The organism is Variovorax sp. MPBD4-3 (assembly GCF_058809745.1).
The window spans coordinates 1-57,174 of sequence record NZ_JBXASW010000022.1; the positions used below are offsets into that span (position 1 = coordinate 1).

The 57,174-nt window shown below is 67.9% G+C and carries 47 protein-coding genes (1 of these 47 only partly in view); 15 read left to right on the top strand and 32 right to left on the bottom strand.

The window, feature by feature from the left end; genetic code table 11:
* Positions 1–832, bottom strand: an 832-nt coding sequence (locus tag AC1RVW_RS15205) for a DUF7151 family protein (protein WP_493200837.1), incomplete at its 3' end; no start/stop codon positions are given.
* A 135-nt stretch (positions 833–967) separates the two neighbouring features.
* A complete protein-coding gene (locus tag AC1RVW_RS15210) occupies positions 968–1,852 on the bottom strand; it encodes a LysR family transcriptional regulator (RefSeq protein ID WP_493200839.1) in 885 nt (294 codons plus the stop codon).
* Positions 1,853–1,993: 141 nt separating this feature from the next.
* Here AC1RVW_RS15210 and AC1RVW_RS15215 point away from each other — a divergent pair, with 141 nt between their 5' ends.
* Both AC1RVW_RS15215 and AC1RVW_RS15220 read left to right on the top strand, forming a co-directional pair.
* Positions 1,994–2,977 carry a Bug family tripartite tricarboxylate transporter substrate binding protein gene (locus AC1RVW_RS15215; protein WP_493200841.1) on the top strand — a complete coding sequence of 328 codons (984 nt, stop codon included), beginning with the start codon at positions 1,994–1,996 and terminating at the stop codon, positions 2,975–2,977.
* Positions 2,978–2,985: 8 nt separating this feature from the next.
* Positions 2,986–4,617: an FAD-dependent oxidoreductase gene (locus AC1RVW_RS15220; protein ID WP_493200843.1), complete on the top strand. Its 1,632-nt coding sequence runs from the start codon at positions 2,986–2,988 to the stop codon at positions 4,615–4,617.
* A 65-nt stretch (positions 4,618–4,682) separates the two neighbouring features.
* On the opposite strand, the gene AC1RVW_RS15225 is transcribed toward AC1RVW_RS15220, so the two are convergent.
* Positions 4,683–5,474, bottom strand: a complete 792-nt coding sequence (locus tag AC1RVW_RS15225; protein ID WP_493200844.1) for a helix-turn-helix domain-containing protein — start codon at positions 5,472–5,474, stop codon at positions 4,683–4,685.
* A 95-nt stretch (positions 5,475–5,569) separates the two neighbouring features.
* Positions 5,570–6,523 (bottom strand): LysR substrate-binding domain-containing protein, encoded by a 954-nt coding sequence (locus AC1RVW_RS15230; protein ID WP_493200846.1) that lies wholly within the window; start codon positions 6,521–6,523, stop codon positions 5,570–5,572.
* Between the two features lie 107 nt (positions 6,524–6,630).
* Between AC1RVW_RS15230 and AC1RVW_RS15235 the strand changes: the two genes are divergently transcribed.
* A complete protein-coding gene (locus AC1RVW_RS15235; RefSeq protein ID WP_493200848.1) occupies positions 6,631–7,941 on the top strand; it encodes an MFS transporter in 1,311 nt (436 codons plus the stop codon).
* On the opposite strand, the gene AC1RVW_RS15240 is transcribed toward AC1RVW_RS15235, so the two are convergent.
* Together AC1RVW_RS15240 and AC1RVW_RS15245 are read right to left on the bottom strand one after the other, a co-directional pair.
* On the bottom strand, positions 7,902–8,963 hold the full coding sequence (locus tag AC1RVW_RS15240) for an adenosine deaminase (protein WP_493200850.1): 1,062 nt from the start codon (positions 8,961–8,963) through the stop codon (positions 7,902–7,904). The genes AC1RVW_RS15235 and AC1RVW_RS15240 overlap by 40 nt on opposite strands.
* 82 nt (positions 8,964–9,045) lie before the next feature.
* Entirely contained in the window at positions 9,046–9,849 is an 804-nt protein-coding gene (locus tag AC1RVW_RS15245; protein ID WP_493200852.1) for an IclR family transcriptional regulator, read from the bottom strand.
* Between the two features lie 182 nt (positions 9,850–10,031).
* Between AC1RVW_RS15245 and AC1RVW_RS15250 the strand changes: the two genes are divergently transcribed.
* The 5 genes from AC1RVW_RS15250 (at position 10,032) to AC1RVW_RS15270 (ending at position 14,005) form a co-directional block, all read left to right on the top strand.
* Positions 10,032–10,799, top strand: coding sequence for an ABC transporter substrate-binding protein (locus tag AC1RVW_RS15250; RefSeq protein WP_409196739.1), 768 nt, complete (start codon positions 10,032–10,034; stop codon positions 10,797–10,799).
* Positions 10,800–10,813: 14 nt separating this feature from the next.
* Positions 10,814–11,485, top strand: coding sequence for an ectoine/hydroxyectoine ABC transporter permease subunit EhuD (ehuD, locus tag AC1RVW_RS15255; protein ID WP_081268946.1), 672 nt, complete (start codon positions 10,814–10,816; stop codon positions 11,483–11,485).
* Positions 11,482–12,243, top strand: coding sequence for an amino acid ABC transporter ATP-binding protein (locus AC1RVW_RS15260; protein ID WP_285413624.1), 762 nt, complete (start codon positions 11,482–11,484; stop codon positions 12,241–12,243). The genes ehuD and AC1RVW_RS15260 overlap by 4 nt, the downstream gene beginning before the upstream one ends.
* On the top strand, positions 12,240–13,520 hold the full coding sequence (locus AC1RVW_RS15265; protein WP_493200855.1) for an NAD(P)/FAD-dependent oxidoreductase: 1,281 nt from the start codon (positions 12,240–12,242) through the stop codon (positions 13,518–13,520). The genes AC1RVW_RS15260 and AC1RVW_RS15265 overlap by 4 nt, the downstream gene beginning before the upstream one ends.
* Before the next feature lie 92 nt (positions 13,521–13,612).
* The gene (locus tag AC1RVW_RS15270; RefSeq protein ID WP_081268949.1) at positions 13,613–14,005 is read left to right on the top strand and encodes a nuclear transport factor 2 family protein; all 393 of its coding nucleotides are present in this window, start codon (positions 13,613–13,615) and stop codon (positions 14,003–14,005) included.
* Positions 14,006–14,041: 36 nt separating this feature from the next.
* On the opposite strand, the gene AC1RVW_RS15275 is transcribed toward AC1RVW_RS15270, so the two are convergent.
* The 20 genes from AC1RVW_RS15275 to AC1RVW_RS15370 all read right to left on the bottom strand — a co-directional run bounded on the left by AC1RVW_RS15275 (position 14,042) and on the right by AC1RVW_RS15370 (position 41,091).
* Complete coding sequence (locus AC1RVW_RS15275) at positions 14,042–15,109, bottom strand: hypothetical protein (RefSeq protein WP_493200857.1); 1,068 nt, start codon at positions 15,107–15,109, stop codon at positions 14,042–14,044.
* A 125-nt stretch (positions 15,110–15,234) separates the two neighbouring features.
* Positions 15,235–15,726: a hypothetical protein gene (locus AC1RVW_RS15280; protein WP_234383041.1), complete on the bottom strand. Its 492-nt coding sequence runs from the start codon at positions 15,724–15,726 to the stop codon at positions 15,235–15,237.
* Between the two features lie 17 nt (positions 15,727–15,743).
* On the bottom strand, positions 15,744–16,403 hold the full coding sequence (locus AC1RVW_RS15285) for a RhiA family protein (RefSeq protein ID WP_081268951.1): 660 nt from the start codon (positions 16,401–16,403) through the stop codon (positions 15,744–15,746).
* A gap of 104 nt (positions 16,404–16,507) precedes the next feature.
* Entirely contained in the window at positions 16,508–17,446 is a 939-nt protein-coding gene (locus AC1RVW_RS15290; RefSeq protein ID WP_493200859.1) for an FHA domain-containing protein, read from the bottom strand.
* A gap of 23 nt (positions 17,447–17,469) precedes the next feature.
* The gene (locus AC1RVW_RS15295; protein ID WP_493200861.1) at positions 17,470–19,683 is read right to left on the bottom strand and encodes a TOMM precursor leader peptide-binding protein; all 2,214 of its coding nucleotides are present in this window, start codon (positions 19,681–19,683) and stop codon (positions 17,470–17,472) included.
* Positions 19,676–20,524 (bottom strand): class I SAM-dependent methyltransferase, encoded by an 849-nt coding sequence (locus AC1RVW_RS15300; RefSeq protein WP_493200863.1) that lies wholly within the window; start codon positions 20,522–20,524, stop codon positions 19,676–19,678. Before AC1RVW_RS15300 ends, AC1RVW_RS15295 begins: the two co-directional genes overlap by 8 nt.
* 16 nt (positions 20,525–20,540) lie before the next feature.
* Positions 20,541–21,332 (bottom strand): BMA_0021/BMA_0022 family TOMM bacteriocin, encoded by a 792-nt coding sequence (locus tag AC1RVW_RS15305; RefSeq protein WP_493200865.1) that lies wholly within the window; start codon positions 21,330–21,332, stop codon positions 20,541–20,543.
* A 20-nt stretch (positions 21,333–21,352) separates the two neighbouring features.
* Entirely contained in the window at positions 21,353–25,393 is a 4,041-nt protein-coding gene (locus tag AC1RVW_RS15310) for a TOMM system kinase/cyclase fusion protein (RefSeq protein WP_493200867.1), read from the bottom strand.
* Between the two features lie 205 nt (positions 25,394–25,598).
* The gene (locus tag AC1RVW_RS15315) at positions 25,599–26,090 is read right to left on the bottom strand and encodes a hypothetical protein (protein WP_493200869.1); all 492 of its coding nucleotides are present in this window, start codon (positions 26,088–26,090) and stop codon (positions 25,599–25,601) included.
* A 160-nt stretch (positions 26,091–26,250) separates the two neighbouring features.
* Positions 26,251–27,426, bottom strand: a complete 1,176-nt coding sequence (locus tag AC1RVW_RS15320) for a BMP family ABC transporter substrate-binding protein (RefSeq protein WP_081268956.1) — start codon at positions 27,424–27,426, stop codon at positions 26,251–26,253.
* Between the two features lie 49 nt (positions 27,427–27,475).
* Positions 27,476–28,396, bottom strand: a complete 921-nt coding sequence (locus tag AC1RVW_RS15325) for an ABC transporter permease (RefSeq protein ID WP_409196748.1) — start codon at positions 28,394–28,396, stop codon at positions 27,476–27,478.
* A gap of 1 nt (position 28,397) precedes the next feature.
* Complete coding sequence (locus tag AC1RVW_RS15330) at positions 28,398–29,546, bottom strand: ABC transporter permease (RefSeq protein WP_106938128.1); 1,149 nt, start codon at positions 29,544–29,546, stop codon at positions 28,398–28,400.
* On the bottom strand, positions 29,539–31,059 hold the full coding sequence (locus tag AC1RVW_RS15335) for an ABC transporter ATP-binding protein (RefSeq protein ID WP_081268959.1): 1,521 nt from the start codon (positions 31,057–31,059) through the stop codon (positions 29,539–29,541). Before AC1RVW_RS15335 ends, AC1RVW_RS15330 begins: the two co-directional genes overlap by 8 nt.
* A gap of 113 nt (positions 31,060–31,172) precedes the next feature.
* Positions 31,173–32,573: an NCS2 family permease gene (locus tag AC1RVW_RS15340; protein ID WP_081268960.1), complete on the bottom strand. Its 1,401-nt coding sequence runs from the start codon at positions 32,571–32,573 to the stop codon at positions 31,173–31,175.
* Positions 32,574–32,648: 75 nt separating this feature from the next.
* A complete protein-coding gene (locus AC1RVW_RS15345) occupies positions 32,649–33,629 on the bottom strand; it encodes a LysR family transcriptional regulator (RefSeq protein WP_081268961.1) in 981 nt (326 codons plus the stop codon).
* A gap of 162 nt (positions 33,630–33,791) precedes the next feature.
* Positions 33,792–36,242 carry a xanthine dehydrogenase molybdopterin binding subunit gene (gene xdhB / locus AC1RVW_RS15350; protein ID WP_493200873.1) on the bottom strand — a complete coding sequence of 817 codons (2,451 nt, stop codon included), beginning with the start codon at positions 36,240–36,242 and terminating at the stop codon, positions 33,792–33,794.
* A gap of 2 nt (positions 36,243–36,244) precedes the next feature.
* On the bottom strand, positions 36,245–37,867 hold the full coding sequence (gene xdhA / locus AC1RVW_RS15355) for a xanthine dehydrogenase small subunit (protein WP_493200875.1): 1,623 nt from the start codon (positions 37,865–37,867) through the stop codon (positions 36,245–36,247).
* A gap of 174 nt (positions 37,868–38,041) precedes the next feature.
* Positions 38,042–38,821 carry a TSUP family transporter gene (locus tag AC1RVW_RS15360; protein WP_493200877.1) on the bottom strand — a complete coding sequence of 260 codons (780 nt, stop codon included), beginning with the start codon at positions 38,819–38,821 and terminating at the stop codon, positions 38,042–38,044.
* A gap of 22 nt (positions 38,822–38,843) precedes the next feature.
* Positions 38,844–40,097, bottom strand: coding sequence for an NRAMP family divalent metal transporter (locus AC1RVW_RS15365; protein WP_493200879.1), 1,254 nt, complete (start codon positions 40,095–40,097; stop codon positions 38,844–38,846).
* A 79-nt stretch (positions 40,098–40,176) separates the two neighbouring features.
* Positions 40,177–41,091, bottom strand: coding sequence for a LysR family transcriptional regulator (locus AC1RVW_RS15370; RefSeq protein ID WP_493200881.1), 915 nt, complete (start codon positions 41,089–41,091; stop codon positions 40,177–40,179).
* A 77-nt stretch (positions 41,092–41,168) separates the two neighbouring features.
* On the opposite strand from AC1RVW_RS15370, the gene AC1RVW_RS15375 reads away from it, so the two are divergent.
* From AC1RVW_RS15375 to AC1RVW_RS15405, 7 genes are read left to right on the top strand one after another with little or no spacing between them, the layout of a single operon-like run.
* Positions 41,169–43,328 carry a thiamine pyrophosphate-dependent enzyme gene (locus AC1RVW_RS15375; protein WP_493200882.1) on the top strand — a complete coding sequence of 720 codons (2,160 nt, stop codon included), beginning with the start codon at positions 41,169–41,171 and terminating at the stop codon, positions 43,326–43,328.
* Positions 43,329–43,339: 11 nt separating this feature from the next.
* The gene (locus AC1RVW_RS15380) at positions 43,340–44,956 is read left to right on the top strand and encodes an indolepyruvate oxidoreductase subunit beta family protein (RefSeq protein ID WP_493200884.1); all 1,617 of its coding nucleotides are present in this window, start codon (positions 43,340–43,342) and stop codon (positions 44,954–44,956) included.
* A 13-nt stretch (positions 44,957–44,969) separates the two neighbouring features.
* Positions 44,970–46,211 (top strand): alpha-hydroxy acid oxidase, encoded by a 1,242-nt coding sequence (locus tag AC1RVW_RS15385; RefSeq protein WP_493200886.1) that lies wholly within the window; start codon positions 44,970–44,972, stop codon positions 46,209–46,211.
* Between the two features lie 37 nt (positions 46,212–46,248).
* Positions 46,249–47,298, top strand: coding sequence for a TRAP transporter substrate-binding protein (locus AC1RVW_RS15390; protein ID WP_493200888.1), 1,050 nt, complete (start codon positions 46,249–46,251; stop codon positions 47,296–47,298).
* Positions 47,299–47,301: 3 nt separating this feature from the next.
* Entirely contained in the window at positions 47,302–47,826 is a 525-nt protein-coding gene (locus AC1RVW_RS15395) for a TRAP transporter small permease (RefSeq protein WP_234383038.1), read from the top strand.
* Positions 47,823–49,124 carry a TRAP transporter large permease gene (locus AC1RVW_RS15400; RefSeq protein WP_106938120.1) on the top strand — a complete coding sequence of 434 codons (1,302 nt, stop codon included), beginning with the start codon at positions 47,823–47,825 and terminating at the stop codon, positions 49,122–49,124. The genes AC1RVW_RS15395 and AC1RVW_RS15400 overlap by 4 nt, the downstream gene beginning before the upstream one ends.
* Positions 49,124–49,552 (top strand): acyl-CoA thioesterase, encoded by a 429-nt coding sequence (locus AC1RVW_RS15405; RefSeq protein WP_106938119.1) that lies wholly within the window; start codon positions 49,124–49,126, stop codon positions 49,550–49,552. Before AC1RVW_RS15400 ends, AC1RVW_RS15405 begins: the two co-directional genes overlap by 1 nt.
* A gap of 3 nt (positions 49,553–49,555) precedes the next feature.
* Here AC1RVW_RS15405 and AC1RVW_RS15410 read toward each other — a convergent pair whose 3' ends face one another.
* The 6 genes in view from AC1RVW_RS15410 to pilV are tightly spaced (at most 22 nt apart) and all read right to left on the bottom strand, a layout consistent with a single transcriptional unit that may run on beyond the window.
* Positions 49,556–50,017, bottom strand: a complete 462-nt coding sequence (locus tag AC1RVW_RS15410) for a low molecular weight protein-tyrosine-phosphatase (RefSeq protein ID WP_493200892.1) — start codon at positions 50,015–50,017, stop codon at positions 49,556–49,558.
* 22 nt (positions 50,018–50,039) lie between these two features.
* Positions 50,040–50,492 (bottom strand): type IV pilin protein, encoded by a 453-nt coding sequence (locus AC1RVW_RS15415; protein ID WP_493200894.1) that lies wholly within the window; start codon positions 50,490–50,492, stop codon positions 50,040–50,042.
* A 10-nt stretch (positions 50,493–50,502) separates the two neighbouring features.
* On the bottom strand, positions 50,503–55,500 hold the full coding sequence (locus AC1RVW_RS15420; RefSeq protein ID WP_493200896.1) for a pilus assembly protein: 4,998 nt from the start codon (positions 55,498–55,500) through the stop codon (positions 50,503–50,505).
* Positions 55,501–55,515: 15 nt separating this feature from the next.
* Positions 55,516–56,088, bottom strand: coding sequence for a pilus assembly PilX family protein (locus AC1RVW_RS15425; RefSeq protein ID WP_493200898.1), 573 nt, complete (start codon positions 56,086–56,088; stop codon positions 55,516–55,518).
* Positions 56,085–56,942 carry a PilW family protein gene (locus AC1RVW_RS15430; RefSeq protein ID WP_493200928.1) on the bottom strand — a complete coding sequence of 286 codons (858 nt, stop codon included), beginning with the start codon at positions 56,940–56,942 and terminating at the stop codon, positions 56,085–56,087. Before AC1RVW_RS15430 ends, AC1RVW_RS15425 begins: the two co-directional genes overlap by 4 nt.
* Positions 56,943–56,946: 4 nt before the next feature.
* Positions 56,947–57,174 carry the final stretch of a type IV pilus modification protein PilV gene (gene pilV / locus AC1RVW_RS15435; protein ID WP_493200900.1) on the bottom strand. Its footprint extends 345 nt past the window's final position, so the window shows 228 of its 573 coding nt (coding positions 346–573); its start codon lies beyond the right edge, outside the window; the stop codon is at positions 56,947–56,949.

Sequence of the window (57,174 nt, forward strand, 5' to 3'; positions counted from 1 at the left end):
TGCCCACCCCCACCACCTTGATCCAATCGCCCACCGTGGGCGCGGCGGGCAGGGTGAGCGTGACGCCGGTGGTCGAATTCGCCTGATAGCCGGTGTTCGACTCGGTCTGGAAACTAGAGGCCGTGACGTTGACCCAGCGCGTGTCGGCCGGCGCGGCCGCGCACACGAAGGCCGTGGCCGTGACCTCTGCGGCGTCGAGCACGCCGTTGGCGTTCAGGTCCAGCCCGGACTGCACGCGTTGACCGCCATAGGCGCAGGTGCCGCCCGGTGCTTCGGCGGCGAATGCGAGCAGGCTGTCGCGGCCACTCGACCCCGCAGCGCCCGTCGCACCCGGCGCGCCGCCGCAGACGTAGGCCGAACTGGTCACCTCCGCGTCCTCGAGCACGTCATTGCGGTTCAGGTCCTTGCCGGCCAGCACCTGCGAGCCGCCCTGCGCGCAGTGGCTTCCGGGGGGTTCGGCCCGCATGCGCACCAGCGTGCTGAGGCCATCCACCCCGGCGGTGGCGTTGCAGATGTACTGCGTGGACGTGACTTCGCTGTCAGCGAGCACGCGATTGCTGTCCGCGTCCAGGCCCGCCTCGACGCGTGCGCCGCCCAAGGTGCAGTTGACGCCGCCCGCCTCCGGCTTGACGCGCATCAGCACCGTGGATTCGCCGGATGTGCCGGAGGGCGCAGGCGCGGCGGGCTGCTGCGCGGCGGGAAAGAGGTTGGCCGCGTTGCCCGAGCCGCCTCCACCTCCGCCGCAGGCGAACAATGCGAGAGACCCGGCCAGCGCTGCGGCGAGACGGGCATTGCGAAAGATGCGGTGGTAGGCGAGTGTGGACGAAGACATGGGCAGAGGCGATGAATGGACGAAGACGCGCCTTGGCGCCGCGCAGGTGAAACGGAACGCAACCGATTGTAAAAATTGCTGCCGGGAAATGGAATCCCAAAAAAACGGTTAGCCCTTCAAACGCCACAAGCGACGCTATGAAAAGCGTGCCAGCTCGCTGGCCACCAGCTCAAGAAATGTCTGACCCAACTGGGACGGTGGCCGGTTGACGTTGGTCACGCTGTAGATCGCAAACCGCGGCGCATCCGGAATCTCGATCAGCGCAAGATCTTCCGAACGATGCGCGCGCGCAGACAGGTTGTCGACGAACGCGACGCCCGCCCCGCTGGCCGCCATGGCACAGGCGGCATAGCCCGATCGCACTTCCACCGCCACCTGTCGTGCGATGCCGAACTTCTCGAGCCAGGCATCGATGATGCGGCTCTGCGGTGCTTCCGGGCTGTAGATGACAAGACGCTGCCGCAGCGCTGTGGCCAGATCGAATTTTCCCGCCAGCAACGCGTGGCCCTTGGGCACGACGCACTGCAGCGTCCACCGCCCGATCTCCCGCACATCGAGCGCCGGGTGGTCCAGCGGCGCACTGGAAACCGCGACATCCGCCTCCTCGGCGACCAGCGTCTGAACAATCTCGCGCGTAGGGAGCGACTCGAAGAACACCTTGGAGTGGGAGAAGCGTTGCAGCAGCTTCGCGGTGGCGCCTGGCACGAGTTGCAGGGCGGTGTTGGCGCTCGACAACACGCGAAGCGTGGCGTGGTCGCCGAAGCGCAGGTGTGCGGCCACGTTCTGGACATGCTGCACGCCGCGATACACCTTGTCGACTTCAGCTTGCAAGGTGTGGGCCTCCGGAGTCGCAATGAGGCGCGCATTGCGCCGTTCAAACAGCGTGACCCCCAATTGGATCTCGAGGTGACGGATGAGCCGGCTGACCCCCGGCTGGGACACATGCAGCAGCTTCGCCGCGTTGGTCGTCGAGCCGGTTGTCATGACGGCCCGGAAGACTTCGATCTGTCGCAGATTCACGCTGAGACCTACTACAAGTTGTTCGGTGGAAACCCCTAATCAGAACACCATGTTATAGCCTGCGGCGCTCTTGGTATTGGCCCGGCCAGAGGGGCGTCCCTAGCATCCGTGTCATTCCCCCAGACCGAAAAGAGACATGCCATGACCGCCACCGTTCGCCCCTTGTTGAAAAGCCTCCTCGCTGCTGGAGGAGCTGCACTGGCCCTGTGCACCGCACAGGCGCAGACTTATCCCACCAAGCCGGTGTCCCTGGTCGTCGGGTTTGCGCCCGGCGGCTCGGCCGACAGCCTCGCGCGCCTATTGGCGCAGAAGCTCGGCACCTCGCTCGGCCAGCCTGTCGTCGTCGACAACAAGCCAGGGGCGGGTGCCACCATCGCGACGGCAGCAGTCGCCGCGTCGAAGCCGGATGGCTACACACTGCTGATGGTGACCAGCGGGCACGCGGGCAGCGCCGCGCTTTACCCCAAGCTGAGCTACGACACGCAGAAAAGCTTCGAGCCGGTCGCCAAGGTCGGCGCATCCCCCGTCGTGATCGTGGCACCGGCATCAGCGCCCTACAGACAATTGAAAGACGTGATCGATGCGGCCCGCAAAAGCCCTGGCAAGCTCAACTACGCCGCAGGCGGCGGCGGCGCGACGACCACGAGCCTGGCAGCCGAGTTCCTGAAGAACGAAGCGAAGGTCGACATGGTCATGGTGCCGTACAAGGGATCCGGCCCGGCGCTGACTGCGCTTCTGTCCGGCGAGGTCGACCTCGGCTTCGACATTCCGTCGAGCGCGCTGCCACACATCAAGGCGGGCAAGCTGCGTCCCCTCGCGGTGACTACGAAAACACGCTCGAGCGTGCTGCCCGATGTCCCCACGGTCGCGGAGCAAGGCATGACCGGGTTCGAGGTGACCGGCTGGTTCGGGGTTCTCGCGCCGGCTGGCACGCCTGCTGCAGTGGTCGCGCGGCTGAACAAGGAAATCAACGCGGTGCTGAGCGATCCGGAAACGAAGGGCAAACTCCAGAACATCGGCGTGGAGGCGGCCCCCGGTAGTCCCGCCGACTTCGGCAAGCTGATCGCCAGCGAAACGCAGCGCTACGGTGACGCGATTCGCAAGCTTGGCATCAAGGCAGAGTAAGCCGCGCCATGAAATCGAACGAACGCACCGCCGATGTCGTCATCATCGGCGGCGGCCTGGGCGGCGTCTCCGCCACGCTGGCAGCGGCGCGGCTGGGAGCGAAGGTCATCCTGGTGGAGGAGCTCGATTGGCTCGGCGGCCAGTTGACTTCGCAAGCCGTGCCCCCCGACGAATATCCCTGGATCGAGTACCTGACGGCTTCGCAGAGCTATGCCACGTTTCGCGAAACGATCCGCAACTACTACCGGCGAAACATGCCGCTGACGGACACAGCGCGTGCGCGCGTTCGGCTCAACCCGGGTCAAGGCAACGTCAGTTCGCTGTGCCACGAACCGTGGGTCGCGGTGAAGGCAATCGACGAGTTGCTGGCACCGCACGTTTCGGCTGGACGAGTGACAGTGCTTCGCAAGCATCGCACGGTGAAGGCGGAGTCCGACGGAGACCGCATCCGCGCGGTGCATCTACGCAGCCTGAATGACGATAGAGAGCTCGTACTGACTGCACCGATATTCATCGACGCCACGGAGATCGGCGACCTGCTCGAAATGGCCAGTGTCGAGCACGTGTTCGGCGCTGAGGCCCAGTCGCAGACGAACGAATTGCACGCGCTGCCCGAAGCGGATCCCTTCGATCAACAGGCCATCACATGGTGCCTGGCCGCGGACTACCTGCCCGACGAGGAGCACACGATCGACAAGCCAGCCGACTACGACCGTCTCAAGACACTGCAACTCGACTGCTGGCCCGGCCCGCAGTTGAGCTGGACGCTGAGCGACTTCGTCACGCACCAACCGCGCGAACGCCCGCTGTTCGTCGGACCGACCGATACTGACTCTCTCTACGACCTGTGGCATGCGCGGCGCATCGCCTATCGACAGAACTTTCTACCAGGCAGCTACGCCAGCGACATCACGCTGGCCAACTGGCCCCAGATGGACTATTGGGAAAAGCCAGTCGTTGGCGTGTCCGCCGAAGCACAAGCGTTGGCCCTTGCCGAAGCGCGTCAGTTCAGCCTCGCATTCTTCTACTGGATGCAGACCGCTGCACCGCGCCACGACCGAGGCTACGGCTACCGCGGCCTGAGACTGCGCGGCGACGTTCTGGGCACGCTCGATGGATTGGCAAAGCAGGCCTACTATCGCGAGGGGCGCCGCATCCAAGCCGAGTTCACCGTGCTGGAACAACACATCGGTGTAGAGGCGCGACCGGGGACATCCGGTGCCGAGCGCTTTGCCGACAGCGTTGGCATTGGGGCCTATCGCATCGATCTGCACCCCAGCACGCGTGGCCGCAACACGGTCGACATCGACTCCTTTCCATTCCAGATCCCGCTCGGCGCTCTTTTGCCGGTGCGCGTCGAGAACCTGCTACCGGCCTGCAAGAACCTGGGAACCACACGCATCACCAACGGCGCGTACCGCGAGCACGCAACGGAATGGAGCATCGGTGAAGCAGCCGGCACGCTGGCCGCGTTCTCACTCGCACGCAAGCAACCCCTGCGCGCAGTACGCGCCGACAAAGACTTGCTCGGAGACTTCCAGCGCACGCTGGAAGGGCAAGGCGTTCTGCTGGCATGGCCGAGCTTGGGCGCATTGACGCCAGTTCAGCGGGTCGGCTACCAGCACGCCAAGCGCTTTTAGCCGCCAAGCTTCACTGGCGTTCCGCACGCGCGGCGCGATGCCCAGCGCACCCTTGTCTGCGTTCGCTAATGCCCCCAGGCGTGCGACGCCTGCTCGTCCGCCGTCACCCTCACCTGGCTCGCCAGGAACGACGGCGGCAGGCCGAAGTAGCGCTGGAAGGTTCGGCTCATGTGGGCCGCGTCGGTGAAGCCGCTGACCAGCGCCACGTCGGTCAGCGGCCGCTGCGCGGTGAATTGCTGCACCGTGCGACGCACCTTGGTCCACAGCGCATAGCGCTTGACCGACACGCCCACCTGCTCGGCGAACAGGTGCGTGAGGCGGTCGGGCGACAGGCAGGCCACGGCCGAAAGCTCGCGCAGCTGGATCTTCCCGGCATGCGCCCGGATGGCCTGCAGCACGCGGTCGATGCGGCGATCGATGGTCACCCCGATCTCGGGAAATTCAGTGATGGCCTCGACCAGCTTCACGCTGAGCGCCTGCAGCCGTTCCTTGCATAGCTCGCCGCGCTGGGCGGGGTCGAAGTCGTCGCGCAGGCGGCCGAAGCGGCGTGCGTCGATCGGCACGATGCCGTGGCCTCCCATGCCCTTGGCAAGCATGCGGTAGGCGCTGGAAGCGGGGTCGAGGTTGAGCGACAGCAGCCCGCAGCCGTCGACGTCGAGCCGGCGCGCGACGTGCGGCGCGACCAGCGCGGCGGTGCAGCGCGTGCGCGTGCCGTCTACCGCTTCCAGCGTGAAGGGATGACCGCTGACCGACGCCAGCAGCGTGGCCGAAGAGCGGGCCGTGAGGCCCGACTGGATGGCGGGCGTGATGTAGAGGAACCTGTCATCCCACAGGTGCAAGAAATTCTGCGAGGCCATGCCGTCTCACTTCTGGTTTGTCTCCAGCGGCGGATTCTCACGCATTGCCACGGCGGCCCGGCGAGGCATTGTGCCCAGCCGCCGGCGGCAGTCCTTCAGTGCGCGGCGGACGATGCATCGGTCTGCACATGCTGGCGCACCGCCTCGAGCAGCAGCGAAGCGAGCCGGCTCGCCGGGGCCTCGGCCCGGGCCTGCGCGCGGTAGAGCACCAGCGATATCTGCGGCAGTGCCGGCAGCGACAGCACCGCCCGGTCGATGGTGCGCACATGCGCCGGCAGCCCGAACGGGGTGCGCACCGTGAGGCCCAGCCCGGCCGAAGCGGCAGCCCACAGCGCCGACAGGCTGGCACTGGCGAACGCGCGGCGCCACGGCACGCCAGCGCGGTCCAGCGCGGCGATGACGATCTCGCGCAACGGGCACGGCGCGTCGAGCATGATCAGCGGCAACGGCTCCCGGCTCTTGCGCGCGCCCGGGCCGCGGCGCTCGCGCTCGGTCCACCAGGCGGCGTCGATCCTGTCGGGCGACTTGGGGCCGATCCACAGCAGCGGCAGCCGCGCCACGCGCTCGGCATAGGGCGACAGGGGCTGGTCGCCCGCGTCCCACGCCAGCGCCAGGTCGAGCTGGCCGAGTTCGAGCCGCTCGCGCAGGTCGGCGCTGCGAGCCACGCAGGCCTCGATGCGCACCTTGGGATGGGCCCGCGCGAAGCGTCCCAGCACGGCGGGCAGCAGCGTCTCGCCGAAGTCTTCCTGCAGGCCCAGCCGCACCGCGCCCTGCAGGTCGACGCCGCGCATGGCGGCGCTGGCTTCGTCGTTGAGCTCGAGCATGCGGTGGGCATAAGCGAGCAGCGTCTCGCCGGCATCGGTGAGCTCGAGCCCGCGCCCCACCTTGCGGAAAAGCACGGTGCCCGCCTGCGCCTCCAGCTTCTTGAGCTGGGCGCTCACGGCCGAGGTCGAGCGCCCCAGCTTCTCGGCCGCGCGTGCGTAGCTGCCGAGCGCGACGCCGGTGGAGAAGCTGCGCAGCACGTCGAGATCGAACATCACCTGGGCCATGGGTTTTCCTTTTTTCCTGCGATTTCAATCATCCTGTTTTTTGGGACGATAAGCCAAGTATTTTCTGATTTTCAAAACCTTGGCAACAGCGGACACTGCACCGCAACATGAGCCCCACGACTTCCTCCTCCCCCGCATTCCCGTCCCGCCACCGCTGGAAAGTGCTCGCCGCCGGCGTGGCCGCCAACGCGGCCTTCTCGGTCGCTTTCAGCGGCATCCCGATGACCGCGGTGCTCATGCGCACCGGCTACCGGCTCGACAACGCCACGCTCGGGCTGGTGCTCGGCCTCATGGGGCTGGGCATCGCCGTGAGCGAGCTGCCCTGGGGCCTGCTGACCGACCGCTGGGGCGACCGCCCGGTGCTGCTCACGGGCCTGGGCAGCACCGCCCTCGCGCTGGTGGCGATGGCGCTGTGGGCCGCGCCTGCCAGAGGCCATGTGCCCGGCCTGGGCTGGCTCGGCGCCGGGCTGCTGCTGGTCGGGCTGCTCGGCGGCAGCGTGAACGGCGCCAGCGGCCGCGCGGTGATGACATGGTTCAGCGCCGGCGAGCGCGGGCTGGCGATGAGCATCCGGCAGACCGCCGTGCCGCTGGGCGGCGGCATCGGCGCGCTGGTGCTGCCCTACGTGGCGCTGCATTTCGGCTTCGCCGCCCTGTACGGTCTGCTGGCCCTGCTGTGCGCGCTGAGCGCCGCGATGAACTGGGCCTGGGTGCACGAGCCGCCCGTTGCGCCGCGCGGCAAGCCGGGCGCTTCCGAGCCGCCCGCGCCCCGGAGCGGTCCGCTGCGCGACACGCGCGTGTGGCGCATCGTGGCGGGCATCGGCATCCTCTGCGCGCCGCAATTCGCGGTGCTTTCCTTCGGCACCGTGTTCCTGCACGACTTCGGCCATGCCAGCTTCGCGGCGATCACCGCCACCATGGTGTTCGTGCAGATCGGCGCGATGGTGATGCGCGTGTGGAGCGGCCGCTGGACAGATCGCCGCCGCAATCGCCCGGCCTACCTGCGCGCCTGCAGCGGCCTCAGCGTACTGTTGTTCGCCGGCCTGGCGCTGCTGGTGCTGCTCGGCGGTGCGCATGCCGCGGATTCATCGGCGCTGCGCGTCGCGCTGGTCGTGCTGCTGGCCGCGAGCGGCGTGTGCGTCTCGGCCTGGCACGGCGTGGCCTACACGGAACTGGCCACGCTGGCCGGCGCGGCGCGCGCGGGCACGGCCCTGGGCATGGCCAACACCAGCGTGTTCCTGGTGTGCTTCGTCACGCCCTTCTCCATTCCGCACCTGATGGCGCTGCAGGGCTGGCCGCTGGTGTGGCTGGCCGCGAGCGCCTGCGCGCTGGTGGCGATGCCGCTCCTGGTGCCCCGGCCCGTGACCGGTGCCGCGCCGGATCAGAACGCCGCGAAGACCGCGTTCAGCCGGTCGACGTAGGCGCGCTTGGCCGCGTCATCGATGAAGCTGCCCTCGAAGCTGTTGGCCGCGAGCTGCCAGGCGTGCCGCACGCCGAGCCCCGTGGCCTCGAAGGTCTGCGTGAAGTTCTGGTTCATGTAGCCGCCGAAGTAGGCCGGATCGTCGGAATTGACAGTCGCCACGAGCCCCGCGTCCAGCAGCGTGCCCAGGTTGTGCTGCGCAAGGTCGGGGAACACGCAGAGCTTGAGGTTCGACAGCGGGCACACGGTCAGCGGAATGCGGTCCTGCGCGAGCCGCTGCATCAGCGCCGGGTCCTTGGCGCTTTGCACGCCGTGGTCGACGCGCTCCACCTTCAGCACGTCGAGCGCGCTCCACACGTAGGCCGGCGGGCCTTCCTCGCCGGCATGCGCGACGAGGTGCAGGCCCAGCTCGCGGCAGCGTGCGAACACGCGCGCGAACTTCTCGGGCGGATGGCCCACTTCGCTCGAGTCCAGGCCGACACCGACGAACTTGTCGCGATACGGCAGCGCCTGCTCCAGCGTCTCGAAGGCTTCTTCCTCGCTCAGGTGGCGCAGGAAGCACATGATGAGCAGCGCGCTCACGCCCAGCTTGGCCTGGGCATCGACGCAGGCGCGGTGCAGGCCGTTGACCACCGTTTCCATCGGCACGCCGCGCGCGGTGTGCGTCTGCGGGTCGAAGAACATTTCGGTGTGCACCACGTTGTCGGCGGCGGCCCGCTCCAGGTAGGCCCAGGCCATGTCGTAGAAGTCCTGCTCCTTCAGCAGCACGCTGGCGCCGGCGTAGTAGATGTCCAGGAAGCTCTGCAGGTTGGTGAAGGCATAGGCGCGGCGCAGCTCTTCCACGCTGGCGTAGGGAATGGACACGCCGTTGCGCTGCGCGAGCGCGAAGATGAGCTCGGGCTCGAGCGAGCCTTCGATGTGCATGTGCAGCTCGGCCTTGGGCATGGCGCGCAGCAGCTCTGGCAGGCGGTCGGTGCCGATGCGGTCGAAGTTCTGGTCGTAGGCGGGGCGGAAATCGGTCATGGTGGGGGACTGCTGCTGCGTTGTGATCCTGCAAAGCATAAAGCCAGCCGCCGCCCCGGCGATGCCCGAAACCGTATGAGCGTCAGTCGATGCTGCGTGCGGAACTCGTCAGCGAGCGTGCGCACAGCAGCAGCGTGGGCGCCAGCTTGCGCACGGCTTCGTCGATGGTCCAGCGGCTGGTCGGCGCCACCACGTGCACCGACGCGACCGGGCGCCCCTGGCTGCCCAGCACGGGCGCGGCGATCGTCATGTCGCCGAGGAACAGCTCCTCGGCATTGGTGGCAAAGCCCTGCAGCCGCGCCTGCCGCAGCGCATCGAGGATGCCGTCGACGTCGGTCAGCGTGTGCATGGTGTGGGCCGTGCGTTCGGACGCCTCGATGAGCGCGCGCGCCTCGTCTTCCGGCAAGGCGCTCAGGAAGGCGCGGCCCGAGGCCGTGCAATACATGGGGATGCGGCTGCCGATGGGCATGTGCACCGGCACGAACTGCGCGCTGACGAAGCGCGCCACGTAGACCATGTCGAGTCCGTCCGGCTCGGTGAGGCAGGAGGTTTCCGTCGTCACCTTGGTCAGCTCCGACAGGAAGGGATTGGCCACGTCGATCAGCGAATTGGCCGCGAGGTAGTTGAAGCCGATTTCCATCACGCGCGGCGTGAGCTGATAGCGCCGTGTCTTCGCGTGCTTGCGCACATAGCCCAGCTTCTCGAGCGTGAAGACCATGCGCTGGGCGGAACTCTTGGTGATGTCGGTGGCCGCGGCCACGTCCGCCAGCGTCATGGTGCGGCGCCGGGCGCTGAAGGCGCGCAGCACGGCCAGGCCCTTCTCCAGCGATTGGTTGAAAAGCAGGCTCTGGCCGTCTTCGGGGGCTGCGTCGGGTGTGGCTTCCATGGATTCGAGTATATCCACGCTCGCCTTAAATATCGAATATCGATACTTAAAGATCGACTAGTGGTTTTCATTTATTGATAAGAGATTCAAAAGAATCGATTATTGGCACGCATGTTGCATCGCGAAAGGCACCCATCCTTTCCGTCCACTTTTCCAACTTCTGTCCTTCAAGGAGTGCATCCATGAATCGCATCGTTCGCCGCCTTCACCGCCTGGCCCTGGGTCTCTGCATCGTGGGCGGCGCCTCGCTGGCCGTGGCGCAGGGCGCCGCGCCGACCTACAACGTGGGCGCCACCGCCACCGGCGTGCCCTTCACCTTCCTGGACGTGAAGACCAACAGCATCCAGGGAATGATGGTCGACACCGTCACCGCCGTGGGCAAGGCGGGTGGCTTCAACGTCAACGTGCAGCAGACGGTGTTCTCGGCGCTGATCCCCTCGCTCACGGCCCGCAAGATCGACATCGTCTCGGCCGCCATGCTGAAGACGCCGGCGCGCCAGGAGGTGGTCGACTTCAGCGACCCGGTGTATTCGTACGGCGAGGGCCTGATCGTCAAGGCCGACGACGCCCGTGCGTATGTCTCGCTCGACGAGCTCAAGGGCGAGGTGGTGGGCGCGCAGGTCGGCACCGTCTTTCTCGACATGCTGAACAAGAAGGGCATCTTCAAGGAGGTGCGCAGCTACGACTCGGTGGCCGACATGACGCGCGACCTCTCCCTCGGCCGCATCAAGGCCGGGCTTGGCGACCAGCCCATCATGGCCTACCAGATCCGCCAGAACACCTTTCCCGGCGTGAGGCTGGTCGAGAGCTACAAGCCGGTGAACGTGGGTGACGTGTGCCTGGTGGTGCGCAAGGGCGACACCGAGACGCTGGCTCGCCTCAACAAGGCCATTGCCGCCGTGAAGGCCGACGGCACGCTCGCCAGGATCGTGCAGAAGTGGGGCATCTGAGAGCGCGCTGACCCATGGCTGCTCCCACCTTTCTCCAGAACGCGCAGGACTTCCTGCCGATCCTGCTGCAGGGCGCCGTGGTCACCGTGCAAGTCACGGTGCTGGCCTTCCTGCTGAGCAGCGCGCTCGGCCTTGCGCTCGCGCTGATGAAGCTGTCGCCGGTGCGCGCGCTCTCCTGGGCGGGCTCGGTGATCGTCAACGTGATCCGCGGGCTGCCGATCATCGTGCAGCTCTTCTACATCTACTTCGTGCTGCCGGAGTTCGGCGTGCAGCTCACGGCCTTCCAGGCCGGCGTGATCGGCCTGGGCATCGCCTACTCGGCCTACCAGGCCGAGAACTTCCGCGCCGGCATCGAAGCGGTCGACCCCGGCCAGCGCGAGGCCGCGCAGGCCATGGGCATGCGCTCGGCGCTGATCATGCGGCGCGTGATATTGCCGCAGGCCTTTCGCATCGCGCTGCCGCCCTACGGCAACACGCTGGTGATGATGCTCAAGGATTCCTCGCTGGTCTCGACCATCACGGTGGCCGAGATGACGCGCGCCGGCCAGCTCATCGCTTCGTCGACCTTCCAGAACATGACGGTCTACACGCTGGTCGCCCTGCTCTACCTGCTCATGAGCCTGCCGCTGGTGTACGGCCTGCGCCGGCTCGAGAAGCGCTTCGCCGCCGGGAGAAAACAACCATGATCCACGTCGAGGGACTCGAAAAACGCTTCGGCACGCACCGCGTGCTGCAGGGCGTGAGCCTGCATGTGGACAAGGGCGAGGTGGTCTGCCTCATTGGCCCTTCGGGCTCGGGCAAGTCGACCGTGCTTCGCTGCATCAACGGCCTCGAGTCGTACGAGGGCGGCGTGGTGCGCGCCTTCGGCGAGCGCGTGGACCGCACCGCGCCCACCATCCACCGGCTGCGCAGCCGCATGGGCATGGTGTTCCAGCGCTTCAACCTGTTCCCGCACCGCACGGTGCTGGAGAACGTGATGGAAGGCCCGGTCCACGTGCTGCGCCAGAACGCGGCGCAGGCGCGCGAAGAAGCGCTGGCGCTGCTGGCCAAGGTGGGGCTGGCCGAGAAGGCGCAGGCGTATCCGGCGCAGCTCTCGGGCGGCCAGCAGCAGCGCGTGGCCATCGCCCGCGCACTGGCCATGAAGCCCGAGGCCATGCTGTTCGACGAGCCCACGTCCGCGCTCGACCCCGAACTGGTCGGCGACGTGCTCGGCGTGATGCGCGCGCTGGCCGACGAGGGCATGACGATGATCGTCGTCACGCACGAGATGGGCTTTGCGCGCGAAGTGGCCGACCGCGTGTGCTTCCTGCACAGCGGCAGCATCGTCGAGGAGGGCCCGTCCGCGCAGGTGCTGGGCGCGCCGCGCCAGGCGCGCACGCAAGACTTCCTGCGCCGCGTGCTGCATCCGTCTGGTGCCATCGCGTCCGCTGAGGTGCGCGCATGAGCGCTCGCGCGTTGCCTCCTTCACTCTGGGCCGACACCGCGCCGCCCGCTGCGCCGACCCCGCCGCTGGCCGAATCGCGCAAGACCGACGTGCTGATCGTCGGCGGCGGCTTCACCGGCCTCTCGGCTGCGCTGCATCTGGCCGAGGCCGGCGTGCAGGCCTGCGTGCTCGAGGCGCACGAGCCCGGCTGGGGTGCGTCGGGGCGCAACGGCGGGCAGGTCAATCCTTCGCTCAAGCACGACCCCGACGAGCTGGTGCGCATCCATGGCCAGGAGCGCGCCGCACGGCTGATCGATGCGGTCTCGTCATCGGCCGACCTCGTGTTCGACCTCATCGCACGCCACGGCATCGACTGCCAGCCGGTGCGCAACGGCTGGCTGCAGGTGGCGTACGCGCAGAAGGACGTGGCCGCGCTGCATGCGCGCGCCGGGCAATGGGCCAGGCGCGGCGTCAACACCCAGCAGCTCGACCGCGCCGCGGTCAGCGCGCGGCTCGGCACCAAAGCCTTTGCGGGCGGCTGGCTCGACGGCCGCGCCGGCAGCATCCAGCCGCTGGCGTACACGCGCGGGCTGGTGCGTGCCGCACAGGCCGCAGGTGCCCGCGTGCACGGCGGCACCGAGGTCACGGCGCTGGAGCGCCGCGGCACGCACTGGCATGCGAGCACGTCGACCGGCGCCAGCATCACCGCCGACCAGGTGCTGATGGCCACCAACGGCTACACCGGCGCGCTGTGGCCGATGCTGTCGCGCACCGTGCTGGCCGCCAACAGCTTCATCGTTGCCACCGAACCGCTCAAGGGCGCCGCGGCCGACGCCATCCTGCCCGGCGGCGAAACCGCATCGACCTCGCAGCGACTGCTGCTCTACTTCCGCAAGGACGCGCAGGGCCGTCTGCTCATGGGCGGTCGCGGCCACTTCGCCGACCCGGCCGGGCCCGCTGATTTCGCGCACCTCGAACGTTCGCTCGAACTGCTGTTTCCCCAACTGGGGCCGCTGCGCTACGAGTACCGCTGGGCCGGGCGCATCGCGGTCACGCGCGATTTCATGCCGCATGTGCACACCCCGGCGCCGGGCGTGACGATCGCGTTGGGCTACAACGGGCGGGGCATTGCACTGGCCACGAGCATGGGCAAGCACCTGGCCGCCCGGCTCATCGACGCGGGTGCGGACTTTCCGTACCCGGTGACGCCGATCCGGCCGATTCCGCTGCACGGCCTGCAACGCTTCTACGTGGCGGGCGGGGTGGCCTGGTACAGCCTGCTCGACCGGCTGGCCTGAAGGCGAGTCGCCTACGCGCGCGTGCCGCCTTGCCATGCGGCGCGTGCGTGCGTCAAATGGCGGGCGTCAACCACAACAGCCCCAGGAGACCCATGCCGATCGACACACTCGCCACCTGGCACCGCCTCGTCAAGGAACGCGACGCGGCGGGGCTCGACGCCCTGCTCGACGACGAGGCCGTCTTTCATTCGCCGGTGGTGCACAAGCCCCAGGTGGGCAAGGCCATCACGCAGAAATACCTGGCCGCGGCGTTCCAGGTGTTCTTCAACGAGAGCTTCCGCTACGTGCGCGAGCTCCAGTCCGCGAACGACGCGGTGCTCGAGTTCACGCTGGAGCTGGACGGCATCCAGATCAACGGCGTCGACATGATCAAGTGGAACGACGCCGGCCGGATCACCGAGTTCAAGGTGATGCTGCGCCCGCTGAAGGCGGTGAACCTGATCCACCAGAAGATGGGCGCGCAACTGCAGGCGGCGCAGGCCTGAACGAACCGGCCGCGCCGGTCACACCGGTCACACCGGTCACACCCCATAGTAGGTCGCGGGAGACTTGCTCAGGAAGGGGCTCTCGTTGCCGAAGATGACCGGCGTGCCGGAGTCGAGCCATTCAAGATACCTGGACGCGATGTGCTGCAGGCAATTGACCTGGGCGGCGACCTTCATCAACTCGCCGGGAACCTCCGCCTCGCTGCTGACGTCGAGCGTGTCCGGGTGATGGCCCAGGCATGCCAGCTGCGAGGCCGCGCAGATTCGCTCCAGCGCCTCGGAGCAGGCAATGATCATCTCGTGCACAGGTGCGGATATGACCTTGGCCGTCCGGAGTTCGTGGGCCTGGGCGCGCACGCCAATGGCATCGATGCCGTTGTATCTGGCAAGGCCGTTCACGCACAGCGCCAGCGGCCGGGCGAGGTCTCTTTCGAGGTCCATCGCCACCAGGCCGCCGAAGCTTCCCGGCAGCCTCGATAGCTGGCAGTCATGAAAACACGCCTTCAGGTCCGACAGGCCCTGGGCTCTGAGGTCCGGTGACGCGGCGTTCTTCAGGAGATCGCACAGCTCCGCGAGGAGTTCGCGGTTGCCGAAAGCCACCTGCGCATTCAGCAGCGGATGAATCAGCCGGTCCATGTTCCTCTGCACGATGAGGTTGCGGATCTCCGCGGGTCCATCGCAGAGCGTGACCGGGTCGATACCGGCGGGATCGCCCGCCCTCCCCGCCGGATCGTGCGGCACCGTGGCCAGCAGCTTTTTCCTGAACACCCTCCCCACAGCCTTCATCCGCACGGCGGCGGACGGGTCCTTCAGGATGACGAAGCATTCGATGTCGGACACCGGGGCCGCATCCAGGCGGGCCAGGGAACCGGTCACGCAGAACGCGAGCGAATCCGGGCTCGGCGGCCTGCCGATCGCGTCGACATAGAGCGAGGCCAGGAACCAACGGGTCATCACCGACCGCGCCTGGGCAGGCTCCGCGGTTTCCGGGCGCTGCAATACCGGACTGTGCGATTCCACCTGGACGGCGCGCACCTGAAGCCGGGCGGGATCGAAATGCGTGTTGCGATCCTCCTTGCGGCACCAGGGGCAAACGGGTGCCATGGCCTGCCCGGTCGTGGCATCAGGGCTGTACAGGTCCCTGGGCCCGGGGCACCTCGGGAAAATTTGCCTCATGTTCTGAGGAGCCAGGCATCCCATCGAATATGTCCTCCAGCAGCAATCGGATCTCAGGCCGCGTGGTTGGTCACCACGCGCAGGCTGGCGTCCTGGCGGTAGGCCTGCACGCACATCCGCCCCAGTTCGACGAGAAAGCGCAGCACCGCCGGCTGGCCCACGCACTCCGGCGTCACCGCCATGATGTCCTTGCGGAACTCCATCAGCTGCACGCCCGAGACGTCCATCTCGGCGGACGAGCCGTAGTAGTGCTTCCAGAAGTCCTGCAGCAGCCCGCGCTTGACTTCGTCGATGACCAGCGTGTAGCCGCTCTCCCAGACGCGCTCTTCCATCGGCAGGCAGGTCACCCGCGGATCCTCGAGGCGGGCGCCCGGGGGCACGAGCAGCACGCGCCGCACGTCCATGCTCATCGCGCCCTCGCCGGCGCGCCGGGCAGGCGGGTCGTCGGCGTGGCGCCGCGCATTGAAGAACGCGGTGTTCTTTTCACGGTCGTCCTCCGCGAAATCCGGTGTCGGCCTCGAAACATTGGCGCTGGCGATATGCATTTCGCTTTCCTCCTCACTCAAATGGACAGCAGCCGCAGGCGCTGCTCGTTGGCCCGGGCAAGGGAGATCGGCCGGGTCCAGCTGCCGTCGGCATGCAGCGTGGTCGTCAGCGCATGGACGCCGGCCGGGAACGACAGCTCCAGCGGGTTGTTGACCGTGCTGACATCGATGACGTCGCCTTGCTGGTAGTCGCCGTAAGCAATGAAGTACCGGGGGCGTGGCGAGAAGGCCAGGTTCTGGTTCGGGCGGGCCTGCACCGCATAGACCGTGCTGCCGGACATGGTCACGCCGACGCACGCCTGTGAGCGGGCAGGGATGTTGGCGGTCTCGGCGAGGTAGAAGCGCGCGGGATCGGCGCCCCAGCTGGGGTTGGCGAACCGGTAGATGCCGTCCTCGCAGTCCAGCGAGATCCTGTTGCTGCCGCCGCTCGGCTCGCAGGTTTCGGCCGGAGCGAACTGGATGCCGGGTTGCAGCTCGCCGGTTTCAGCCCAGGAGAAACCGGTGTCGGTCGTCCATTCGAAGCGGGTCCGCGCGTTCTGCCCGGGGTTCGAATACTTGGCGAACCAGGCGAGCGACAAGGCGTTGGGCGCCCACTGGGTCGGGTCGCTCTGGAACACCATGAAGTAAGCCGAATGGCTTGCGTGGTTGTCGACCGTGACGGAATAGATCTTTCCCATGACTCTCTGAAGAAGTGACTGAATCAGCCAATGCGCGCCGCAGGGGCGGCATTGCACTGGAAGTCACTCTAGGGAGAGCGGGAGAGAAATGAAATTACAACCGATTACATGGGGTGCGCGCCGCCCCGGATCTCGAAGGGGTAGTCGCCCAGGCGCACGTTGCCGCGCCGCCGCTCGACCAGTGGCGGCTCGCCCAGGTTGGCCGGCAGCGCATTGAGGATCTGGTGCTTGGCGCGGAAGATCTGGATGTTCACGTAAGAAGGCTCCACGCCCAGCATGCGCGAGAGGTCGTCCAGCCCGATCCAGCCCTGGCTTTGCGGTGGAACGCCGCGTTGCGCGTCCTGCTGGCGCACCCGCGCGAGCGTGACCAGGGTGTAGTGGTGGATGCGCTCGCCCAGCGACACCGACTTGCCGTCCGCCAGCAGGCTGAGGCTGGTGTGCTCCTCGTCCTGGCTGACGTCGAAGTGCAGCGCGACATCCGCCGTCTTCGGCGCCGACGAGGCGACGGCGTTCTCCGATGTCGACTCCAGGTCGTCGCACAGCACGAACTCCCAGGCGCCGCGCGAGGTGCTGACCATGGCGCCGTCGTTCAGGTGCTCGATGCCGTCGATGTGCTCGAGCATCCAGCGCCCTTCGTGGAAATACACGTTCACCTCGGGCTGCTGGGCGTCGGGCAACAGGGTTTCGCGCGGGTTGAGCGCCACGGGCAAGCCGTGTCCCTGGCCCGGGAACAGGCAGGTGACGGGCGGCGCCAGGTCCTGCACGATCCAGGCCGATTCGTCGCCCAGGCCCATGCGCACCTCGGCGCCCACGCTCAGGGCGGTCCAGCGGCCGTTCGGCAGGCGTACGCCGTCCAGGGTGGTGCCGTTGCGGCTCTGGTCGACGATTTCCCAAGCCAGGCTGTTCCAGCGGACCAATGCATGGACCTGCGACACATCGGGCGCCTTGAGCACGGTCTGGCAGGCCGACGGACGGCGGCCGAACGCATGGACGGGGCGCAGCACGATCGAGCGGCCGTCTCGCTTGTTCCTGAAGAGAGCCATACCCTGTATTTTCGCTCGACCGCTCAGACGTACAGCGCCTGGGGGTTGAGATCGGCTTCCTGCAGGGGCGCGTCGCGCCACCCCATCGCCACGGGCACGCCGTAGAGACGCTGGTTGCCCAGCTCGGGCCAGATGTGGCACAGGCCCGGCACCACGACCTTGACCGTGCGCAGCGGAATGTCCGGGCGCGAGTGGTCGAGCACGATCGTCTCCAGGCCCAGGCCGGTGGCGATGCCCACGCACCGCGCAATCTCCCCGGCGATGTCGCGCTGCGCACCGGCGTCGGGCGACGCATGCAGCGGCACGGCGCCGGCCTCTTCCATCGGCACGAGGAAGGCCGGCGCCTCGTGCGCGCCGTCGGCGCCGGGCACCGGGAAGGTCTTGCCCGCCGCGATCAGCTGGCTCATTTCGGTGAGCGCGCGCTCGCAGGCCAGCATGCGGTCCGGACTGCAGCCGAAGCCGACGGCCCATTCGCCGGTCTGCCGGTGCCGCCCCACCGCCGCGACCACCGGAATGCCGAAGTCGTGGGTGATGTCGAGCACCCAGTGCGCCCACTGCAGCCCCCATGTGCGCGACAGGCGCAGGCGGGTGGCGACCGGCATGCCGTCCAGGTCGATGGCAGGCCGGCGGACCCGGCCGTACCACCAGATGGCGGCGGCATCGCGCTCCACCAGTTCGAGGAAGCCCTGCAGGATGGCCTCCTCGAGCGTGTTCCCGGCAGCGCAGCCGTTCGATGTCCAGGTGACGTGGTACTGGCTCTCGGCGGGCGCATGGGCGTGGCAGAAGGCCAGCGGCAGATAGCAGCGCGCATCGGCGGTCAGCGACCACGCGGGCACCCACCAGGCCGGCTCCGGTCCGGCGTCGGCCGCAGCCACGGCGTGCGGCGGCTTCTCGGTGCCGAATTGCGACTTCTGGTGCTCGCTGAAGTGCGCCAGCGCGGTCGGCGGAATGCAGCGCGCGTCCAGGTCCGCGGCGGGCGCGATGACCGTGGCTTCGTCGCCCTGGTAGAAAGCGGCGTAGCGCTCCACCGCCTCGCACATCGCGCTGGCACGTGACTGCGCCGCCGACATGCCCTTGCCCAGGCAGGTCTGCATCCAGGCGCCAGGTGCGGGGTCGCCGAAGGTCTGCGGGGTCTTGAAGATCTCGCTGCGGTAGACCGTCAGCATGTCGTCGGACTCTGCATTCAAGGGCTTCACCCGCGCGATCACGCCGCACAGAGGCCCGACATGGCGCGACAGGCGCTCGACCGTGGCCGAAGCCGGCACGGTGCGCCAGCCGCCGTCGGCGCCGGCGACAGGTCCGCCGGGCGCCGGCGCGATGCGCTCGCGCTGCAGCAGCGCCATGAGCCCCGGGTTTCCGCACTGCGGGCATTGGGGGCGCGCGGCCACGGGGTTTCTTTCCAGGGGATCGAGCGTCCATACCGCCTGCGCCTCGCCGGGCGGTGCGACCAGCATCTGCCGCGCCTTGACGAGCAGCCCGTCCAGCCGTTCGGCCACCAGGCTGGCGCCCGCGCGCACCGGCGGCCCGCTGTCCAGGTCGCCATGCCGCGCCCGCCACCAGGCGCGCGCCGGCCGGTTGCGCAGCCAGCGGTGCGCAAGGCAATGCCAGCAGGCCGGCGCCTCGCCTTCGCTTACGCCGGCACGCGGCGTGAACAGCGGGCCGACCATGGCCTGCTCGCCCGCCGGCTTCACCAGCAGCCACGGCTGTCCCTTTGCGCGCTGCCGGGCATCGATGGCGCCCAGCCGGGGGTCCAGGTAGTCGTCGCAGTACACGATCGTGAGGCCGGGGCTGATGCTGGCGCCCGCGCCATCGAGCGCCTCGGCCAGCGCCTGGCCCCAACGCATCGCCGCGCCCCGGCCCACCGCGTCCGTCAGCGAGATGGCCTCGACACGGACCGCGACCGCCATGGGCGTGTGCGGCGCCGAGAAATCGGGCAGCAGGTAGGCCTCGCCGCCGCGCAGCATCACCGGGCGCACCAGGCCCTGCCGCAGCAAGGCGCCAAGCGCATGCAGCATCTCGGCGAGCAGCGCGCCGGCAGCCGCGTCCCTGCAGTGCGTCGCCAGGCTCACGCCTTGGCGCAGCACGCGCTCGAGCGCCATGACACCGGGAGAGCCGAGCACCAGCAGCTCGTTCTCGCTCAGCAGCAGCAGGCGGTCGCGCAGCACCGCCGGCGGCAGGTATTTCTCGTGCCACTGGAAGACGTCGCCGAACAGGTCGGGCGCGGCGGCGTCACGCATCGTCTTGCGAGCCCAATGCGAGGCGGACGACGGCATAGGGCCGCGCGCCCGTGGTGGCATGGAACACGGTCTCGAACAGCAGGTGCTGCTGCGAGAACTGCGCATAAGGATGTTCTTCGGACATCACCCGGATCGACGGATGAATGCGCGTAAGGCCGGCGGCCTCCTCGAAGCCCGACACCACCGGCAGATGCATGCCGCCCACCTGCATCGGAAGCCGAGCGAGCGCCGGATGCACGTGGTCGAGCACGACGAAGCACGGCGGGCCGCCGCGCGCGAACCGCTCGGCCAACTCGTGCAGCACGGCCTCCAGCGGCGCCTGCGGCAGGTAGGGGCAGACGCCCTCCAGCATCACCAGCACCGGCCGGTCGCCCGGCAGGCCTGCAGTGTCGAGCCACGCGGCATCGAGGAGCGAGCAGGCCAGGTTGTCTTCTTCCTCGGCGCGGGGCATGTATTGCTCGCGCAGGGAAATGGCATCGGGCAGGTCGACGTTCAGCCAGCGCGCGCCGGCCGCTGCAGCGCCGGCAACCGCGGCCAGCCGGCTGCGGCGCGTGCACAGGCCCGCGCCCAGCGCGATGCACAGGCCCGTCGGATGGGCCGCGAGAAACTCCGCCGCGTACCGGTCGAACAGCAGCGCGCGCACCACCACGCCGCGCACGAAGGCGGCGTCCGCCGCGTAGCCCGACAGGTCGAGGGGCAGCGCCGCCGCAATGCGGCGCGCTTGCGGATCGTCGAACGCCGGCATGTCCTCCATGCCGCCGGCGCGCGCACGCGCGGCCAGGGTCAGCAGCAGCGTGGCCGTGGCGCCCTGCAGCGCCTGGGTCGGCGGTTGCGGCTGCACCGGCGCGACGGCAAGCTCAGCAGGTGAACGGATAGGCGCTGCCCGTGTTGTTGTACGAGGTCAGCGCGATCGCCCACATGTCCTTTTCTTCGGGCGCGCTCGGGTAGTTCAGCCGGATGCTGTTCTTGATGGGCGAGCCGTCCGGGTTCGTCTGGTTCCACTGGCCGGCGGCGGCGTCCCAGGTGAATGCCGAGTTGGTCGCGAAGCGGATCTCGAAGTTGAACGGGTTGTTGTAGCCCAGCCATTGGCTCAGCACATTGGCCTTGTCGGTGCCGTCGTCGCGGGTGAGTTCCGCGTGGAACTCGGGGGACTGCCATGCGAGCGCGATGGCGCGCAGCACCACGCCGCCGAAGGCCAGCAGCGAATCGGGGCCGCCGCCGGGAATGCCCAGGCCCGTGGGCAGGCCGCCGCCGAGCAGGCCCGGTGTCACTTCGGACGCTTCGAACTGGGCGGAGGAGCCCATGAAGTTGGGGAACTGCTGGTAGTAGGCAGCCAGGGCCTCGGAGGCGTTCGACGCCGGCGCCTGCGGCAGCACGATGACGAAGGCGTCGTCGGGGCCGATCCAGCCGGCCGTGAGCATGGGCTTCCACTCGGCGCGCTGGTGCGGGTCGGCGCTCTGGTAGAGCGAGATGTCGAGCTGCGGCCACAGCGTCGGCAGGCCGAAATCGCGGTGCAGCAGCGGCTGGATGTCGCGCTGCTCGAGCAGTTCGCGGCGGTAGGCGTCGTCCTGCCACGATCGGGCGATGCCGCGCAGGTAGGCTAGGCGGAATTCGAGCAACGGGTCGGCGTTCTGGCGCTGGAGGGTCATGGTGACTTCAATCCTTGGGTTCAAGTGATGTGCGCATGCACGGGCGTGCGCACGGACAGTTCCGGCCGCAGGGCGGCCAGCTCCTTCAAGCGTCCGGCAACGTCGTGCACGGCGGGTGCCAGTGCCTGCAACGCCACCAGGGCTTCGGCTTCGGTTCGGTGTTTCCCGCTCACGCGCGCGACCAGCGCGGCCTGCGAGAAACACGCCTGCACGGTGGCGCTGTCGGCACCGGCGGCCTGCAGGTAGCGGGCTTTCTTCAGGTGCAGCTCGGCGCTGTAGAGCCGCTCTTCGAGCACGTCCACCAGGCGCAGGCACTCGTCGATGCGCTCGGCCGCCTCGGCCCAGCGCTGGTTGGCCGCCAGCGTCTCCGCGGCGAAGGCGCGGTAATAGCTCTGGCAATAGCGGCAGCCCATGCCCCACAGCGCCTCCACGGCGCCGTCGGCGCGCGCGATGTCGCTCGCCTCGCCGCTGGCCCAGCAGCGGATGATTTCCGCGTAGCCGGTGAACGCCGGCAGGCCGTAGCGCGCCGTGATGTCGAGCAGCTCGCCGGTGCTCGCGAGCGCCCTGGCCCGGTCGCCGCGGGCCTGGTGGCCCAGGCTCTGGTAGAGCAGCGCCATGCTCAGCGAAGGAATGTGCGACATCTCGCGCGCCAGGCGCACGGCGGTGGTCGCGTCGTTGCGCGCGGCCTCGTCGTGGCCCGCGAACCAGCGCACCAGCGCGCGCCCGGTGGTGGCCCACACCCGCGTGTCGAAACCGAACTCGGCCGCGTGGTGCGCGTGGGCGACGGGGTCGTAGCGCTCGATGGCATCGCTCAGCGCCTGTTCGGCCAGGTCGAAGCGACCTTCGGAATAGTGCGAGAGCCCGAGGTAGGTCTGCGCCGCGACGAGCACGCCCTGGTCCTGCTGCTGCGTCGCATGGTCGAGCAGCCGGTGGCTCAGGCGGTGCACTTCGCCGCGGTTGCTCGCGACGTGGTGGTAGGTGATGAGGGCCCACAGGTGCTGCACCTGCTTGTCGCGCGCGACGGTGTCGTCCAGCAGGTCCTGCGACAGCGCGATGCGCTCCACCACCTGCTCGTGGGCCCAGCCGTACTTGTTCATCATCGCCTGCGTGACGTAGCTGTTCACGTCGAGCCGGGCCTCGCGCTGGGCGGTGCCGCCGAGCTGCGCCATCCAGCTGTCGATGTGCCGGGCGTAGGCGATGGTTTCATCGTTCAGCGAGCGAACCTGCGTGATGCGCAGTTGCTGCACCGCATGCGCGATGGCCTGTGCGTGGTCGCCGGCATCGGCCCAGTGCTGCGCCACGCCGCCGGGCTCGGCGGCCACGCGCTGCGGATAGCGCTGCATCAGCGTCTGCGCCACGTCGCGGTGCTGCTGGCGGCGCTGCGCCACCAGCATGCATTCGTAGGCCGTGTCGCGGATCAACGCGTGGCGGAACATGTAGGCGCCCGCGCCCGCGCGGTCGTCGGGCATGACCAGCTCCGCCTCGCGCAGCACGGCCATGTCGGCGTCCACCGCGTCGCGCGCGCGGCCCGAGCAGGCGCACAGCAGGTCGATCTCGAACTGGCGCCCGATGGTGGCCGCGAGCTGCAGCAGGTTCTTGAGCGGGCCGAGCCGGTCGAAGCGGCTGACCAGCGAGTCGCGCAGCGTGACCGGAATCGCGGCCGGCTGCATCGTGTCGCGAAAGCCCCAGACGCCGTCGCTCTCGACCAGGTAGGCATCGAGCAGCATGCGCGCCATTTCCTGCACGAACAGCGGCACGCCATCGGTGCGCTCCACCACGTTGCGGATCACGCCGGCGGTGACCACGCGCGGCGCCAGCGCCCGCCGCGCCAGCTCCGCGGCCTGCGCGTCCTCGAGCCGGCGCACGTCGATGCACTCGGCCTCTAGCGCCTGCGGCGGCGTCCATTCGGGCCGCGCCGTGAGCACCAGCAGCACGCGGCGGTTCGGCAGCTGCGCGCTGAGCTGTTCGACGAACTCGATGCTCGTGGGGTCGGCCCAGTGCACGTCCTCGAGCACGAGCAGCAGCGGCGCGGACTCGGCGATGTGCAGCAGCCACTGCGCCATCGACGACAGCAGCAGTGCCTTCTGCATCGGAGGAGAAATGCGGCTGGGCTCGCAGTTGCCCAGCGGCAGCGAGAGCCACGCGCAGAAGATGGGCAGCACCGCGTCCTCGTCGCAGCCGGCGCCGCGCAGGATCTCGCGCAGCCATTCGCGGCGGCCGTCCGGCGAGGTGTCGGGGGCCGCGTCGAGCCGCTGGCGCAGCAGGTTCAGGAAAGGCGTGAGCGCGTTGTTGCGGTTCTCCGGCTGGCACTGCGCGCCGACGGTGCGCAGGCCTTCGGCCAGCACATGCGCGCGCAAGGTGTCGGCCAGGCAGGACTTGCCGATGCCCGGCTCGCCGCGAATCCACACGGCGCTGCCGTGGTCCTGCCGCGCCCGGCTCCATGCGGCGCGCAGTCGCTCCAGTTCGGCCTCGCGGCCGACGCACACGGCCTGCGCCGCGGCGTCCGGCGACGGGTCGGGCAGCAGCGGCGCCTGCCGGTCGACATTGAGCTGGTAGGTCTGGATGCCCGCGGACTGGCCCGGCAGGCTCACGTTGGCGACCTTGTCGAAGTGCGCGTAGCGGCCCAGCAGGCGGTGGCTGCTTTCGCTCGCGAGCAGGGTGCCCGTCTCGGCCACGGCTTCGAGCCGCATCGCCACGTTGACGGCATGGCCCGAAGGCACCTCGCCGTTGGCCACCACGGCCATGCCGGTGTGCATGCCCATGCGGATGCCCAGGTGCACGCCGTGCGCCTGCGCGACGGCGGCGGCGCGGCGGCGGCTCAGCGCCATCAGCTCCAACGCCGTCATGCTGGCCTGCCGTGCGTCGGTGTCGCTGGCATGCGGATAGCCGAACAGCACGATCATGCGGTCGCCGAGCGTGCCGGCGAGCAGGCCGCCGCGGCGGGTGGCGGTCTCCGCGAACAGCGCGAGCTCGTCGCGCTGCAGCAGTTCGATGTCCTCGATGTCGGAGGGCAGCGCGTCGTGCGTCTCGGCGCCGTCCGCGTCGGTGTCGGGCCACACCGAGACGCTGCAGCACAGCACGGTGAGCTGCCGCTTCTCGGAGAACACGCGCGTGGTGGCCACGGTGCGCGTGAGCGTTTCATGCTGCGCCTGGCGGGTCGAGCGCAGCACGCCCACGAGGTCCTCGAGCCGCAGGCGCGTGAGTTCGGCCAGCAGCGTGGCAGCGGAATCGGCGCGCTCCGCGGCCTTCTTCCTGAGCGCCTTGCGCAGCAGCGCGGCCACCGGGTGCTCCACGATCTCGGGAGGCAGCGGAATTTCCTGCGGGCTCAATTGCCGGTGCAGGATTTCCGCCGCCGACGCCCCCTGCACGGCGGGTGCGCCGGTCAGGCATTCGAGGAACATCAGGCCCCAGGCGTAGAGGTCGGTGCGGATGCTCGGCGGCTCGCCGCGCAGTTGCTCGGGCGCGCTGTAGGCCGGCGTTCCCAGGCTCTCCTCCGTCATCGTGAGCGCGGGGAACTGCAGGCCGGTGCGCTGGGGAATGACGGTGCCGATGCCGAAGTCGAGCACCTTCGCGTGCGGTACGGCGCCGGTGAGCGTCACCATCACGTTGTCGGGCTTGAGGTCGCGGTGGACGATGCCGGCCGCATGCGCGCAGTCGAGTGCGTCCAGCACCTCGGCCATGAGGCGGCCGGTCTCGGACGCCGTCAGCGCGCCCTGGCGGCGAATGAGGCTGGTGAGCGTTTCGCCCGGCACGTATTCGAAGACGCCGTAGACGCAATCGCCCTGCTCGCCCTTGTCGAGCAGCTGGACGATGTGCGGGTGATGCAGCGCGGCGCACAGCCGCGTCTCGCGATGGAAGCGGGCCACGCGCCGGTTGCCCGCCTGCAGCTTCACGACCTTGATCGCGACCTGTGCGCCCGTGCTCTGCTGGCGCGCGCGGTACACCGTGCCGTAGCCGCCGGCGCCCAGTGCCTCCAGAAGTTCATAGCCGGGAATGTCCAGCGGAATCGGCGCGGGTTGGGACGCTGCTGCTTGAGTGGGGTTGGTGACGGCATCCTGCATTTCAGCCTCGTCTGTGGATCTTTGGCGGTCCTCCTGAAGGCGCTGGGCGCCCGATCCGCCTTTCAGCAGACCGGTGCTGCGACACCGATTGTTACTCTAGCTGAAGGCAAGGATTTTCCTCACGGATTGGCGTGAAAGAAGATCCGGGCAGTGGCAGGCAGATAACAATTCAGGAGTTAAGTCTCATTTTGTAACACATAAGCGCTCACTTCTTAACAGATTTACTTTTTATTTGCCGGCGGCATTGCTGTTCGAGCGGGCCGTCCTCTCCGCCGGCATCAAGACCGGCGTAAACACCACAGGGCCAGACGAGGCCGCCATAGGAGGAGTCGAGATACCAGTACGGCGGCTCGCTGGCGCAGACGTCCATGTCCCTCACCTTCCACGTGCCTGCGGACTTCTTCAGGACGACCCACAGCATCTTGTCCAAGTCCGGGTGGCATTCGCTTGAACTCCAGTCGAGCGGAGCGCCGGAGGAGGAAACCAATTCACCGACAAGAACCGCCCAGCCGCTGTCCACGTTCAAGATGTCGACCTTGATCTTGACGGGACGCGCCACGCGCCCCGCAGCCACCGGGCGAATCGCATCGAGGATCGACCGCCGATCCTCGGGCTGCACGGCATCCGCCGGACTGCCGACCAGGCCTGCGCACAGGACGAACGCGGACGCAAACCTGGCTCGCAATGTTGTGGACATTTTTTCTCCCTGAAAGTCTTGTTGATGAGTTGCGCGCCCCCCACGAGACGCCCGATCGCTCGCGCAAGGCACGTCATCGTAGGCGCCGAGCCGGCCCACATACGACAACGGGCCACCCCTTTCCAGGGGTGGCCCGTGAATCCGTCAGCGCGCTGCTGCCTTACTTCTTGTCGCCGCCCGGCACCTTGCCTTCCACGCCCTTGACGTAGAAGTTGATGCCAGAGAGGAATTTGTCGTCGGCCACGGCGTCCTTGGCGACCAGTTCCTTGCCGTCCTGGCCGAGGATCGGGCCCTTCCAGATCACGAAGCTGCCGTCCTTCAGGCCCTTCTTGACTTCATCGACCTTGGCCTTGGCTTCCGCCGGCACGTCCTCGGCGATCGACACGAGGTCGATGGCGCCTTCCTTCACGCCCCACCACGACTGGCCGGTGGTCCACTTGCCGTCCAGCGCTTCCTGGGTGGCCTTCACGTAGTACGGGGTCCAGTTGATGACGGCGGAGGCCAGGTGGGCCTTGGGACCGTAGGCGGTCATGTCGGAGTCCCAGCCGAACGCGCGCTTGCCCTTTTCCTGCGCGGTCTTGAGCACGGCCGGCGAGTCGGTGTTCTGGAACAGCACGTCGGCGCCGCCGTTGATCAGCGCGGTGGCGGCTTCGGTTTCCTTCGGCGGGCTGAACCACTCGTTCACCCACACGACCTTGGTCGTGATCTTCGGGTTCACCGACTGCGCGCCCAGCGTGAAGCTGTTGATGTTGCGCAGCACTTCGGGAATCGGCACCGAGCCGACCACGCCCAGGGTGTTGCTCTTGGTCATGGCACCGGCGATGACGCCGGCCATGTACGCGCCTTCGTACGTGCGGCTGTCGTAGGTGCGCATGTTTTCCGACGTCTTGTAGCCGGTGGCGTGCTCGAACTTCACGTCCTTGCTGTCCGCCGCGACCTTGAGCATGGGCTCCATGTAGCCGAAGGTGGTGCCGAAGATCAGCTTGTTGCCCTGGCTCACGAAGTCGCGGAACACGCGCTCGGCGTCCGCGCCTTCGGGCACGCTTTCAACGAAGGTGGTCTTGATCTTGTCGCCGAATTCCTTTTCGAGCGCCTTGCGGGCGTTGTCGTGCGCGAACGACCAGCCGCCGTCGCCCACCGGACCGACATAGGCGAACGCGATGTTCAGCGGCGCTGCCGGTGCCGGTGCCGGGGCGGCCGCCACGGGAGCCGGGGCCGCGGGTGCGGCGGCCGGTGCTGCGGCTTCTTCTTTCTTGCCGCAGCCGATCAGGGCGGCCGAAGCGACCGCGGTGAAGGCAGCCAGCTTGAGCAGGGAGCGCTTGTTCAGATCATTCATTGTCGGAAATCCTCAAAAAGGACGGGTTGGCGGGAAAACGAAAACGCGATTATGAGCCGGGGTAGAACGGTTTCCCGATGGACGCCGGCATGTTGGCGCGGATGAACGCGGGGTTGCGCGAGATCAGCGCCAGCACCACGATCGGCGCGATGTACTGCAGCATGCTGAGGAACTGCGCGGGCACGTCGACGCCGCTGCTCTGCAGGTGGAAGCCCAGCATCGAGACGCCGCCGAACAGGTACGCGCCCAGCAGCACGCGCACCGGCCGCCAGGTCGCGAAAGTGGTGAGCGCCAGCGCGATCCAGCCGCGGCCCGCCACCATGCCCTCGACCCACAGCGGCGTGTACACCGTCGAGAGGTACGCGCCCGCCAGCCCGCACAGCGCACCGCCCGCGATCACCGCCAGGAAGCGGATGCGCCGCACCGGGTAGCCCAGCGCATGCGCCGACTCGGGCGATTCGCCGACCGAGCGCAGCACCAGGCCGGCGCGCGTGCGGTACAGGAACCAGATCAGCCCGGCGGTCAGCGCCATCGCGGCATACACCATCGGGTGATGGCGAAACAGCGCCGGGCCGACGAGGGGAAGGTCGCTCAGCACGGGAATCGCGTAGGACGCGCTTTCCGGCAGCTTGGCCTGCACGAAGTTGATGCCGGCGAAGGCCGAGAAGCCCACGCCGAACAGGCTCAGCGCGAGCCCGGTCGCGTACTGGTTGGTGTTAAGCCAGATCACCAGCACGCCGAAGAAGGCGGCAAGCAGGGCCCCCGCCGCCATGCCGGCCAGGAAGCCGAGCCATGGGTTGTGCGTGGTGACGACCGTCGCGAAGCCCGCGATGGCGGCGCACAGCATCATGCCCTCGGCTCCGAGGTTGACGATGCCGGCCTTCTCGTTGATGAGCAGGCCCAGCGCCGCGATGGCGAGCACGGTGCCCGCGCTCAAAGTGGAGCCGAGCAGGAGTGCGTAGCTTTCCATGTCAGAGGGCTCCCTCGTTCGGGCGCGCGACGGGCGCGGTGATGGGTGTGCTGGCCTGCAGCGAGGCGGTGGTCATGCCGGAGGCGGCCTTGGCGGCCGCCTTGCGGCGGATGCGGTAGGCGATGAGCGTGTCGCAGGCCAGCAGCGTGAACAACAGCAGGCCCTGGAACACGCCGGTGAGCGACTTCGGCAGGCCCAGGCGCGACTGCGCCAGTTCGCCGCCGATGTAGAACATGCTCATGAGGATGGCCGAGAAGATCATGCCCACCGGGTGCAGCCGCCCGACGAAGGCCACGATGATGGCAGCGAAGCCGTAGCCCGCCGGCACGTACGGCGTGAGCTGCCCGAGCGGGCCGGCCACTTCGAGCGCGCCGGCCAGGCCGGCCGCGCCGCCCGAGGTCAGCAGCGCGATCCACACCGCGCGGCGGGCCGAGAAGCCCGCATAGCGCGAGGCCGCCGGCGCCAGCCCGCCGACCTGCTGCGCAAAGCCCGCGCGCGTGCGGAACAGGAACACCCACAGCGCCCCGGCCCCGACCAGCGCGATGACCAGCCCGATGCTCACGCGCGAGCCCTTGAACAGGCGCGGGATCTGCGTGACCGCCTCGAAGGTCTTGGTCTGCGGAAAGTTGTAGCCGTTCGGGTCTTTCCACGGGCCGAAGACCATGTAGCCCAGCAGCAGCGTGGCCACGTAGACCAGCATCAGGCTCACCAGGATCTCGTTGGCGTTGCACTTGTCGCGCAGCAACGCGACGATGCCCGCCCACACCATGCCGCCAAGGATGCCCGCGGCCAGGATGGCCACCACGATCCATTGCCCGGTGGTCTTGTCGGCCAGCAGCGCGACGCCGCCCGCCGCGATGGCGCCGAACACGAACTGTCCTTCGGCGCCGATGTTCCACACGTTCGAGCGGAAGCACACGGCCAGCCCCAGCGCGATGATGAGCAGCGGCGTGGCCTTGACCATCAGCTCGCCGATGGCGTAGCCGTTCTTGATGGGCTCGTAGAAGAACACCAGCAGGCCCTTGACCGGGTCCTTGCCGAGCGCGGCGAACAGCGCCACGCCGATCAGCACGGTGATCAGCAGCGCCAGGATCGGCGAGGCATAGCTCCAGAAGCGCGACAGCTCCGGGCGGGGTTCGAGCTTAAGCATGGGCTGCCTCCGAGTCCTTCTGCCACAGGCCGCTCATCCATTCGCCGATCTGCGGCAGCGTGGCCGCCGCGCGGTCGACGGACGGCGACAGCCGCCCCTTGGCGATCACGTGCAGCCGGTCGCTGATCTCGAACAGCTCGTCGAGCTCCTCGCTGACCACCAGCACGGCGCAGCCGGCATCGCGCAGCGCGAGGATCTCGCCGCGGATCAGCGCGGCGGCGCCCACGTCCACGCCCCAGGTCGGCTGCGAGACGATGAAGAGCCTGGGATTGGCGTCGATCTCGCGGCCGACGATGAATTTCTGCAGGTTGCCGCCCGACAGCGAGCGCGCCGCCGCATGCGGGCCGCCCGCCTTGACGTTGAAGCGCTCGATGATCGAGCGCGCATGGCGCTCGAGCGCGCCGGTGCGGATCCAGCCGCCCCGCCCGACCGCATTGCTGCGCGTGAGCAGGAGGTTGTGCGCGAGCCCCAGCGTGGGCACCGCGCCGCGGCCCAGCCGTTCCTCGGGCACGAAATGCAGGCCCAGGGCGCGCCGCGCGCGCGGCCGCAGCCTGCCCGCCGGCTTGTCGAACACGCGGACCATCGCGGCCTCGGCGCGCACGTCCTCACCCGACAGCGTGTAGAGCAGTTCCTTTTGCCCGTTGCCCGAGACGCCCGCGATGCCGACCACTTCCCCCGCGCGCACTTCGAAGGAAATGCCGTCGAGGTCCACGCCGAACTGGTCCTCGCGCGCCAGCGACAGCCGCTCGACGCGCAGCGCCACGGCGCCCGCGTGCACCGGCCTGTGCTTCAGCGGCGGCGGCTCGCTGCCGATCATCAGCCGCGAGAGCGACTCGTTGCTCTCGTTCTGCGGATTGCACACCCCCGTCACCTTGCCGCCGCGCAGCACGGTGCAGGCGGTGCACAGCTCGCGGATCTCGTGCAGCTTGTGGCTGATGTAGAGAATGCTGCAGCCCTCCGACGACAGCTTCTTGAGCACTTGGAACAGCTTGAGCACGGCCTGCGGCGTGAGCACCGAGGTCGGCTCGTCGAGGATCAGCAGCTTGGGGTTGGTGAGCAGCGCGCGGATGATCTCCACCCGCTGCATCTCGCCCACCGACAGCGTGTGCACCGGGCGCGAGGGGTCGATGTCCAGGCCGTACTCGCTCGCCTTGGCCGTGATGCTGCGCGCCACTTCGGCCAGCTGCAGCGACTTGTCCAGCCCCAGCCAGACGTTCTCGGCCACGGTGAGTGTGTCGAACAGGCTGAAATGCTGGAACACCATGCTGATGCCCAGCGCCCTCGCCTGCTGGGGGTTGCGCAGGTTGACGGCCTGGCCGTCGAAGGTGACGGTGCCTTCGTCGGGCTTGACCGACCCGTAGATGATCTTCATCAGGGTCGACTTGCCGGCGCCGTTCTCGCCGAGCACGGCGTGGATTTCGCCGGGCTGCACGGCCAGGGTGATGTCGCTGTTGGCCACCACCGCGGGATACCGCTTGGTGATGTGCGCGAGCTGGAGTCTGGGGGTTGTCATGCCGGGTTTGGTGGGTTTGTCTCGTTCAACAGCAACAAAGCGGGAACGGCCATGAGTCTAATGGCGTCCCCGCGACCATCGGCGCCCGACGGCGCTTGCCTCAGTCCGTCATTTCAATGCCCGCCGATATAGGCGAACTTGAACAGGAACACGGCGGCGATGACCCAGACCATCGCATGCACTTCCCGTGCCCGGCCGGTGCACAGCTTCAGCACGGCATAGGTGATGAAGCCGAACGCCAGGCCGTTGGCGATCGAGTAGGTGAAGGGCATCGTCAGCGCGGTGACGGCGGCCGGGATCACCTCGGTGGTGTCTTCCCAATCCAGCTCGACCAGGTCGCGCAGCATCAGGCAGCCCACGAAGAGCAGCGCCGGTGCGGTGGCATACGCCGGCACAGAGCCCGCCAGCGGCGAGATCATCAGGCAGGCGAGGAACAGCAGCGCCACCACCACGGCCGTGAGGCCGGTACGCCCACCGGCCTGCACCCCCGCCGCGCTTTCCACGTAGGCCGTGGTGCTCGAGGTGCCGAGCAGCGAGCCCGCGAAGATCGCGCCGCTGTCGGCCAGCAGCGCCTTGTTCATGCGCTCCATCTTGCCCGGCACCAGCAGGCCGGCGCGCTTGGCCACGCCCATCAGCGTGCCGGTCGCGTCGAACATCTCGACCAGGAAGAACACCAGCACCACGTTCAGGATGCCGCCCTTGAGCGCGCCCATGATGTCCAGCTGCATGAAGGTGGGCGCGATCGACGGCGGCGCGTCGAACACGCCGTGGAACTTGTTGCCGCCGAAGAAGAACGACAGCACCGTCACCGTGACGATGCCGATCAGGATCGCGCCGCGCACCTTGAGCTTGTCCAGCGCCACGATGATCAAAAAGCCCAGCGTGGCCAGAATCACCGGCGCCGAGTGCAGGTCGCCCAGCGTGACGAAGGTGGCCGGCGACGCCGCGACCACGCCGGCGCTCTTGAGCGCGATGAGCGCCAGGAACATGCCGATGCCCACGGTGATCGCCGTTCGCAAGGACTGCGGTATGCCCTGTATGAAAAGCTCCCGCAATCCGGTGACCGTCACGATCAGGAACAGGCAGCCCGAGATGAACACCGCGCCCAGCGCAACCTGCCACGTGTAGCCCATGCCCAGCACCACCACGTAGGCGAAATAGGCGTTCAGGCCCATGCCCGGAGCCATCGCGATCGGGTAGTTGGCATACAGGCCCATGATGAGCGTGCCCAGCGCCGCGATCAGGCAGGTGGCCACGAACACCGCGCCCTTGGGCATGCCCGCGTCCCCCAGGATCGAGGGGTTCACGAAGATGATGTAGGCCATCGTCAGGAAGGTGGTGAGCCCCGCGATGACCTCGGTGCGCACGGTGGTGTTGTGCGCGCTGAGCTTGAACACCCGTTCAAGCAGGCCCGAGCCGCTTGCGCTGCCCACAGCCGCGCGCGGACGCGCGGACTCGACATGCCCCGGCGCGCGGGGCTCGGCGCCTTTGGGCGCCTGTTCAAACGAACTCATTTGCTTGTCTCCAGCTGTTGTAGTGGCGGTTTTCATCGTTGCCCCGCTCACGACGCCAGCGCGAACGGGGATCTCTCAGGGATCGGATGTCTCGGGGGCGGCGGGCGGTCGCGCGGCCATGGAGGGTGGCGGGCGCAGCGACGCCGCCACGTCCTTGATGCATTCGCGCAGCCAGCGCGCCGAACTCGACGAATGGGTGCGTTCGTGCCAGAGCTGGTAGTACATGAGGCGCGGCAGCGCCACCGGGCATTCGAGGATCGCCAGCGGCAGCCGCGCCGCGAAGCGCTCGCAGTACTGTCGCCCGGTGGTCAGCACCAGCAGGCTGGAGGCCACCATGTCGGGAATGAGCCCGAAGTGCGCGCAGCGCGCGGTGATGTTGCGCTGCCGGCCCAGCTCGTCGAGCATCTGGTCGATGATGCCGCGCCCGCCCGGGTGCATGGGCGTGGGCGCGATGTGTTCCGCCGCCAGCCAGGTCTCCAGGTCCCAGCCGCGGCGCACCGCCGGATGGTCCTTGTTGACCAGCGACACCACCTCGTCGCCGAACAGCCGCGCCATGTGCAGGTCTTCCGGCGGCTTGAGCCAGTTGCCGATCACCAGGTCGACCTGGCCGAGCGCCAGGTGGCCGTGGTAGTCCGAGTCGGGCGTGAGCGCGTGGATCTCGATCTGGCACAGCGGTGCGTCGCGCTTGACCTGCGCCACCAGCATCGGCAGGAACAGCGGGTCCATGTAGTCGCTGGCGGCGATGCGGAAGGTGGTGGCGGCCGACTGCGGATCGAAGCCGCGCGCGTCGGAGAACAGCATCTCGGCCGCGCGCAGGATGCTGGCCGCGGGCTCGATCATGCGCAGCCCCGCATCGGTCGGCACCATGCCCGAGCCCGAGCGCACCAGCAGCGGATCGCCCGACAGCTCGCGCAGGCGCTTGAGCGCGGCCGAGACGGCCGGCTGGTACATGCCCAGTCGAATGGCGGCGCGCGAGACGCTGCGGTCGGTCAGCACGGTGTGAAGCACCCGGATGAGGTGCAGATCGATCTTGTCGAAAAGCGCCTGGTCACGCATGGCACTCGCCCCCGGTGTTCGCGCACTTTGCGTCGCTTCGCCCACCCCCTGCCGGGGGCGGCACCCGCGGCCCGGCAAAGCCGGTTCCGCGGAGTTTCGCGAATGGAATCGGGACGTGTGGCATGGGGAGGACTTTGGACATGCGCCAAAGTCTACGAGTGACTATGCGGACTGGACAGCGGTGACGGCGCGAAGAATCGACTCGCTGGTCGCCGGCGCCTTCAGCGGCGGATCGACCTTGTGGTCACCCGCGGCCGATACCGCGTCGCGGATCGCGAAGAACACCGAGAACGGCAGCAGGAGCGGCGGCTCGCCCACGGCCTTGCTGCGGTGGATCGAGTCCTCGAAGTTCTGGCCCTCGAACAGGCGCACGTTGAACACGGGCGGGCAGTCGTTGGCGGTCGGGATCTTGTAGGTGCTGGGCGCGTGCGTGGTGAGCTTGCCGCTTTGCGGATGCCATACCAGCTCCTCGGTGGTGAGCCAGCCCATCCCCTGGATGAAGGCGCCCTCGACCTGGCCGATGTCCACCGCCGGGTTCAGCGACTTGCCCGCGTCGTGCACGATGTCGGCGCGCAGCAGCTTCCATTCGCCGGTGAGCGTGTCGACGATCACCTCGCTCACCGCCGCGCCATAGGCGTAGTAGTAGAACGGGCGGCCCTGCATCTTGTCCTTGTCCCAGCTCAGGCCGGGGGTGGCGTAGAAGCCGTCGGACCACAGCTGCTTGCGGTCGAGGTAGGCCTCGCCCACCACGGTGCTGAAGGCCAGCGTCTTGCCGTTGACCTCGACCTTGTCGTTCGCGAAGCGCACCTCGGCGGCCGTGCCGCCGTGGCGCTCGGCCGCGCAGTCGGCCAGGCGCTCGCGGATCTGGCGCGCCGCGTCCTGCGCGGCCTTGCCGTTCAGGTCGGCACCGGTCGATGCGGCCGTGGCCGAGGTGTTGGCCACCTTGGTGGTGTCGGTCGCGGTGACGCGCACGCGCTCGAAGCTCACGCCCAGTTCGTGCGCCACCACCTGCGCCACCTTGGTGTTCAGGCCCTGCCCCATCTCGGTTCCGCCGTGGTTCACGAGGATCGAGCCGTCGGTGTACACATGCACCAGCGCGCCGGCCTGGTTGAAGTGCTTCACGTTGAACGAGATGCCGAACTTCAGCGGCGCCAGCGCCAGCCCGCGCTTGAGCACCACGCTCTTCCTGTTGAAGGCAGCGATGTCCTCGCGCCGCGCGCGGTAGTCGCTGCTGGCTTCGAGTTCGGCCACGAGTTCGTGGACGATGTTGTCGGTCACTGTCTGGCGGTACGGGGTGACGTTGTTCTCCGTCTTGCCGTAGAAATTGACGCGCCGCACGTCCAGCGGGTCGCGCTGGAGCTCGCGGGCCACCGAATCCATGATGTTCTCGATGGCAATGGCGCCCTGCGGGCCGCCGAAGCCGCGAAACGCGGTGTTGCTCTGCGTGTTGGTCTTGCCCGAGAAGCCGTGCATGGCCACGTTGGGCAGCCAGTAGGCATTGTCGAAGTGGCACAGCGCACGCGTCATCACGGGGCCCGACAGGTCGGCCGAGTGGCCGGCGCGCGAGACCATGGTGATCTCGGCGCCGAGGATGCGGCCCTCGTCGTCGTAGCCCACCTCGTATTCGTACCAGAAGCAGTGGCGGCGGCCGGTGACCATGAAGTCGTCGTCGCGGTCCAGCCGCAGCTTCACCGGGCGCTGCAGCTGGCGCGCCGCGATGGCCGCCACGCAGGCGAACAGCGCCGACTGCGATTCCTTGCCGCCGAAGCCGCCGCCCATGCGCCGGCATTCGACATGCACTTCGTTCGACTGCAGGTGCAGCGCGTGCGCCACCAGATGCTGCATTTCGCTGGGGTGCTGCGTAGAACAATGGATGTGCAGCGCGCCGCCTTCCTTGGGAATGGCGTAGCTGATCTGCCCCTCGAGATAGAACTGCTCCTGCCCGCCCACGTCGAGCGTGGACTTGTGGCGGCGCGGCGCCTTCGCGATGGCGGCGCGCACGGCGGCCTCGTCGCCTTCGTTGGCACCGCCGCCGCTGCGCACGATGTGCATCGGCGGCACCACGTACTGGCCACGCTCGTGGGCGGCCTGCGGCGTGAGCACGGGCGGCTGCGCCTCGATGGTCAGCGCGTCCTTGGCCTTGGCGGCGGCGCGGCGCGCGGCGTCGCGGGTCTCTGCGATCACCGCGAACACGGGCTGGCCGAGGTAGCGGATCTCGCCGCCGTCGTTCACGGGCAGCAGGATCGGGTCGTCGTGAATGATCGAGCCGCAGTCATTGGTGCCCGGAATGTCGTCGGCCGTGATGACCGCGACCACGCCCGGCATGGCGCGGATGGCATCCAGCGACAGCGCGGCGACGCGGCCGTTGGCCGCCGGCGAAAGGCCCAGCGCGCAGTGCAGCGTGCCGGCGAGCTCGGGAATGTCGTCGATGTAGGTGGCCTCGCCGGCCACGTGCAGGTGCGCCGACTCGTGCGGGCGGCTGATGCCCACGCGCATGCCGCGCTCGTGCGCCAGCGCTTCGGCGCCCACGTCGATGCGCGCGGCGGTGTTGGTCAGGTAGTCGGCAAAGGCCTCGGCGGGCTGCAGCAGGCGGGCGTCGATGGGTTTGTTCATGGTCAGACTCCTGCGGCGGTGGCGGGGGTCGCGTGGGGCATCACGCTCCAGACGCTGGTTTCTTCCAGCGACAGGGCGTCTTCGGCGCGGGTTTCGAGCCAGAGGCGTTGAATGAGGTTCTGGGCGACCTGCAGCCGGTAGTCGGCCGAGGCGCGCATGTCCGACAGCGGCTTGAAATCCTGCGCGAGCGCGAGCTTGGCGGTGGCGACGCTGGCCTGCGTCCACGGCTTGCCGAGCAGCGCGGCCTCGGCGTTCGCGGCGCGCTTGACGGTCGCGGCCATGCCGCCGAAGGCCAGGCGCACGGCCTTCACCGTGTCGCCGCCGGCTTCGAGTTCGATGGCGAAGCCCGCGCACAGGGCGGAGATGTCGCAGTCGAAGCGCTTGCTGATCTTGTAGGCGCGCACCTGGCGCTTCATGGCGGCGTGCGGAACGGCCAGCCCCTGCACGAACTCGCCCGGCTGCAGCTGGTTCTTCATGTAGTCCAGATAGAAGTCGGGCAGCGGCATGCGGCGCACCACGTCGCCGCGGCGCAGCTCGATCTGCGCGTCAAGCGACATCAGCACCGGCGGCGAATCGCCGATGGGCGAGCCGTTGGCCACGTTGCCGCCCATGGTGCCGGCATGGCGGATCGGCGGGGAGGCGAAGCGCAGCCACACCTCGGCTAGGTTGGGCACGCGCTCGACCAGCGCGCCGAAGGCCGCCTCCAGCGAGGCGCCGGCGCCGATGTAGAGCTCGCCGCCGTTGTCCGGGCGGTCCTCGATGGCCTTCATCTCGGCCACGTCGCCCACGTAGATGATGTCGCCGAGGTCGCGGAACTGCTTGTTGACCCACAGGCCGACGTCGGTCGAGCCAGCCAGCAGCTGGGCGCGGGGATTCTGCTCGCGCAGGGCGGCGAGCTGGGCCAGGGTCCTGGGGGCGTGGAAGTGGTCCATGCGCGCGCCGAGCGGGGCGGCGTAGCTCAGCGCCGCGCCGTCGTCGCGCAAGGCAGTGAGCGCGGCCACCACAGGCCTGGTGTCCAGGCGCACCGAAGGCAGGTCGAACATGCGCTGGCCGGCGTCCAGGATCGGGCGGTAGCCGGTGCAGCGGCACAGGTTGCCCGACAGGTCGTCGGCCAGCTGCTGGCGGGTGGGCTGCGTGCCCCCGGCCTGGTGGTGTTCGTAGGTGGCCCACAGCGACATCACGAAGCCGGGCGTGCAGAAGCCGCACTGGGATCCGTGGCAGTCGACCATGGCCTGCTGCACCGGGTGCAGCGTGTGCACCGCGTGCTTGCCGTCCTTGGCCTTCTCGGTCCTGTGGGGCGCGGCCTGGCACTGGGCCTTGAGGTCCTCGACCGTGAACAGGGCCTTGCCGTGCAGGGTGGGCAGGAACTGGATGCAGGCGTTGACGGTCTGCAGGCTCAGGCCGTCCACCGCGCCGGGCGCCTGGGGATCGGTGGCCAGTTCGCCGATGACGACGGTGCAGGCACCGCAGTCGCCTTCGTTGCAGCCTTCCTTGGTGCCGGTGCAGCGGGCGTCCTCGCGCAGCCAGTCGAGCACGGAACGGGTCGGGTGGACGCCGGTGACGTCGACGATCTTTCCGCGATGGAAGAAGCGGATCGGTTGAATCTTGCTGCTGTCGGTGCTCATGCTTTTGGGGCTCGTGGGGGACCCGTCAGGGGTCAGTCATGGACGTTAGCGGCTTGTCGGGGGTCTTGCATACGGGCAGCCCCATAACGCGTATGTAGGGGCCGGTATGCCACGTACGGGGAAACCCTGGCGCGGGAGCTGCAATTCCCGGGCCAAGCACGGCCCGGGCCGCGCTCAGGCCTGCGCAATGGCCGCCCAGGCGGTGGCGATCAGCGTCGAGCCCGCCGCCGCGAGCAGGCCGCCGACCAGCCACTTGAGCGTGCGCGGCTTGAGCTTGTTGGGCAGGCGATGGTGCAGGCGCGTCGCGCCGTAGACCACCGGCATCGCGCAGCCGGCCAAGAGCGCGGAATACCAGGAGAAATGCCCCGTCGGCACCACGATCACCAGCCGCACGAGCGAGTTGAACCCGAACATCAGCAGCAGCGCGCGGCGCACCAGCTCGCGGTCCAGCGGCTGGCGGTACATGTGGAACACGATGGGCGGCCCGGAGCTGGAGAACAGCCCGCCCAGCACGCCCGACAGCCCGCCGATCACGGCAAAGCTGCGCGGGCCCGACACCGCCGGCAGCGGCCGGCCCTGCATCACCAGCAGCACGGCGCAGCCCAGGATCGACACCCCCAGCAGCCCGCGAAGCCAGTTGACCGCGCCGCCGCTGAGCCAGGTCAGCAGCATGAGCCCCACGATCACGCCCACCGTGCTGCCGTTGAGCGCCGGCTTCATGAGCCGCCACGGCACCACGCCGGGCCGGGCTCGGAAATAGGTCCATGCGTTCAGGAGGCTCAGCACCGTCGCGGCGTTGGCCGTGTCGCTCACGCTGGCGACGTGGAACACCGACACCAGGCCCAGCAGGATCAGGCTGAATGCAAAACCCGTGAGGTTCTGCGCGTAGGTGGCGAGCGCGACGCAGGCCATGAAGACCAGCACGGGGCCGGCCCCGGAAAGAATCAATTGCACAAACTCGGTCTCGATCTCGGTCTCAGCGCACCAGGTCCCAACCCATCATCAAGGCCGCGAATCCCATCAAGGCGGTGCCGCCCCACCCCAGCCAGCGGATGCGGCGCCCGGAGGTGAACACACCCATCACATTCTCGCGCGTCACGAGGATCATCATCGCCGCCATGATCGGCACCGCGACCACGCCGTTGATCACCGCGCTCCAGTAGAGCGCCTTCATGGGGTCGATGGGCGTGAAATCGAGCGCCGTGCCGACCAGCGTGGCCACCGCGATGATCCCGTAGAACTCCTTGGCCTCGCGCCAGTGCCGCTCCAGGCCCTCTTCCCAGCCGAAGGCCTCGGCCACCGCGTAGGCCGCCGAAGAAGCCAGCACGGGAACGGCCAGCAGCCCGGTGGCGATGATGCCGCCGGCGAACAGCCAGAAGGCGAAGTCGCCGGCCAGCGGGCGCAGCGCCTCGGCGGCCTGCGCGGCGGAGGTCACGTCATGCACGCCGGCCGCATACAGCACCGCCGCGCCCACGACCATCACGAAGAAGGCGATGAGGTTCGAGAAGGTCATGCCCAGCCAGGTGTCCAGCCGCACCCGCTTGAGGTCGCGCCGCACTTCCTGGTCGGTGCCCTTGCGGCCGCCCTTGAGCCGCAGTTCCTCGACCTCCTGCGATGCCTGCCAGAAGAACAGGTACGGGGAAATGGTGGTGCCCAGCAGCGCCACGATCATCATCCAGTAGTCGCCGCGCCACTGCAGCTTGGGCACCACCAGGTCGTGCAGCACCTGCGCCCAGTGCACCTGCACCACGAACACCGCCGCCACGTACGCGAACAGCGTGAGCGTCAGCCACTTGAGGATGTGGGCCAGCTTGCGGTAGGGCACGAACACCTGCAGCAGCACCGTCACCACTCCGAATACCAGCGAATGGAAGTGCGCGCCGCCGCCCACCACCAGCTGCAGCGCCTCGCCCATGGCGGCGATGTCCGCCGCGATGTTGATGGTGTTGGCCACCACCAGCAGCGACACCAGCACGATCAGGAAGCCGCGCGGCATGTGCTCGCGCAGGTTGGCCGCCACGCCCTTGCCGGTGACCCGGCCGATGCGCGCCGACACGAGCTGGATCGCCACCATGAAGGGCAGCGACAGGAACACGGTCCACAGCAGCCCGGTGCCGAACTGCGCCCCGGCCTGGGTGTAGGTCGAGATGCCGGACGGGTCGTCGTCGGCCGCGCCGGTGACGACGCCGGGGCCGACGTGGCGCAGGAATGAGGGAATGCGTTTCTTCATGTCAGGCCCATGGTGGCACGGCGAGCCTGACCACCGGATGAATGTCCGGCGGCAAGGAGCAAAAAGAGGCGCAGGCGGCTCATGACCGCTCGGAGAACAGCGCCACGATGACCTGGCGCAGCCAGCGGTTGCCGGGATCGGCCTCGAAGCGCTTGCTCCAGTGCAGCGACACCGTGAAGTCGCGCAGCGGAAACGAGGGCTCGACGATGGCGTAGCCGCCTTCTTCCGCAAAGCCGCGCGCGATGTTGCGCGGCATCACCACCGCCAGGTCGGTGGCGCGCACGATGGCCGGCAGCACCATGAAGTGCTCGGTGGTCAGGCGAACCCGGTCCTCCAGGTTGAGCAACTGCAGGATGCGCAAGGTGTCGGCATGCGTGCGCACCGTCACGTAGTCGAGCTCCTGCAGGGCCTCGAGCAGCGCCTGCCCGCTGCGCCGGCGCTTCAGGAAAGGATGGTCGCGGCGCAGCAGCACGATGTAGCGGTCGCGCAGCAGCTGCGCGCGCTGGGTGTCCCTCACGCGCGGCAGGAAGCCGAAGGCGAAATCGACCTTGCCGCTGTCGAGCGCGGTGGCGATCTCGCCCGCCGCCAGCGGCATGGTCTCGACGCGCACGCCCGGCGACAGCTCGCGCAGCCGCGCCATCAGCGCCGGCAGGAAGCGCCCTTCCCCGATGTCGCTCATGTGGATGCGAAACAGCTTGCGCGAAGCCGCCGGATCGAAGCGCTCCGGCTCGGCCAGCGCCTGCTGCAGCGTGGCCAGCGCGGACTGCACCGACACCGCGAGCCGCTCGGCACGCGGCGTCGGTGCCACGCCGCCCGGAGTGCGGGTGAACAGCGCGTCGCCCAGCAGCAGCCGCAGCCGGGTCAGGCCGTGGCTGGCCGCCGGCTGCGTCAGGCCCAGGGCCTCGGCCGCGCGGCTCACGCTGCGGGACCGGTACACCGCATCGAAGAGCCGCAGCAGGTTCAGGTCGACCGCGTCGATATGCACTGGATTCATATTGGATAGCTGGCTTATTTTATTGAAGTATGGCGGCACCCCGACCACACTGCGGCACACCATAAAAAAGAGACACGATGGAAGTTTCATTCAGCAAGGAAGTCGAGATGCTGCGCCTCGGCGCCGGCGACACCTTTCACGGCGAGGGCATCCTCGCGATCACCAAGGGCTTGCTGCAGTCGGGCGTGGCCTATGTCGGCGGCTACCAGGGCGCGCCGGTGTCGCACCTGCTGGACGTGATGGTCCAGGGCAAGGCCTACATGGACGAGCTGGGCGTGCACGTGGAGGCCTGCTCCAACGAGGCCTCGGCCGCCGCGATGCTCGGCGCCTCCATCCACTACCCGCTGCGCGGCGCGGTCACCTGGAAATCCATCGTCGGCACCAACGTGGCGGCCGATGCGCTGTCGAACCTGTCGTCGCCGGGCGTCACGGGCGGCGTGCTGATCGTGGTGGGCGAGGACTACGGCGAGGGCGCCAGCGTGATCCAGGAGCGCACGCACGCCTATGCGCTGAAGTCGAGCATGTGCCTGCTCGACCCGCGTCCCGACCTCGGCGTGATGGTGCGCATGGTGGAGGAAGGCTTTCGCCTGTCGGAGAGCTCCAACATGCCCTGCCTGATGGAGCTGCGCATCCGCACCTGCCACGTGCGCGGCAGCTTCGAGTGCAAGGACAACGTGGCGCCCGCCGTCTCCACCCGCGCGCTGATGACCGAGCCGGCCGGCTTCAACTACATGAAGCTCGCGCATCCGCCCGTCACCTTCCGCCACGAGAAGCTCAAGGGCGAGGAGCGCATTCCGGCGGCGCGGCGCTACATCGTCGAGCATGGCCTGAACGAGCTGAAGCCCGGGCAACGCCACGCCGACCTCGGCATCGTGGTGCAGGGCGGCCTGTACAACGCGCTGATCCGCAGCCTGCAGCAGCAGGGGCTGGCCGATGCCTTCGGCGAGACCGACATCCCGATCCTCGTGCTGAACGTGACCTATCCGCTGGTGCCCGAGCAGGTGGCCGACTTCTGCGTGGGCAAGCGCGCGGTGCTGGTGGTGGAGGAAGGCCAGCCCGAATACATCGAGCAGGACATCGCCACGCTGCTGCGCCGGCGCGACATCCAGACGCCGCTGCACGGCAAGGACATGCTGCCGCCGGCGGGCGAGTACGGCGTGGAGGTGCTGTCGGGCGGCATCGGCGCCTTTGCCGCGAAGTACATCGCGGCGAGCGAGGCCTCGTCCTCCGCGCAGGCCTGGCTGGCCGGCAACCGCGAGCGCCGCGAGGCCGTGGCGCGCCGCCTGAGCGCGCCGCTGCCCAACCGGCCGCCGAGCTTCTGCATCGGCTGCCCGGAGCGGCCGGTGTTCTCGGCCCTCAAGCTCGCGCAGCAGGAAACCGGGCCGGTGCACATCGCGGCCGACATCGGCTGCCACGCCTTCGGCACCTTCGAGCCGTTCTCGATGGGCCACTCGATCCTGGGCTACGGCATGAGCCTGGCGAGCCGCGCGGGCGTGGCACCGATGATGAACCGGCGCACCCTGTCGATCATGGGCGACGGCGGCTTCTGGCACAACGGGCTGCTCACGGGCGTGCAGAGCGCGCTGTTCAACGGCGACGACGCGGTGCTGCTGATCTTCAAGAACGGCTACACCTCGGCCACCGGCACGCAGGACATCATCTCGACGCCCGACGACGAGATCAAGGAGCGCGCCGTCGACAAGCAGCAGAGCCTGGTCGACAAGAACCAGACCATCGAGGCCACGCTGAAGGGCCTGGGCGTTCAGTGGATGCGCACCGTGACCACCTACGACGTGGAGCGCATGCGCAGGACGCTGACCGAGGCGCTCACCAGCGACTTCAACGGCCTGAAGGTGGTGATTGCCGAAGGCGAATGCCAGCTCGAGCGCCAGCGGCGCATCAAGCCCTGGATCGCGGGCCTGCTGCGCAAGGGCGAGCGCGTGGTGCGGGTGAAGTACGGCGTCGACGAGGATGTGTGCAACGGCGACCACGCCTGCATCCGCCTGTCGGGCTGCCCCACGCTCACGCTCAAGGACAACCCCGATCCGCTGAAGGTGGACCCGGTGGCCACCGTGATCGACGGCTGCGTGGGCTGCGGCCTGTGCGGCGCCAACGCGCATGCGGCCACGCTGTGCCCGAGCTTCTACCGGGCCGAGGTGGTGCAGAACCCCAAGTGGCATGAACGGCTGCTGCACGGACTGCGAGGTGCGGTCGTGCGCGCGCTGCAGCCGGCATGAGGGACAAGCACATGGAACAGAACCGCCCCCTCACCCTGCTCGTCTGCGCCCTCGGCGGCGAAGGCGGCGGCGTACTCACCGAATGGCTGGTCGACACCGCGCGCCATGCCGGCTACGCCGCGCAGAGCACGTCGATCCCGGGCGTGGCGCAGCGCACCGGGGCCACCACCTACTACATCGAAGTGTTCCCCGTACCGCTCGCCCGGCTCGCCGGCAAGCGCCCCGTGTTCAGCCTGAGCCCGGTGCCGGGCGCGCTCGACGCGATCGTGTCGTCGGAGCTGCTGGAAACCGCGCGCCAGATCGGCAACGGCATGAGCGCGCCGCTGCGCACGCTGGTCATCAGCTCCTCGGCGCGCATCTTCACCACGGCCGAGCGCATGGAGCCGGGTGACGGGCGCGCCGATGCGCAGCGGCTGCTCGACGTGGTCAAGGCCTTCAGCCGCGAGCACCATGTGTTCGACATGAACGCCATCGCGCGCGACAGCGGCACGGTGGTCAGCGCGGTGATGCTCGGCGCCATCGCGGGCAGCGGGCTGTTCCCGTTCCCGCGCGAGGCCTACGAGCATGTGGTGCGCGGCGGGGACACCAGCGCCCCGGAGAAACTGAACAAGATGGCCGCCGCCAGCCTGCGCGGTTTTGCCGCCGCCTTCGAAGCGGTGAACGCACCGCGCGCGCAGGCCGCGTTCGTGAGCAGCGTGCTGGCCGGCGACACGAACCACGCACCGCCCCCGGCCAGCGCCCTGCCGGCCGAACTCGCCCGGCGCTTTCCACCCGCGGTGCACGACATGCTCGCGCTCGGCCACGCTCGCGTGCTCGACTACCAGGACGCGACGTATGCCGCGCTCTACGCCGACCGGCTGGGCCGCGTGCTCGATGCCGAGCGCACCGCCGACCCGGCCGGCGCACAGGGCTTTGCCATCACGCGGGAGATGGCGCGCTGGCTCGCGCTGTGGATGGCCTTCGACGACATCGTGCGGGTCGCCGCGCTCAAGGGCCGCGCAAGCCGCGCGCAGCGCGTGCGGCAGGAGGTGCGCGCCGGCGACGACGACATCGTGAAGGTCTACGACCACTTCAAGCCCGGCGCGGCGGAATTCGCGGCGCTGCTGCCGGCTTCGCTCTCGCGCCGCGTCACGGCCTGGGACCGGGCCCGCCAGGCGCGCGGCCGGGAGCCGTGGGCGCTGCCGCTGAAGGTGGGCAGCCACTCGGTGTTCGGCATGGCCTCGCTGCGGCTGCTGGCGTCGCTGCGCTGGCTGCGCCGCCGGGGCAGCCGCTTCGCCGAGGAACAGGCGCTGATCGAGCGCTGGCTCGCGGCGGTGGAAGCCGGCACCTGCGAGGCCTGGGCGCTGGGGCACGAACTGGCGCTGTGCGGGCGGCTCATCAAGGGTTACGGCAGCACCAACGAGCGCGGCAAGCACAACCTGCTGCACGTCATCGACGCGCTGGCCGGCCGCACGGCCCTGCCGGCAACGGCGCGGGCCGCCGCGATCGCCGCGGCCCGCGAGGCGGCGCTGGCGGACGAAGGCGGCAAGGCGCTCGACGCCGCGCTGGCGGCGCACGGCGCGGCACCCCGGCCAGTGCAGGCGCAGCCCATCCGCTGGATGAAGCGGCCACCGCCCGCGAAGGCTTGAGGCGAGCCGACCGATGACCTTGCTGCTCAACGTGGACGACCACCGGCGCCGTGCGCGCCGTGTGCTGCCGCGCCTGGTGTTCGACTATGTCGACGGCGGCGCGGAAGACGAACGCTGCCTGCGGCGCAACCGCGACGCAATCGAAGCGCTGCCGCTCATTCCGGAATGCCTGCGCGACACCACCACGGTGGACACCGGCATCGAACTGTTCGGGCGCCGCTGGCGCGCGCCGTTCGCGGTCGCGCCCATCGGGCTGGCCGGGCTGGTACGGCCGCGCGCCGACGCCTTGCTGGCCGGAGCCGCGCAGGCTGCGCGCGTGCCCTTCATCCTCTCGACCGCATCGAACACCCGCATCGAGGACGTGCGCACCGCCGCGCCCGACGCCACGCTGTGGATGCAGCTCTACGTGATGGGCGAGCGCGCCATTGCCGAACGCATCGTGCGCCGCGCGCGCGCCGCGGGCTTCGAGGCGCTGGTGCTCACGGTGGACGTGCCGGTGAGCGGCCTGCGCGAACGCGACCTGCGACACGGCTTTCGCGTGCCGATGCGGCTCACGCCCGGCACACTGTTCGACATGGCGCGGCACCCGGCCTGGCTGCTGCGGCTTGCGCGCCACGGCATGCCGCGCTTCGAGAACCTGCTGCCCGATGAAGACGGCGCACCCGTCTCCGCGCAGACGCAGGCCGCGCTGCTCTCGCGCACCATGGACCGCGCGCTCACCTGGGAAAGCCTGGGCTGGCTGCGCAAGCTCTGGGACGGCCCGTTGCTCGTCAAGGGCCTGCTGGGCGCGGAAGACGCACGGCGTGCCGTGCGCCACGGCGCTGACGGCATCGTGGTCTCCAACCACGGCGGACGCCAGCTCGACGCCGCGCCGGCCAGCATCGCCGCCCTGCCCGCGATGGTCGACGCCGTGAACGGGCGGATCCCCGTGCTCATGGACGGGGGCATCCGGCGCGGAAGCGACATCGTGAAGGCGCTCGCGCTCGGCGCGCGCGGGGTCCTGGTCGGGCGCGCCCCGGTCTACGGGCTGGCGTGCGACGGCGAGCGCGGTGCGCTGTCGGTGCTGCAGATGCTCATCCAGGAGACCGAACGCACGATGACCCTGCTGGGCGCCACGCAGGTGCGCGAACTCGGCCCGCATCACGTGGACAGGCCTTCGCCGCGTTCGCCCGACGAACAGGAAGGCGTGCCAACGCGACCCAAGGAAAACACGCACGGGAAACCCTCCATTTACCCCGCGCGCGCGACTGCCTAGATTGCTCAACCCAGACGAACACATAACGAAGGAGACCATGACAATCGCCCACCGCCCCCACCGCACGGCACTGGCCCCGGCCGCCGTCGCCATCGCCGCCGCCCTTGCGCTCTGCACGCCCGCCACGCAGGCACAGGACAAACCCGTGCAGCTCAAGCTGTCGAGCTGGGTGCCCGCGCAGCATCCGCTCAACCCCGCGCTGCAGGCGTGGGCCGACGACATCAAGAAGGAGTCCGGCGGCACCATCACCGCGATCCTGTTTCCGTCGGAGCAGCTCGGCAAGGCCTTCGACCACTACGACATGGCGCGCGACGGCATCGCCGACTTCTCCTACGTGAACCCCGGCTACCAGCCCGGCCGGTTTCCGGTGATGGCCGGCGCGTCGCTGCCCTTCCTGTTCGCCAACGGCAAGGAAGGCTCGGCCGCCATCGACGCCTGGTACCGCAACTACGCGGCCAAGGAAATGAAGGACGTGAAGTACTGCTTCGCCTTCGTGCATGACCCCGGCACCTTCCATTCGCGCAAGAAGATCACCGTGCCCGGCGACGTCAAGGGCCTGAAGGTGCGCCCGGCCACCAGCACCGTGGGCCAGCTCATCACCTCGCTGGGCGGCACCAACGTGCAGGCCTCGGCGCCCGAGTCGCGCGACATGCTGGAGCGCGGCGTGGCCGACGCCATCACCTTCCCGTGGGGCTCCATCGGCCTGTTCGGCATCGACAAGGTGGTGAAGTACCACATGGATGCGCCGCTGTACGTCACCCCCTTCGTGTGGGTCATGAACAAGGGCAAGTACGACGCCATGTCCACCGCGCAGAAGAAGGTGATCGACGACCACTGCACCAGCGAATGGGCGCAGAAGGTGGCCGGGCCGTGGGCCGACTTCGAGTTCGCCGGCCACGCCAAGATGGCGGCGCTTTCGGGCCACGAGATCTACAAGCTCACGCCGGAGCAGCTCGACGCATGGCGCAAGGCCGCGGCGCCCTCGGAAGCGCAGTGGGCCGAGAGCGTGAAGAAGGTCGGCGAAGACCCGAAGGCGGTGATGGATGCGTTGAAGGCCAGCCTCGCCAAGTACAAGTCGGCGCTCTGAGCGATGGCTACCCGGTCCGCCAGCTACATGGACCGCGCGATCAATACGATTGAATGGCTCGCCGCCGTTTTTGTAGGGATCGTCGCGCTCAACATCTTCGTGGCCGTGGTGCTGCGCAAGTTCTTCGACACCTCGATCCCCGACGCCTACGACTTCGGCCGCATGCTACTGGGGATCCTGATCTTCTGGGGCATCGCGGCCACCAGCTACCGCGGCGGCCACATCACGGTCGACCTCGTGTGGACGGCGGCGGGCCCGCGCATGAAGCGCGCGATCGACGTGTTCGCCACGCTGGTGCTGCTGTTCGTGGTGGCGGTGCAGACCGCCATGCTGTTCGACAAGGTGCGCGGCACCTACGTCGACAACGTGCAGACCTATGACCTGAACATTCCGACCTGGCCGTTCTATGCCGTGGCCTGGGCCGGCGACGTGTGCGCGGTGCTGCTGATCGCGATCCGCACCTACCGGCTGATCTTTCACCCCGAGCAACTCGAAGAAGTTCACGCAGAACAGAAGGCGGACGAATGAGCCCCGATGCAGTGGCAGTGCTGGGCTTCGTCGCCCTGTTCGTATTGATGTTGTTGCGCGTGCCGGTGGGCATGGCGATGGGCCTGGTGGGCGTGACCGGCTACAGCTACCTCGTGGGCCCCGGGCCGGCGCTGAAGCTGGTCGGCCAGACCTCGATGCGCACCGTGACCGACTACACCTTCGGCGTGATCCCGATGTTCATGCTGATGGGCGCGCTGGTTTCGGTGTCGGGCGTGAGCCGCGAGCTCTTCAAGGCCGCCAACTCGATGATCGGCCACCTGCGCGGCGGCCTCGGCGTGGCCACCGTGGTGGCGTGCGGCGGCTTCGCTGCGATCTGCGGCTCGTCGGTGGCCACGGCCGCCACCTTCTCCGCGGTGGCGTATCCGGAGATGCGGCGCTTCAACTACCCGCAGTCGTTCTCCACCGGCGTGATTGCCGCGGGCGGCACGCTGGGCGCGATCCTGCCGCCATCGACCGTGCTGGCCGTGTACGCCATCCTCACGCAGCAGGACATCGGCAAGCTGTTCATGGCGGGCATCGTGCCCGGCATCCTGGCGATGGCGATGTACGTGCTGACCATCGCGATCATCGTCAAGCTGCGGCCCGACTGGCTGCCCGGCGGCGAGGTCAAGCCGTGGTCGGAACGCGTGAAGGACCTGAAGAATGTGTGGGCGCCGCTGGTGCTGTTCGTGTTCGTGATCGGCGGCCTGTACGGCGGCTTCTTCACGCCGACAGAGGCGGGCGGCGTGGGTGCGAGCGGTGCGTTCATCCTCGGGCTGGTGCGGCGCAAGCTCGACGGCCCGAAGATCCGCGAGGCGCTGCTGTCGGCCACGCGCACGGCTGCGGCGGTGTTCACTGTGCTGATCGGCGCGCTGCTGTTCGGCTACTTCCTCACCATCACGCAAAGCCCGCAGAAGCTCACCGAGTTCCTCACCGGCCTGGGCATCGGCCGCTACGGCGTGCTCGCGCTCATCATGCTGATGTACCTGGTGCTCGGCTGCCTGATGGACGCGATGGCGATGATCATCCTGACCGTGCCCATCATCTACCCGGTGATCGTGCACCTGGGCTTCGACCCCATCTGGTTCGGCGTGATCATCGTGATGACGGTGGAGCTGGGGCTGATCCATCCACCGGTGGGCATGAACGTGTTCGTCATCAAGAGCGTGGTGAAGGACGTGAGCTTCACCACCATCTTCAAGGGCGTGCTGCCGTTCATCGTGACCGACATCGTGCGCCTGGTGATCCTGATCGCGTTCCCGATCATTGCCTTGTGGCTGCCGACGAGAATGGGCTGATGAGCAACAGCAACAACCTCAAGGAAGTCGTCTACACCGCGCGCGTCGAGTTCGGCGACTGCGACCCCGCCGGCATCGTCTGGTTTCCCAACTTCTTCCGCTGGATCGACGCTGCCTCGCGGCACTTCTTCGCCGAGTGCGGCGTGCCGCGCTGGGAAGAAACCACGCAGACGCTGGGCGTGATCGGCACGCCGCTGGTCGACACGCACACGCGCTTCGTCAAGGCCGCGAGCTACGGCGACACGCTGCAGATCGCGGTGCGCATCAAGGAATGGCGCGAGAAGAGCTTCGTGCAGACCTACCGCGTCACGCGCGGCGACGACTTGATCCTCGAGTGCGAGGAGGTAAGGATCTTCGCGGCGAAGCGTGAAGGCGGCGGCATCCGGGCGGTGCAGATTCCGCCCTCGATCCGGGTGCTCTGCGAGTAGCCTTCAGCGCGCCTCGGCCTGAAGCTTCGCGAGCAGGCCATCGACGCCATGGTCGATCAGGTCGAAGACTTCGACGAAGTCTTTCTGCCCGCCGTACCAGGGGTCGGGCACGTCCCCATCGATGCCTTCGGCGAACTCAGTGAACAGATGGATCTTGCCCTCCGTGCCCGCAGGCGCGAGCCTGCGCAGCGCGGCGCAATGCTGGGCCGTCATGCCAATGATCAGGTCGAAGCGCTCGAAGTCGGCCTTGCGCACCTGACGCGCGCGGTGCACATGCATCTCGATGCCGCGGCGCCTGGCCTCGGCCACCGAACGCGGGTCGGGCGGGTTGCCGCGCTCCTCGTCGGAGATGGCGGCGCTGTCGACCTCGATCTCGAAGCCGGCCGCGCGTGCCTTGTGCATGAGGAGCACGTGGGCCGTGGGGGAGCGGCAGATATTGCCGGTGCACACTAGTAAAACTGACATTGCTTCATCACACCACAATCACCTAACGCCAGCAAGTCGCCACAGTACCAGGCGTATCCGCAGCCATGCCTTTCTTGCCCGTGGCATCCAACGTGAAGTCGCCACACTTGCGATCGGCTGCCTGTACGCCAGCACGTGCGGCTTTGAATGCATATCCACCGTCGCCGCCGTCGCTGGCCTGAGTCAAGGTCAGGGTGTAATAGCCGTTCCCCGATTTATCGCCGTTCGGCAGCTTCAGCTTGGCAAGGTCTGCTGGCGCCGCATACTTGCCGTTCTGCGCCTTCCACCGCTCTTGGCGAGCAGCGGCCTCATTAAGCAAGTTCTGCGCTTCCGCCCGACGGGCACGGAAGCCGTATTCCGTATACGACGGGTAGGCAATCGCAGCGAGGATGCCGACGATGGCCACTGTGATCATCAGCTCGATCAGGGTGAAGCCCCTTTCAGCATTGCGCACTGGTTTCTCCTTCACAGACATTTTTTTTTCGTCATTTGGGCGGGTTGGGCGGCTGCTTGCGCCAACTCTGACGACCGAATTGCAATCCATGGTTGACTCGCCGTTCGGCGTTCCGGCTGGGGTCAAACACCCGCTCCGCGCGAATGGTCTGCTTGCCTGCTCCCGTTCCCGTGCCATTGACCTGGCCATGCCCCGCCCCCAACGCATCAGCGGCATTGAAGACCCCGTCGCCATTCATGTCGAAAACGACGTAGTTCGTGCGGCCGCCACCGTTGGGGTCAATGCCGTAGATCGTGCCGCTCATGCCTGCCGCGCAAGGGTCCTCTGCAGTCCGCACCGAAGAAAGGAACAGCCCCTTGCCGTACAGCGTCATCTCGTAGACCACCTTCTCCCCGTTGCGCGGCAGGTCCACGACCCAGCCCCACTTCTCGACATCGGAGTCCCGCTTGCCGGTGGCGTTGGCCCTGTACCAACGAACCGCGTTGTTCGTCAGGGAGAAGCTGCCCGAGCCCGCCACCAGCTCAGCGAAGGACTGGCTTTGCAGATCGGCGCGCAACTTGGACGCCGTCGGCAACGAGGTGGGCGCCGTCGCCCCCGCGTCTGCGTAGCGATCCCAAATTCCATAGACGGTCTGCTTTTGCGTGCTGCTCTTGTCGCTGCTCGTCAACAGGCGGCCTGTACCGAAGATCACCAGCTTGCCCTTTCCCGTCGGATGGGGCACTACGTAGGGCGCCGCAGTGATGGCCTGGCGCTTGCCGTCCACGTCCGCATCCTTTGCGGTGAAGAGCTTCTTCACCGTCCACGCCGAGATATCGCCGCTGCTCATGTCGAAGCGCCACACATTGCCCGCCAGGTCCCCTGCATAGGCCACGTCCACCTTGCCGTCCCGGGTGTGATCGACGGCGGACACGCGCGACAGCCCATTGCCCAGAGGCATCGAAGCCGTCAGCTCGGCGGCAGTCATGCCGCCATCCAGATCGAAGCGCCGCAGCACGTCGCCGTTGGCTATGTCCAGCACGAACAGGCTGGCGCCGCCACCGCTCGCCGTGCTGTTTCCCCCCTGATAGCCGCCAGGAACCAGTGCGACCCATTTACCTTTGCCAAGCGCAGGATCGTTGAGGCGAGCAATGGTCGGCTGCGGCAGCGAATTGCCCATGCTGGAATTCTGATCGGAGCCGAATTCCCACAGCAGTCGCGGCGAGGCGGGATCGGTGACGTCCAGCGCGAACACCTGCCTGCCGCCGGCGCCCAGGCTGCCGATCAACACCTTATGCCACGCATTGCCGAAATACACGTCCGAGGCAACAGGCGTGCCATCCACGTAGTAGCGGTGGGGCGTGCCGTCCTTCTTGCCGTAATCGAACATGGTGAGCGTGTTCAGTTTGTTGCGCATCGCCGTAGGAACGAAGGCGAACTCCTCCATGCCGTTCTCGGCGCGGAAGGCGTGGAACATGCCGTCGTTCGCGCCCACATAGATCATCTCGGGCTTTCCCGCCTGGTCGGAAACGAAACCCGCATAGTTGCTGCCCTCGCCCTCCAGAGCGTCCGCCGCGCCCGCCCGGTAGAGCGCGCCCCTCACGCGCAACGGCGAGGAATTGACGATGTCACCCAGTATGTTGGGCCTTCCGTTGGCCAGGTTCTTGCGGGTACGGAACAAACTGTTCTCACCGCGCAGAAAGCCGATGCGCTCCTCGGCCTTTGCATCCGCCTGGTTGTTCGCCGGGTTCCTGTTGAGCGCCGTGAGCCAGGCAGCATCGGCCGGCTGCCCGTTGATGCCCGCAAAGGTGAAGGGACGCAAGGTCGGCGTGGCGCCTCCGGCGCCGGCATACAGGATGTTCCGGGGCGTCCCGCGGCTGGATAACTGGTCCGCCGCACTCCACTGCCGCTCGTAATTCAAGCCGTTGGTAGCGCTTTCGGTGAGCTTCTCGCGGATCACATCGCCGATCCAGCCATCGGCCTCGAAGTGCGTGCGATAGATGTCGGCCCCCGCAGCGATCGTGCCGCCGGGCATGTCCACGGACACTGCCGTCACCGAGTTGTTGTTCTGCAGGATGTCATTGAAGGCTTTGGTCATCTGCGCCTTCAGCGTGGTCGCGTTGGTGACCAGGAAATAATTGTCCGGATCGCCCTTGACGGAGGCAGGATTGCGCCCCGGCATGCCGTACTTGGCGGCGTACCACAACGGGTCCTTGAGGAAGCTGCCTGAAGAGTTGGCCGTGCTGGGAGTGAAAGTCCGGCTGGCCGAGAGTGGCAGGCCGATGCACTCCGGGGCGTAGGGTCGTCCCACGCAATAGCCAGGACTGCGGCCGGGAGGCGTATTCAGCGCGTAATACACCGATGCCGTGTCCTTGTCACGCACCTCCAGATACATGCCGTCCTGGGTGGTGCCCGAGATCACATAGCCCATGTGCTGGCCGATGGTGCCGGCCCCATATTCGGACTGCATGTCGACCTTGACGGTACCGTTCGCCTGCAACGAAACGGTGTAGCTCGAAATGGCATCCATGTCGTGGTCGGCGCCCTGCTCCACGTCCTCGTAGTTGATGCGGAACTCGGCATAGGGACGCCCTTCGTTGATGCTGGCGTTCTTGTCGGCCGTGCCGGTGTTGGCGATCCGGTCCACGTAGTAGTCCAAGATCTGGTTGGTAGGTGCAAAGCGCGTGGGATCGATGCCGAAGCCAGTCACGGACTTGGCAAAGGGGGAGATCGTCACGAACCGGCCACCGGGCACGGGGAAGCGAATCTCCGGCAGCGGGGACGCAATGGCGACCGAATAAGTCATCAGCCGGTTCTTGCCTTTGGCATTGCCGAAAACCGCATTGTTGGCGGCGAAGCGCGAGACCCCGGCGGAGTAGAAACTGCCTTCTTTGCTGGGCTCTTGAGGCGACAGGCCACGCACCCAGGAAAGATCGTCGACCGTTTTCACCGACGGCGCGCCGTTGGCGTTGGTCGAGTTCGACTGGCCGATGAAGAAATTCTTGCCGTGGATGCCCTCGGCCGCGCCGATGGCCTGCACCTCGCTGGCCACATTGAACCCGCCCAGGGCATCCGCATTGACTGCAATGGACTGGAAACGGCTGCCCGGCATCTTCGTGTCGTACGAGGGATTGATGTCGCTGAGCACTGCCATCACGGGCCGTGCGCAATGCTGGTAGCCGCCGCCACCGGCAGTCTTTGCCGCATAGGGCGACACCCAGTCGGGCTTCGAGAGATTCAGGGGATTTGCACTGTCCTTGGCGCCGCTGCCGTAGTCATACTGGCGATGCGCACCTGATGCACCGCTGAAATAGCGCATCGTCTCGAACATCATCTCGCCCACCGGGTTGCCCCACATCGCGCACATCGATGGATCGGTCTTGCCGCTGATGGGGCCGTCGGTGATCCAGTCGCACTCGTTGTACCCGCTGCCGTTGAAGCCGATCAAACGCAGCCGGTCGATGTTGGCGACGACGCCGGCAACGTTGGTTCGGAACACGCCCGTCTGCGGATCGACCTCATCCGCAAAGCTGCTCATGTTGCGCCGCAGGATGCCGCCCGCAATGTTCTTCTGGTACGAGCCAGAGAGCAGCCCGAAGTACATCGTGTTGTTCTCGCCGAAGTCATGCAGCAAGCCGGTCGGCTTGTGGATGGCGGTGCCGCCGTTGTTCGGATAGGACTTGCAGCTGGTTTCACGCAGCGCTGCGTTGGTGCTGGCGCATGCCTCCACACGGATCTTGTGGGTCGCGATGGTGCTGGCGGGCCGCGTGAGCTTCAGCGCCAGCCCCCAGCTGTCGTCGCCGGTTGCCTCGACGTGGCGGAATCTCACCGTCTTCCAGCCTGTCGTCGCGAAGGTGATGTCCTGGCGGCTCTTCAGGCCTTTCTGGCTGCGGTCGGCGCTGTTGCTGCCATACCTGCCCCAGCGTGTGCCATCGATGGTGGCCTCCACGGCGTCGTCCCCATCGACTGCGAAGGTATAGGTCCCTGCAGTCGAAATGTAGATCTCACCATCGATCTGCGTCAGGTAGTTCTCATGGGAGCAACCATTGCTACCGCTGAAAGGGTTGTTGCCTGCACCGGTGGTGTCGATCACGCTGATCGCGCTCGAACCGCACCTGTTGGCGTTGGTCCCGTTCGCGGTGAAGAAACTATCCATATCCGACCCGTTCCTCGGTGTCCACGCGTAGTTCGTCTTCTTCCACGTCGTGATGGTCAGACCGCGATAGGCATTGCCGGGCAACATCTCGAAGGCCTCCCTCCCATTGCCGGTCTCGCACGCCGCCCCGCCCAAACAAAGGTCCTGCCCGGCGGTCCCTTCCTTGGACACCCAGTCCCAGATCTGGAACTTCGAGTCGTTGAGGACTCGCAGACGAGGAATCGCGTTGTCGCCGCTTTCGCCCAGCGTGGTTACCGCGAAGAGATGGCGGGTACCGCTCGCCGGCTGCGTCAGCGGCGCGTAGTCGCTGATGTTGTAGACGGCGCCGTCGCGAACGGGGTCGTAGGCCTTGCCCCAGGCGTGGGCGTCACGAGGCACATAAGCCGCCTGCAGGACAGTGCTGCTGGTGGTGTCGGTCACCCGCATTCCGCCATAGAGCACCCGGCGGATGGCATCCATGCGCGACGTGGCCAGATAGTTGAGGAAGTCGCCGCTCCAGCGGGTTCCGCCGGCACAGATCTTTTTCCTGGCACCGGTGGCGGCAGCGACGGGCGAAAACTTGTCGTTGGCGTACTCGTAGCAGGCGTTGTTGTTGAAGTAGCCGTAGTAGTCGATCTGGTCGGGCTTGTAGCCCACGTCAATCACGCCGTCGCCGTTCAGGTCGGAGGCGTCGTTGTAGGCCTCGTAGTAGAGCTTGTGGTCGCGCCCCATCACCAGCATGTTCAGCGGCGGATTGCCTTCGCTCACGAACAGCGGCGTCTGTGCCAGAGCCGTGTCTCCATTGTCCTGCGCAGTCGCAAGATGCTGGCCGAGCAGCATCGCCGCCGCGGCTGCCAGCAAGCCGACCGTGTGGAAGAGACGAAAAGGTGAGCGGGTTGAACATGTGGAGCGAGCCATCGCAGCCCTCCTCGACTATTTGATGAACAGATTGACCGTGGAGCGCAGGCAGAACGCATCCGGACCGCAGGTTTGCACAGTGCCTTCCGCGGTTGCCTGGGCGTTGAGTTCGTAGAACTCGGTGCAGCCGGTGCTTGCGGCTTCGAGCGCCGATGTGGCGCTCGAACCCTCGGGGCATACGGTGGAGATGTAGCGGGGATACCAGAAGCCGTAAGGGTTCTTGAAACCGGTCGCCTTGGTATTGACGGTGAACGAAGTGTTCAAGCCGAGCGTATCTGTGCGTGCATCCGAGACATAGCAAGGCTTATTGGCACTGTCCACAGGGCTGGTCGCGCTCTCGGCACATTTGGCGAGCGACAAGCCGTACATCTGGATGGCTCGCTCGCCCTCTCGCAACGCGCCGTCCGCCGTTTCCTGCAGCTTCTGGCTTTCGAGCATATTGCCGGCGATGCGCGACTCAAGCGTGATGGTGCGCATTCCAACCACGGCCAAGACCAGCACCAGCAGCATCATGATCATGGCGACGAACAGCGCTGCGCCGCGCTGGCGCACCCATCCGGCAGAAGACGAGGTGTGGCGGGCGCTCATGGCATCAGGTTTCTCAGGGTGAGCGAGCCGCTCGCCAGTTGGTAGAGCTGGCCTTTGCTGGTGTCGCAACTGGTGCGGGCACCGCCGACGGCTTCCCAGCGGGTGCATGCAGAGGAACTCATGCCCCCGGTGACCCTTTCTGTCGAACTCGCCAGCAAGATGGCATAGCGCAACGACCTGATGGCGTCGTCCGCCGCTGGCGTGCCGGTCTTGAACTCTTCTACACGCCGCTCGGCCAACGAGTCGGTGCCCTTGCCGACTCCGAACTCGAAGAACACGCCGCGCACACCGTCGGCTACTTCTTTCTTCGCCGTGGCCTGGCTTCCGGCTTGGCAGGCCAGCCTGCCCTGGCTGAGGAAATACTTTTCCACGAACAGGCCCGCACCCAGCGCTGGCGCGGGCGGCGCTTCATAAGCCTTCAGGCCGGCGACGCCGGCCGACGAACCGGCGCAGTCTTTTTCGTTGTTGTCTCGCGGCTGGTAGCGGATGCACAAGGTGCTCGTGTCAATTGCGTAGATGGCCTGGCCCGCGGTGAACCGGCAGCCGTTGGGATGCGCGGCGTCGTCCGCGGGAAAGGCCTTTTCCATTGCCTGCGTCGGATCGCGCCGATAGCCGGCTTTCGTGAACTCGTTCTCCAGCGTTCCCAGCGCATAGCGGCTGTTGCCGAGGTTTTCGCTCTGACTGATGCGGAAACCGAAGTTGCGCAAGCCTTCCATGTAGATCGTGGTGGCGATCAGGACGACTACAAGGCCCACGGCCATTGCCACCATGAGCTCTACCAGCGAGAGGCCTTGCTCGGCGTCAAGAGAGCGGCGGATGACGCTGCCATGCGTCCGCGAACATGTGCGCGACACAGGCTCAGAGCCTCGATTGCAGCTTGTAGGAGCAATGATCATTGTCTGCTCCGTCCAGACATTGACCCTTCATGACCGGCCAGGCCACGGTGACCGAGATCACCCCTGCTGTGGCATCCAGGCCAACGACGAAGCTGCTCTTGATAAGGCCGTCCCCCAACTCGGGCATCAGTTGCTTGGCGCGTGCGCCCCAGCAGCCCAGGCGCTTGGCGGGAGCTGCAGCCAGGGGTTG

Excerpts from the sequence above, each read along its gene's own strand:
- AC1RVW_RS15325 (WP_409196748.1), bottom strand. The coding sequence starts at position 28,396 with ATGGAAAGCTACGCACTCCTGCTCGGCTCCACTTTGAGCGCGGGCACC.
- AC1RVW_RS15315 (WP_493200869.1), bottom strand. The coding sequence starts at position 26,090 with ATGTCCACAACATTGCGAGCCAGGTTTGCGTCCGCGTTCGTCCTGTGC.
- AC1RVW_RS15320 (WP_081268956.1), bottom strand. The coding sequence starts at position 27,426 with ATGAATGATCTGAACAAGCGCTCCCTGCTCAAGCTGGCTGCCTTCACC.
- AC1RVW_RS15280 (WP_234383041.1), bottom strand. The coding sequence starts at position 15,726 with ATGCATATCGCCAGCGCCAATGTTTCGAGGCCGACACCGGATTTCGCG.
- AC1RVW_RS15295 (WP_493200861.1), bottom strand. The coding sequence starts at position 19,683 with ATGCGTGACGCCGCCGCGCCCGACCTGTTCGGCGACGTCTTCCAGTGG.
- AC1RVW_RS15345 (WP_081268961.1), bottom strand. The coding sequence starts at position 33,629 with ATGCGTGACCAGGCGCTTTTCGACAAGATCGATCTGCACCTCATCCGG.
- xdhA (WP_493200875.1), bottom strand. The coding sequence starts at position 37,867 with ATGAGCACCGACAGCAGCAAGATTCAACCGATCCGCTTCTTCCATCGC.
- AC1RVW_RS15240 (WP_493200850.1), bottom strand. The coding sequence starts at position 8,963 with ATGACCGATTTCCGCCCCGCCTACGACCAGAACTTCGACCGCATCGGC.
- AC1RVW_RS15215 (WP_493200841.1), top strand. The coding sequence starts at position 1,994 with ATGACCGCCACCGTTCGCCCCTTGTTGAAAAGCCTCCTCGCTGCTGGA.
- ehuD (WP_081268946.1), top strand. The coding sequence starts at position 10,814 with ATGGCTGCTCCCACCTTTCTCCAGAACGCGCAGGACTTCCTGCCGATC.
- AC1RVW_RS15260 (WP_285413624.1), top strand. The coding sequence starts at position 11,482 with ATGATCCACGTCGAGGGACTCGAAAAACGCTTCGGCACGCACCGCGTG.
- AC1RVW_RS15290 (WP_493200859.1), bottom strand. The coding sequence starts at position 17,446 with ATGGCTCTCTTCAGGAACAAGCGAGACGGCCGCTCGATCGTGCTGCGC.
- AC1RVW_RS15390 (WP_493200888.1), top strand. The coding sequence starts at position 46,249 with ATGACAATCGCCCACCGCCCCCACCGCACGGCACTGGCCCCGGCCGCC.
- AC1RVW_RS15265 (WP_493200855.1), top strand. The coding sequence starts at position 12,240 with ATGAGCGCTCGCGCGTTGCCTCCTTCACTCTGGGCCGACACCGCGCCG.
- AC1RVW_RS15245 (WP_493200852.1), bottom strand. The coding sequence starts at position 9,849 with ATGGAAGCCACACCCGACGCAGCCCCCGAAGACGGCCAGAGCCTGCTT.
- AC1RVW_RS15380 (WP_493200884.1), top strand. The coding sequence starts at position 43,340 with ATGGAACAGAACCGCCCCCTCACCCTGCTCGTCTGCGCCCTCGGCGGC.
- AC1RVW_RS15230 (WP_493200846.1), bottom strand. The coding sequence starts at position 6,523 with ATGGCCCAGGTGATGTTCGATCTCGACGTGCTGCGCAGCTTCTCCACC.
- AC1RVW_RS15340 (WP_081268960.1), bottom strand. The coding sequence starts at position 32,573 with ATGAGTTCGTTTGAACAGGCGCCCAAAGGCGCCGAGCCCCGCGCGCCG.
- AC1RVW_RS15365 (WP_493200879.1), bottom strand. The coding sequence starts at position 40,097 with ATGAAGAAACGCATTCCCTCATTCCTGCGCCACGTCGGCCCCGGCGTC.
- xdhB (WP_493200873.1), bottom strand. The coding sequence starts at position 36,242 with ATGAACAAACCCATCGACGCCCGCCTGCTGCAGCCCGCCGAGGCCTTT.
- AC1RVW_RS15400 (WP_106938120.1), top strand. The coding sequence starts at position 47,823 with ATGAGCCCCGATGCAGTGGCAGTGCTGGGCTTCGTCGCCCTGTTCGTA.
- AC1RVW_RS15275 (WP_493200857.1), bottom strand. The coding sequence starts at position 15,109 with ATGGCACCCGTTTGCCCCTGGTGCCGCAAGGAGGATCGCAACACGCAT.
- AC1RVW_RS15305 (WP_493200865.1), bottom strand. The coding sequence starts at position 21,332 with ATGACCCTCCAGCGCCAGAACGCCGACCCGTTGCTCGAATTCCGCCTA.
- AC1RVW_RS15220 (WP_493200843.1), top strand. The coding sequence starts at position 2,986 with ATGAAATCGAACGAACGCACCGCCGATGTCGTCATCATCGGCGGCGGC.
- AC1RVW_RS15285 (WP_081268951.1), bottom strand. The coding sequence starts at position 16,403 with ATGGGAAAGATCTATTCCGTCACGGTCGACAACCACGCAAGCCATTCG.
- AC1RVW_RS15330 (WP_106938128.1), bottom strand. The coding sequence starts at position 29,546 with ATGCTTAAGCTCGAACCCCGCCCGGAGCTGTCGCGCTTCTGGAGCTAT.
- AC1RVW_RS15405 (WP_106938119.1), top strand. The coding sequence starts at position 49,124 with ATGAGCAACAGCAACAACCTCAAGGAAGTCGTCTACACCGCGCGCGTC.
- AC1RVW_RS15225 (WP_493200844.1), bottom strand. The coding sequence starts at position 5,474 with ATGGCCTCGCAGAATTTCTTGCACCTGTGGGATGACAGGTTCCTCTAC.
- AC1RVW_RS15370 (WP_493200881.1), bottom strand. The coding sequence starts at position 41,091 with ATGAATCCAGTGCATATCGACGCGGTCGACCTGAACCTGCTGCGGCTC.
- AC1RVW_RS15250 (WP_409196739.1), top strand. The coding sequence starts at position 10,032 with ATGAATCGCATCGTTCGCCGCCTTCACCGCCTGGCCCTGGGTCTCTGC.
- AC1RVW_RS15310 (WP_493200867.1), bottom strand. The coding sequence starts at position 25,393 with ATGCAGGATGCCGTCACCAACCCCACTCAAGCAGCAGCGTCCCAACCC.
- AC1RVW_RS15375 (WP_493200882.1), top strand. The coding sequence starts at position 41,169 with ATGGAAGTTTCATTCAGCAAGGAAGTCGAGATGCTGCGCCTCGGCGCC.
- AC1RVW_RS15335 (WP_081268959.1), bottom strand. The coding sequence starts at position 31,059 with ATGACAACCCCCAGACTCCAGCTCGCGCACATCACCAAGCGGTATCCC.
- AC1RVW_RS15415 (WP_493200894.1), bottom strand. The coding sequence starts at position 50,492 with ATGTCTGTGAAGGAGAAACCAGTGCGCAATGCTGAAAGGGGCTTCACC.
- AC1RVW_RS15235 (WP_493200848.1), top strand. The coding sequence starts at position 6,631 with ATGAGCCCCACGACTTCCTCCTCCCCCGCATTCCCGTCCCGCCACCGC.
- AC1RVW_RS15410 (WP_493200892.1), bottom strand. The coding sequence starts at position 50,017 with ATGTCAGTTTTACTAGTGTGCACCGGCAATATCTGCCGCTCCCCCACG.
- AC1RVW_RS15425 (WP_493200898.1), bottom strand. The coding sequence starts at position 56,088 with ATGAGCGCCCGCCACACCTCGTCTTCTGCCGGATGGGTGCGCCAGCGC.
- AC1RVW_RS15420 (WP_493200896.1), bottom strand. The coding sequence starts at position 55,500 with ATGGCTCGCTCCACATGTTCAACCCGCTCACCTTTTCGTCTCTTCCAC.
- AC1RVW_RS15395 (WP_234383038.1), top strand. The coding sequence starts at position 47,302 with ATGGCTACCCGGTCCGCCAGCTACATGGACCGCGCGATCAATACGATT.
- AC1RVW_RS15385 (WP_493200886.1), top strand. The coding sequence starts at position 44,970 with ATGACCTTGCTGCTCAACGTGGACGACCACCGGCGCCGTGCGCGCCGT.
- AC1RVW_RS15270 (WP_081268949.1), top strand. The coding sequence starts at position 13,613 with ATGCCGATCGACACACTCGCCACCTGGCACCGCCTCGTCAAGGAACGC.